We start from the raw sequence: 57,671 nt of genomic DNA on the forward strand, positions 1-57,671 counted from the left end.
AGAAGAAGCTAGAACCCAATTACTAACATCACTTAATCCACTGCTTAGTGGTTCGCTACCAATGGCAGGTCTATTTTCACTTTTCCAAACATACTTTGTTTTGTCGCTATTTTTTAGCGAGTCGGTTTTCAAACCGTTATTGGTGATAAAACGAAAAGTAATTCCCTTTGCAGTTTGAACAGTGTAGCTAGACTGTTCTACGGATACACCAAATCCCTTTAAATCTTGCCACGAAGGGTAGTCCAAAATTCCTTTAAAATCTTGAGAGTAGCTGTATTCTATCGTATAAGGAAAAGTTGTATTGCTAAAATTTAAGTATTTAACACGATTGTCATTGTAAATAGAGAAGCCATCAGAAGCACTTTCATCTTTAATATCAGCAGATTTGTAATCCTTTATTTTTTTTCCATTTGCATCATATATAGTGGCTTTTACACCGTAAATGCTTGAGAATTTGTCATAACCAATGACCATATTTGAAAAGCGTTCACCAGCTTTGTTTATAATGGTGATGGCAGTTTTATAATCATATTGTGCCGAACCTATACTTTTTACATCAAAGTTTTTTTGTTCGTTTCTCACAACAGCTACTGCATCTTGTTTTAGCTGGTCAGGAATTTTACTTACATCATAATTATTCTGCGCCCATGCAAACGTAGACATAAGAGCAATTAAGAGTGTTAAATAGATATGTTTTTTCATCTGTGTAAATTTATTTGCAATGGTGATGAAGCCACCATGATTTTTCACATTTTTTTGGTTCAATGGTGTTGAAGAGCGCTAAAGCCGTTTGTTCATCCCACTGTGTGATTTAAAAAATCATGGCAGATTCATTTAAGATTTTTTCTTGAACACAATTTGTTCTGCTTGTTTTTCTACGATTACTTTGAAAAGCTCTTTAATATCAAAGTATTCTTCTGGAGAAAAAACACTTTTGTTGATTTCGATGACACTTCTTACCAATACAGTTTTTTCTTGTGATAGGAAGCTTATGGTAAATGAACCCTTGTTTTCTGGAAGCTTGAAAACTCCACCTTTTGGTAATTTGTCAATTTCGTAATCTTCAGGAAAGTTAATGGTAGCCCGAATGCTTTCTTTCTTCGGATAACCAAAATCCACAGGGAAAGTTCTGGCTTCGTGCTTTAGAAAATTTTCTTTAGTTCGTTCGTAAAGTAGCGGATTAAGATATACCAAATTTCCTGCTTCTTCTACATTGTCTTCAATAGTAACCGTAAGCTCTTCGTTTAACAATTCCTCAAAATTATTCAAGTTATTGATTTTATAACTGTCGATTTCTAATCCTTGCTTATCTTTTTTCAAATTTTTGATAAACTCTGTTTCGCTGGCATTTGAACGATACCTGTTTCTTAAAGAAAGTGCTCCATAGCCTTTGTAATATTGAAGCATAGTGCCTTTTAGTTTGTTTTCCTTATCGAGTGTTAAGCTATAGTTGTAAATTTTTTCATCATTAAAAGAAGGTTCTAAGGCTATCCAAGTGCCAGTTTGAGATTTTAAATCAATAGAAAACCCTTGATGGTTTAGGCTTTGGTAAGAAACCATTCCTAGAAAATGATCATTATTAGTCGCATCCATAATAATGTCTTTTCCACCTATTTTTGCGCTAACTAAAACACTATTGAATTTAGAAATAATTGGATTTCCAGGATGCGCACCATTGTTGCGGGTACTAATTAAAACTGGATTTGCATCTATTTTCGCTTCCTTAAGGAAAATTAACAATAGAAGATTAATGTCTGCAGATGAACCTGTTTTCTTCTCTAAGATAGTTTTTGGATTAGTTTCGCTGGTATAACGGCGATAACTGTCGTTCCATTTAGTATTAGTTTTTACGTAATTGTAAATCAGGTTTGCAATTTTTAAAGTATCAGTCTCTGTTTTGATGATGGTAGGAAGCAAACTTTTGGCAACAGCATTTCTTTTTACGAAAAGTCCGAAGTTTTCATCTTCAGCTAAATCTTTGACAATTTTTGGCCAAGTACCGTTAAAATCCCTGTAGATATCATTTGGATATCGAGTCGCCATCAATTCAAATTCAATTGAAGAAATGTAATCGTCCATTGTGGTAATGAATGGTTCATCTTTCATCGCTGGAACATTTTCTGCAACATACTGACTGTAAACAGCACTAGAGTTTACGCCTGTCACATAATGCGCATTAATAGTTTCCCTTTTAGTTTGCGTTGGTCTGTAATAACCTATAAATGAAGGTTTGTAAAATAGGTATTCAGGTATTTTGACATTGTACTCTGTATACAACGTTGGAATACCGCTTTGAAATGACCAGCCGCGTAAATTGAAAGTGAAAGGAGACCTGATGGTGTATTTGTATTCTATAACCGAGCCTTCTTTTATATTAGCTAGGGTGTATTTCTTAATTTGGTAATTCTTGTTGAAGTTTTCGGTGAATTTTGCATCTTTCCCTAATTTAGTGATCACAAGCTTGTCATCTTCCATATTGTAAGTGGCTGCTTCCATTCTCGACACGTCTTCTTTTGCACTGTTTGAACCTCGGTACAATGCAATTTGAAAATCCGCTAAATCGTAGGCATTTTTGTTGATGATTTTATACCTCACATGTTGTTCAAATACAAATTCAAATCCGTTTCTGTCATTGTATTCGAAATAGCAGTCGCCAACATCAAATATTTTAACAGCTGCTGCTGCGGAGTCTTGCCCGAAAGGTTTAGCGTTAAAATCTTCTGGTGTTACTTTTCCAAACTTGAACTCTTTTTTTTGCGCATAGGTACTCAGAGACAGGCATAAGAAGCCTATGAGATAGATTGAGCGTTTAATTTTCATGGTTTTTCTTTATAACACAATGATAATAAAGAAAATCCGCAGAGAAAAATAAAAATTAGAGATTATAGCTCTTTTAATAAGGTTACCTTGCCATCCATTGTGCTTATTAGTAAAGTTTTATCGTCAATCACTTTAAAAGTATTTACCATGGAGTTATCAATTTTGTGAGCCCATAAAGTCTTTTGTTCTTTAGGACTGATGCAATAGATAGTTCCGTTTTTGGTGCCAAAGAATAACTTGCCATTTTTCTCAACCAAATCTGATGGCGTATGTTCGTATCCGTAGCCTGCGTTATATTTCCAAGCGACACCTTCGTTGGTACGTGTGGTTTTGTAAGCCACAATTTCGTCCTGCATGGTTTTGCCATACACTAAAGTGCTATCCGCAGATAAACCAATGGATTCACGAACCTTAGCCTCATTGTTTCTCCATAAAGTTTGACCAGTGGTCGCATCAATAGCTGTTAAAACACGGTCTGGAGCTGCAATATAAATCGTGTTGTTTGCCGCAACTGGAGTAGCCATTGCAGGAGAAAACATTCTGTTGGCGTGGCCATTATTCCATTTCCAAAGTAAGGCTCCAGTATTGATATCTAATGCGTACAAATGACGTCCCCAAGAACCAAAAATGATTTTACCTTGATAGATTAACGGTTTGCCCACAATGGTGCCTTCCACGTCTGCAAATTGCCATTTTAGCTTTCCTGTTTTTACAGCTAGCGCTTTGAAAGTGTTATCGCTTGCTCCAATAAAAACGGTTTTTCCTTCTACTATAGGCGAACCTAATACAGATTTTTTTGCTGCGGTCTTCCAAACCAATTTGCCATCTTTTAAATTCAATGCATAGATGTTACCATCTCCAGAACCAAAAATCACTAATTTATCGGCACTAATTATTGGCGAAGAGTAAATTGCTCCCTGCGTTCGGTAAGTCCACACAGGTTTTCCAGTTTTTCTATTTAAGGCTTCTATGAGTCCAATGCTATTCCCGAAAACCACCAAATCGTTACTGTAGGCAGGCGTATTAACCACATTGGCATTTGAGTGGTAAGTCCAAACTGGCTTAACAATGTTGTATTTTTGGTTGATGGCAAATTCTGGACGTTCATAGGTTTTGCCATCACTAACGAAAGTTTTTAAGCTTATTTTGCGCCAAGCTGGCATTAGCGCTTCGGTAGGTTTTTTAGTAGCGAAATAAGCAGTGTCTTTGTTCATCGTTACGATATTGTAGCCGCCAATACTGTCTTTAGCTCTCAGGTTAGAACGTCCCATGGTACCTTGTATACCTTCGAAATTATACGCTTTGTTTTGATGTCCGTGTCCGCAAATCGAATATTGGATGTTTTTCTTCTTTAACCTATCAATGGCCTCGTACCAATTGTCTAGACTGTTATCCAAAGGGTAATGATTGATGTAGATGATCGGCATGCTTTTAGGAGTTTTGTTTAACACACTATCCAACCAAACGGTAGCATCACGTGGAATATGGCCATCACTCATACGAACATATGGACCCGAAGCGCAGGCAATAAAGCGATAACCATTATAATCGAAGGTGAATTTGTCGTAGCCAAACTCTCTAATGAAAGATACGCCTCCAGATTCCGACCAGCCTGTATCATGATTACCAGGGATAACGTAGAATTTTTTATTCAACCCAGCTAGTATCTCTTTAGCAAGTTTCAGCTCTTCGTTAGTACCCATCTCGGTAATATCGCCAGTAACCAGTACAAAATTGATGTCTGTTTGTGAATTGATATCAGCAACAGTCCTTCGTAAATCTTCTTCGCCCGTAGCGGTGCCAACATGGGTATCGGTTACAAAAGCATATTTGAAGTTCTGAGCATAGCTGAAATTCGCAATCAATAATAAGATTGCTATAAAGAAATTCTTCATCGATTAATCATTCCTAATAGTTGGAATGAAGTTAGGATAAATATTTGTCGTAGAAGAATTCCAAAGAAATTTTGACGTATAAAATCAGGTTTTCCATATTGTATAAATTAATTGGTGGTTAATAAACTAATTTAGGTTTTCCGTTTTCGCAGGTTACAGATTTTGGGGCTAGGATTAAGTCACAAGTAGAAACAATAGTCCATTTTTTATTGTACGCAATTTCAAGTGCTTTATAGTCGGCAACTAGTTTTTCAAACTCAATAACATCTATGCTAGTGCTATAGGCTAAAAAACCAACAGGTCCTCCACAGCCCCTTTCTCCATACCCCGTAAATTTTAATTCGTAAGATTCATTATTACAAGTACTGCTTTCTGCTAAAGCCTTGATTTTTGTGAATAGTTGCTTTAATTCTTGTTGATCTTTGTTTTTAGTTTCGTCTTTATCGCAACTGCTAACAAAAACCATTGCAGAGAGTAGTAAGCAAAAAAAGTAGAATTTGGATTGGTTCATGATTTAGGTTTTGTAGCCCATACGTGGTTCTACAAATAAACGCTACAAGCTGGAGAAAAATAGTAGCATTGTTGTGGGTACACCAAACCCGATGGCAGCGGTTATCTCCCGATTTAATCGGCAGTGTTTTTACATGGTTAGCATATGCTTGTGCTTTTCACAGGTTTTATCGGGAATAATAGCGTACAGCGGGACTATCCGTTGCGATGAAAAAGAACAATTCCTTTACCAAAATATAACAATCCCTATTTTATTTTACGGTGAAATATTGTATCTTTGCCCCGCAAATAAGAACTACTAATTTATTTGCTATGCAACTCGATCCCCAAAAATTTATTGCTTTAGGTTTAACATACGACGACGTTTTGTTAGTGCCTGCATATTCAGAGATTTTGCCCCGTGACGTAAATACCAGCACTTTTTTAACCAAAAAAATCAAACTAAATGTTCCTTTGGTTTCTGCTGCCATGGATACGGTAACTGAAGCCGAATTGGCTATCGCTATTGCTCAAAATGGAGGTGTAGGTATGCTACACAAAAATATGAGCATAGACAGACAAGCTGAGGAAGTACGTAAGGTAAAACGTTCGGAAAGTGGCATGATCCAAGATCCGGTAACTTTATTGGAGACTTCGGTAGTTGCAGATGCTTTTAAAATTATGAAAGAGCATAAAATTGGCGGTATTCCAGTAGTTAGTGCAGACAATAAATTGGTAGGTATTATCACCAATAGAGATTTGCGTTTTCAAAAAGATATGGCTAAGCCAATTGCGCAAGTAATGACCAAAGAAAATTTGATTACTGCCCCAGAGGGAACAACTTTAAAGCAAGCAGAAGAAATTTTACAAGATCATAAAATAGAAAAATTACCTGTAGTTAATGCAGAAGGTTTTTTAAGTGGCTTAATTACTTTTAAAGATATCCAAAAAGTAAAGCACTATCCACATGCTTGTAAAGACGAACGCGGTCGTTTACGTGTAGGTGCTGCAGTTGGTGTTACGCCAGATACCTTACAACGTGTTGATGCTTTGGTAAATGCCGGTGTTGACGTAATTACTATCGATACTGCCCACGGTCACTCGAAAGGTGTAGTAGATAAGTTAAAGGAAGTAAAAGCTAAATATCCAGAATTGCAAGTGATTGTAGGTAACATTGCTACAGGTGCAGCAGCTAAGTTTTTAGCAGAAGCAGGTGCTGATGCCGTAAAAGTAGGTATTGGTCCAGGTTCTATTTGTACCACCAGAATTATTGCAGGGGTAGGGGTGCCTCAGTTGTATGCTGTTTTCGAATGTGCTAAAGCTTTAAAAGGAACAGGAGTACCAGTTATTGCAGATGGTGGTATTAAACACACAGGAGATATCGCAAAAGCAATTGCAGCAGGAGCAAGCACGGTAATGGCGGGTTCATTATTCGCAGGAGTAGAAGAAAGTCCAGGCGAAACTATCATTTACGAAGGACGTAAGTTTAAATCTTATCGCGGTATGGGTTCTATCGAAGCGATGGAGCAAGGTTCTAAAGACCGTTATTTCCAAGATGTAGAAGATGATATCAAAAAATTAGTACCAGAAGGAATTGTAGGTCGCGTACCATACAAAGGAACTTTGGCAGAGGTAATGTATCAATACATCGGCGGTTTACGTGCCAGTATGGGCTATTGTGGAGCTGCTAGCATCGAAAAATTACAAGAGGCACAATTTGTACAAATTACTGCGGCAGGTATGCGTGAAAGTCATCCACACGATATTACCATTACTAAGGAAGCACCAAATTATACGAGTAAGTAGATAACCCTCAGGCCGTAAAGGGGAGTTAACAAAAAGTTCCTTTTAGGGGATTTAGGGGTAAAGCATATACAGCGGGGCATCGGTTACGATAGCCCCGCTTTTCGTTACAAGTTTTTTGTGAACTTTAATGCTAAACCTCGTAGGTTTTCAAGACCTACGAGGTTCAAAGCAAGTGCAACAAAAAAGCTTTTCACTACAATCGGGTTTAATTAAGATAAATCTGTGCAACTAGGCAGTTTTGGTCATAACGCTCATCAAAAATCATCTAACTATTAAAAATTGTTAAAATGGTTTACAATTAGGTCTTCACTTTGGCCCACGATTTAAATCGTGGGCCAAAGTGAAGATGTTTCAAAGAATCTCGAGGTTCAAATTTGTATTTCTCGCTATTCCGGATTTGCAATCCGGAATTTTTATCTGTGGATTTGTAATCCACGCCTTTCAAAAAATAGAATTCAAATTTCAACACTAATTTATCTGTATTGGAAAGATTGCCTCATCCAATGATGAACCTTATCATCATGACGAATAAGGTGATAATGTCACACATTTTTCAAAATAAAATTTCGAATTGTAAAAACTTTAATATATTTGTCTACTAATTCTATAGATATTATATATAATTAAAATTTTTGATATGAAAAAAGTCCATAATCTCATGTGTTGCTGTTGCGTAGAAAAAACATCTAGCTATTTGAACGCTCGTAGAAACGCTCTCAAAATACCCATACAGCAAACATTCTAACATCCAATTACAACAATGAAAATCAAACTATACCAACTAAGAAATTATATTTATTTTACTTCATTAACTATCATCTTCTCTATCTCTGGCAATGCTACTTTTGCACAAAGCGTACTTACTGGAGTAGTTAAACGCAACGACGGCTCGGCAGTCCCTCACGCTACTGTTAAAGTTAGAGGCGCAAATATCTCCACAAGTGCCAACGAAAAAGGCGAATTTCGTCTAGCCTCGGTTCCGGAGGTTCCATTCTATATCCAAGTTAGCTCGGTAGGTTTCAAACCGCAAGACTTTCAAATCATCACCATATCGGCTACACCTTTAGAACTTGTTTTGCTAGAAGCATCGCAACTAGACCAAATTGTAGTAACTTCTAGGCGCCGTTCGGAGGTATTACAAGAAGTACCTATTCCAATTACAGTTATCGGTGGACAAGCAGCTGAAAATGCTGGAGCTTTCAACGTTAACCGTTTAAAAGAGCTCGTGCCATCGGTTCAGTTATATGCTTCAAATGCTAGAAATACCACTTTAAATATCCGTGGTTTAGGCTCTACTTTTGGCTTAACTAATGATGGTATCGATCCTGGTGTTGGATTCTACGTAGATGGTGTTTACCATGCTCGTCCGGCTGCCACCTCAACAGATTTTATTGATATCGAGCAGATTGAAGTAATCAGAGGTCCGCAAGGAACTTTGTTTGGAAAAAACACTACCGCTGGCGCATTCAACATCACTACCAGAAAACCTAGTCAAGTGCCAAGTGGTAAAGTTGAATTAAGCTTTGGTAATTACAATTTCATCCAAGCTAAAGCAACCGTTACTAGCGGAGTAGCAAAAAATCTAGCTGCTAAAATCTCAGTTTCGGGCACGCAACGCGATGGTACCATTTGGAATGTGAAGGAAGAGCGCAGATACAGCGGACAGAACAATTTAGGTGCTAAAGGTCAATTGTTGTTTACACCAAACGAAAAACTAGAGTTATTATTAAGTGGTGATGTAAGCATTCAACATCCAGCTGGTTATCCTTTGGTGGTTGCTGGCGTAACGGCTACAGAAAGAAGTGCTTTCCGCCAGTACAATGAAATTGTAACAAACACCGCTAATGGTTTGGGCTATCAACTACCTAAAATAGATCCGTATTCTAGAGAGATTTATACCAATACACCTTGGAGACATAACCAATCTATCGGAGGTATCTCTTTAAATGCAGATTATAAAATTGGTGGTGGTAAACTAACTTCAACCACAGCTTGGAGATTCTGGAATTGGGATCCAACTAATGATAGAGATTTTACGGAGTTTTCGGCATTAACTAAATCACAGGGTAACACTCGTCACGATCAATATTCGCAAGAAATTAGATATGCAGGAGATATTACCGAAAAATTGAGCGGTGTAATAGGAGTGTTCGTTTTGGGTCAGAACCTACAAGGTTTAGGTCAAACTGAAGAAGTAGGTAGAGACCAATGGAGATTTGTACAAACCAGCGCAACTGGGGAGCAAGCTTTATACAATACTTACCGTGATTTATTGACTGGTTATGGTATCACTACCAATTCTACCATCAAATCATTAAGTGCTGCCGTTTTTGCACAGGTAGACTGGGAAGTTTTAGATAAATTACACGTATTGCCGGGCATCAGGTTTACTTACGATAAAAAGGAAGTTGATTACGATAGACAAACTTACGGAGGCGGAACAATTGATAGTGCTGATCCAAATGCAGCAGCATTGCGCAGATTAAAGGCCGCTGTTTATGCGAACCAGCAATTTAATACGAGTACAAATAATAATAATCTTTCTGGAAACTTAACAGTTTCTTATCGTCCAAGCGATAAACTAAATGTCTTTGGTACTTATTCAACCGCTTACAAACCAGTGGGCGTAAATGTGGGAGGTTTGCCAACAACATCAACAGGAGCAGCCGATTTATCTGTGGCGGTAGTAAAACCTGAATATGTGCAACATTACGAGTTAGGTTTAAAAACTAAGCCAGCAACTGGCGCTTTACTAAATGTAACTGCTTTTAGAACAGATATCAAAGATTACCAAACTAATGTACAATCGCCGCAATTAGGTGTAAACAGAGGTTATTTGGCAAATGCAGAAAAAGTAAGAGTGCAAGGTTTGGAGGTTGATGGTAGCTATCAGTTGCAAAGGTTCTTAAGCTTAAATGCTGCAGTCGCTTATTTAGATGGTAAGTATGTTAGCTTCACCAATGCGCCACTTCCATTGGAAGAAACTGGGCACGTAGAAACTGTAAATGGCGTACCTAATACACAAGTAGCATTTAAAGATGCTTCTGGCGGCCGTTTACCGGGTATTTCTAAATGGAATATTTCTGGAGGTGCCGAGTTAAGCACTGCTGGAAGCCTGATTGAAAAAGAAGGTAGATTCTTTATCGCTGGTGATGTTTCTTATCGTTCAGAATATTCTTCAAATCCAACACCTTCAAGAGTTTTGGTGATAGGTGGATATACTTTGTTAAATGCAAGGCTTGGATTTAGATCAGAGAAATTTTCGATTTTTGCATGGGCAAGAAACCTCGGTGGAACTAACTATTTTGAGCAATTACAAGCTGCAGCGGGTAACTCTGGTTTGTATGCTGGTGTATTGGGAGATCCAAGAACTTACGGAGCTACGTTAAGATTTGGATTTTAATAAAAATTCAAGACTTACGAAGTTTTTAAACGGCGAAGCCCTCAACTTTTCCATTAGAAAAATAAATTAGACTAAAGTTAAAATTTGTAAGTCTCTATTTTGATCCGTCATTTCGACGAGGAACGAGGAGAAATCTCTAAACTTTATCTTTTAATTTAATGAAAATGGCCAGTGTATTAACGCTGGCCATTTCTTATTTCAGGAAAAAGAGTTTTATCTTCGCTGCACAATTTTATAGTATGGAAAAATTAAAATCACTTTGTGTTTACTGCGGTTCAAATTTTAATGGAGATCCAGTTTTGAAACAAGCTATCGTAGATTTAGCAAAAGCAATGGTGTCGCAAGAAATTAGCTTGGTGTATGGAGGTGGTAGCGTAGGTGTAATGGGCGTAATTGCAGATGAAGTAATGGTTTTAGGCGGAACTGTAACAGGAGTAATTCCGCAGTTTTTGATGGATAAAGAGGTAGGACATAAAGGTATTACCCAAATGATCATCACCGAAAATATGCACCAACGTAAACAAAAAATGGCAGATCTTTCTGATGGTTTTGTGATTTTACCCGGTGGATTTGGAACACTCGAAGAGTTTTTTGAAGTATTGACTTGGTTACAGCTGGGTCTGCATGCCAAACCTATTGGAGTATTAAATGTTGGCGGTTTTTATGATCCCCTTTTTGCTCAAATGGATGTGATGGTGAAACACCGCTTCCTAAAACAAACCAATAGAGATTTAGTAATCAACGAAAGTGATGCAAATATCCTAATAGAAAAAATGCAATGCTTTTCGGCTGCACCGGATGAGGTTTGGTTTAGAGATAGAAATTTGACTTAATTTTCAATTTCTGATTGCTTATTGATCGTTTCTTGCTCTGTTCTATCATGCTGAATTTATTTCAGCATCTGCTTTTACAGTTTTAATAACTGAGCTAGAGTTTTCAGATATGAATCTAGAATGTTGCCACTGCCTATTTCCAAAATAGTATTGCTTACCAAAGTTAAATAGCCCTGAACGAAGCGAAAAGCCCGCAGGTGAAGTGTAACGGAACCGAGGACTTGTAGCGAAGTGCAGGACTGAAGAATCGATGAAATATTGAAACTGCGCTTCAAGTATCATAGTAAATCTATCCTGTACTAAATTTATCCTGCTGATTTTTAATGGATTGTATTTTCTTTAAAATTAATTCTACTAAATAGGTAGAATTTATATACATTTGTATTGTTGATTAAAAATACAGAGAGATGATTTTAGAAAAAGTAGAAAGAAACACTGTTGAACCTAAAATAACTTTAGTAGGTGCTGGTCCTGGAGATCCAGATTTGTTAACCTTGAAAGGTGTAAAAGCTTTGGCAAGTGCAGACGTAGTATTATACGATGCTTTAGTGAATGAAGCTTTATTAAATCATGCGCCAGAAAATGCCATCAAAGTTTATGTGGGCAAACGTTCTGATGACGAGTCTTTCTCTCAAAAATTAGTCAACAAATTAATGATCGATTACGCATTGAACTATGGTCACGTAGTAAGATTGAAAAGTGGTGATCCATTTGTTTTTGCTCGTGGCTACGAAGAAGTTCACGTAGCAGATTCTTACAATATTCCTACCGAAATTGTACCAGGTGTTTCTAGTGCGCTAGGTGTACCAGGGTTGCAAAAAATCCCTATGGTTTATGGTAATATGAGCGAAAGTTTTTGGGTAGTAACAGGAACCAATGCTCAGGGGCAAATTTCTCCAGACCTGTATGTAGCAGCAAAATCTAACGCTACTATTGTAGTACTAATGGGTATCGAAAAAATCAAAGAAATTGCTTCGATTTTTAAATCAGAAGGTAAAGCTAATTTACCAGTTGCCGTAATTGAAAACGGTTCGTCTACCGAAGAAAATGTAGTGGTTGGAATTGTAGATACGATCGAAGAATTAATAGAAGAAAAGAAATTAAGTTCGCCAGCTTTATTGGTGTTCGGGAATGTGGTGTCTTTACATCCTCAGTTCAATGCTATACACGAATTTTATGCGATAATGTCGCAAGAAGAATATTAAAGACTTATTACTTAGAGTAATATTTTTGTTTGGTTGTGATTAGCTGGGCCCTGCGCCCAGCTTTTTCTTTTTTAAAGCTTTTTTTTGTTCGCCACAGATGCACAGATATCGTCGACATATAATTTATCTAAGCATATAGAATCTATCCGTGCATCTGCGGCTAAATTGATATTCATTAGTTTTCTAAATTTATTTGGAGTAAATGTTTGCAATGCTCAATCATTTGCCTAATTTAAAGCAATTTCTATCCGAGTATTATTTTATGGAGATCATACATCTAAGTGCAGAGTGCTATCCCGTTGCTAAAGTAGGTGGTTTAGGCGATGTTGTTGGGGCTTTGCCCAAATATCAAAACAAACTGGGCCATGTGGCCAAGGTGGTTATGCCTGCCTATAATTCTAAGTTTTTATACGAAAATGAGTTTGAAACAGTTTACGATGGCTGGGTAAAAGTAGCTTCGACCAATTATCAAGCTAGAATATTAAGAGAGAAGACTAACAAACTAGGGTTTGATATTTTTTTAGTCCACATTGCTGGATTATTTGATAGAGAAGGTGTTTATGGTTATAGCGACGACACCGAACGTTTTATCGCTTTCCAGATTGCCGCACTAGATTGGATTGCACAGTGGGAGCATCGCCCTGATGTTGTCCACGTACATGATCATCATACAGGTTTAATTCCGTTTATGCTGGGTAATTGTAATCAATACCGTCATTTAAGTCAGATACCAACGGTATTAACCATACATAATGCGCAATACCAAGGGCAATTTGGTTGGGACAAACTTCATTATTTTCCGCCTTTCGATCTAATTAATACTAATAAACTGGACTGGGATAATGCAATCAATCCATTAGCATCTGCAATTAAATGTGCTTGGCGTGTAACTACAGTGTCTCCGAGTTATTTAGAAGAGATTAGCCATGTTGCCAATGGTCTAGAAGGATTACTTTCGCAAGAGCGAGGAAAATCTATCGGTGTGCTTAATGGTATAGATACTGAGGTGTGGAATCCGCAGAAAGACAAGATGATAGTGAAAGGTTTTAATGCCCGTACCATAGAAAGTGGAAAAAAAGCAAACAAAGAGGAGCTTTGCCGTGTTTTTAACCTCGATTCCACTAAACCACTATTTACATTTATCGGTCGTTTAGTAGGGGAAAAAGGAGCGGATTTATTGCCTGATATTTTTTACAATGCCTTAGCGCAAAGCGATGGCGAAATCAATATTTTAGTATTAGGCTCTGGAGATTCGCATGTAGAAGACCGATTGAATGAAATTACACATCATTACGCAGGTAGGTACAATGCTTATATAGGCTATAATGAGGCATTATCTCATCAAATTTATGCAGGGGCAGATTTCCTGCTGATGCCATCAAGGGTAGAACCTTGCGGATTGAACCAAATGTACGCATTGAGATATGGAACCATTCCAATTGTAAGGCGAATTGGCGGATTGAAAGATACGGTAATTGATATTGGCGATGGAGGTTTTGGAATCTGTCACGATCAAACTAGCGTTTGGGATGTGGGACATGCGATAGGTAGGGCATATGAATTATACCTTGACCAGGATAAAGTTAAAGAAATAAGAAGATATATGATGTCGATAGACCACTCGTGGGACAATTCGGCACAGCAATACATAGATATATACCAAATGTAAAACAATAAAAAACTATGACGGACAAAGTATTAGGAGTTATTTTAGGAGGCGGTCAAGGGTCGAGATTAGCACCGTTAACATTAACCAGATCCAAGCCAGCGGTGCCTATTGCAGGTAAATATCGTTTGGTAGATATTCCCATTTCCAACTGCTTAAACTCGGGTATTCATCGCATGTTCGTGCTTACACAGTTTAACTCTGCATCGCTTAATAAACACATCAAAAATACTTACCATTTTAGCCATTTTTCGAAGGCTTTTGTAGATATTTTAGCTGCAGAGCAAACGCCAGACAATCCAGCTTGGTTTCAGGGTACGGCTGATGCGGTGCGCCAGTGTATGCACCATATCGTAAGTCACGAATTTGATTATATTTTGATTCTTTCGGGAGATCAACTGTATCAGATGGATTTTAAGGATATGTTGCAAGCGCACATTGATGCAGAAGCAGAAATTTCTATTGCAACTATTCCGGTGACGGCAAAAGATGCAAATGATTTCGGTATCATGAAAACAGATGAGCAAAATGTAATTACTTTATTTATCGAGAAACCTAAAGACGAACTGCTGCCGGATTGGACTTCTGATACTGGTGAAGAAATGCAACGCGAAGGAAAGCATTTCTTGGCATCTATGGGTATTTATGTTTTCAATAGAGATGTCTTAATCAAGATGTTGAATGAAAATCCAGAGGAAAAGGATTTTGGTAAGGAGATTATCCCGAGAGCCTTAGAAAATAATAAGGTGTTGAGTTATCAATACGAAGGTTACTGGACAGACATCGGTAATATTTCATCATTCTTTGAAGCTAACTTAGGTTTAACAGATGATTTGCCTCAATTCAATATGTTTGATACAGCACATACTATTTTCACCAGATCTAGGATGTTGCCACCATCAAAAATTTCGGGAACTACTTTGGAAAAAGCCATTATTGCAGAAGGCTGTATTGTACAGGCAAGTAGGGTAGAACATTCGGTTTTGGGTATCAGATCACGTATTGGACGAGGAACAACCATTGCTAATTGCTATGTAATGGGAAGCGATCGTTACCAAACCCTTGAAGAAATTAACCACGCTAATAATGTCGGCACGCCTTTATTGGGTATTGGCGATAGATGTTATATTAATAATGCCATCATTGACAAAAACTCTAAAATAGGTAATGATGTACGCATTAATGGTGGCTCACATTTAGCCGAAGGCGATTTCGGGTTTTATGTGGTGAAAGATGGAATTGTAGTAGTGAAAAAAGGAGCAGTGGTGCCAAATGGTACGGTGATATAATTTCGTTGGCGAAATAACCAACTATTTAGTCCGTCATTTCGAGAGAGGAACGACGAGAAATCTATTTGATTGTAAGGTTTCTCCTCGTGCTTCGTCCAAATGACGGATTTTTACATTTTGCAGTTTAAATTGACTTCTGGTTCTTAAGATATCCAAGTTTCTTCTATTTTATCTATTTTCCACTTATTATCTTCTTGTTTAATATAAATGATGTAACCTTGCCCGCATCTTTCTCCGCAGCTATAGCCTGCGCTTAATATGCCGTAGCTTTTACTTTCATCAAACACTATTCTGCTAACATTGAAAAAACCAGAAAATACAAAGTCGTATTTTTCATTCCAAACATTGATATTTTTAGAAAAAGAGCTATCGTTTTTGAATTTGAAATGTTTGTTTAGTTTTATCGAATTGATATCCATCGTCAAGTTTTCTTTAGAATTGGTTTTTAAAATTTTTCTATTTGTGTAACTAGCAAGTTTCTTTTCCAGTGAATCTGTCGATATTTTTATCAGAAGATTAAATGCTAAGTATATAGAGGAAGTACCTTTTTCGATGGAATCTAATTTAAATTGCCATTGCTTCAATAGTTGTTTATGTTGCTTTCCTTGAGTTGCCTTTGTAATCGAATTCATTCCGGCTGGAGGAGGAAAAGTTATAAATGTAGGAGGGCTAAGAAAAATTCTAGGATCTTGACACGTACTGTCTACAATACTTGGGATTATTCCAATTAGCACATTCTTCTCAAAATCGATATTTTCTGTTTTAGTTTTACAGCTAAAAATTATGTTGACTAGGACCAAATAAATCCAAATTATTTTTTTCATATTAAAGGTTAATGTTTTTAAAGATGATGATAATTAGCTAGTGTTTTCATAAACTATAGTGATTAAATTAATCGAATTTAAACCATCCCATCATTTTTCTGTTGTAATTATAAACATCCCATTTTTTTTATGACAGCTACACATTTATATCAAACAGGAATTATTGGAAACTGCTCTTACATCGCTCACATTCACAAAAACACAAATATTAGTTGGCTCTGCTGGCCCAAGTTCGATAGCTCCTTTGTTTTTGGAGGTATGCTCGATGAACAAAAAGGAGGTAAATGTACCATTCTGCCAACCACAGATTACAGCTCGCATCAGTATTACATAGAAAATACTAATGTACTTAGAACGGAAATTACAGCTGCAGATGGTAAATATCGTATCACTGATTTTGCGCCACGTTTTCATTTACACGAACGTTATTTTAAACCTTTAATGTTAGTGCGGAAGATAGAACCATTGGAGGGTAGTCCGCGTATTAGAGTGGCTTGCGAGCCAGTTTGCGATTATGGAAGAAGTAAAATGAGAAGTGCGCTAGGTAGCAATCACATTGATTATTTCGGTTGCGAAGAAGATATGCGATTGACTACAAACGTATCGTTAAATTATATTTTGGATGAACAAGATTTCGTATTGAACGATGCTAAATACCTGATTTTTACCTACGGCTATAATTTGGATGCTCCGGTGGTAGCCACTGCAGAACAATTTTTAAGAGAAACCACTACTTATTGGCGCACATGGATTAAGCATTCTTCAATAGCAGGGTTTTACCAACCACAGGTGATTCGGTCTGCACTCGTTTTAAAAATTCATCAATACGAAGATACCGGTGCCATTATTGCGGCAAGTACAACCAGTTTGCCAGAATCTCCCGGAAGTACGAGAAACTGGGATTATCGTTATTGCTGGCTTCGAGATTCATTTTATGTGCTTACCTCGTTAAACCACATTGGCCACTTTGAGGAAATGGAAAAATACTTCAATTACATGTCAGACATCAGTTTTGATACAGACAAACGTTATCAGCCGTTATATGGTATCACAGGTAAACGAAATATAGTTGAAGAAACTTTAGAGCATTTGAATGGTTATTTGGGAGAAAAACCCATCCGTGTAGGCAACCAAGCTTATGAACATATACAAAATGACATTAACGGACAGGTGCTCATTTCGATGTTGCCACTTTATACCGACCACAGATATGTGTTTTCGGAGCGAGGCGATTCGGTGCGTTGGATAGAAAGTGTATTGGAGAAAATAGAAATGACCATTGACGAAAAAGATGCCGGAATTTGGGAATTCAGAAACATAGCTAATACACATTGCTACAGTAATTTATTTCAATGGGCGGGGGCTAATGCGGCATTGAAGATGGCAAAAACGATAGGTAATCAATCTTTGCAGGAACGAGCTAAAGTGCTAATTGATAAAGCTGCCGAGCATATAGAGGCTTGTTATGACGAGGAAAGAAAAGTGTATACCAATGCAGTTGGCAGTAAGCATTTGGATGCAAGTACGCTTCAGTTGATTATGATGAATTATTTAGATCCTTCATCACAACGTGCTAAAGACCATTTGATTGGTTTGGAAAAAGAGTTGAAAACTGAAGACGGATTGTTCTATCGTTACTTGCATGCCGATGATTTCGGTAAGCCAAAAACAACTTTCTTGATTTGTGCTTTTTGGTATGTAGAAGCTTTGGCCTGCGTGGGTAGGGTAGATGAAGCGATTGAAGCATTTGAGAATATCATCCGTTATTGTAATCACTTGATGCTATTTAGCGAAGATGTAGATGCAAAAACTGGTAGTCAGTGGGGTAACTTTCCACAGGCTTACAGCCATGTTGGTTTGATGAATGCAGCTTATAGAATTGCTACTAAATTGGATAGACCAGTCTTTTTGTAATCCATCATCGTCATTTCGACCGAGGCGTAGCTAGTGGAGAAATCTTTGAATATGTTTATTTGCAAGTTCAAAGATTTCTCGACTACGCTCGAAATGACGGAATTATTTACTTTCATCAAGTATCGATTGCAATAATTCCCTCACTTCCAGATGGTCGTTCAAGTAAAATTTCGCTTCCGACACTTCACTTCCTACCTTAATAGTGATGCCATTATTTGGCATTGCCTTAAAAATGTCTTCATCGGTATGGTCATCGCCCATGGCCAAAATAAAGTCATATTCCGTTTCGTGCATCCAGTTCATGGCAGCTTTTCCTTTGTTCACTTCCATGTTTCTAAACTCAATTACCTTATTCCCAGGCATAATCTGTAAGCCTTTATCTGCCGCTAAAACTCGTAAACTATTGATGATTTCGTTAGCTCTTAACTCGCCTAAACCACTCTCCGTTTTACGGTAATGCCAAACCAGTGAGAAACTTTTTTCTTCTATGAATGAACCAGGAGTTCTATCCGTATAGGCTTCTAAAATATTCTTGATTTCGCTTTTCCATTGGTCATTTAATAAAGGTAGCGAATGCCATTCTTCGTTCTGTCTTTTCTGCCAAGCGCCGTGTTCCGCAATAATGCCGATATTTAAATGCCCAAACCATTGCTCTAAAGTTTCATGTTTTCTGCCGCTAATGATCACAAGTTTGTTGTTGCTATCTTCAGAGAAATCACTCAATAGTTTCAAAAGTTCTTCATCTGGGCTTGCTTCATCGATATTAGATTTGAAACCTACTAAGGTACCATCGTAATCTAGAAAAATAATGCGTTTTTGTGTTGCAGCATATCTACTGATTATACCTTGACTTACCTTGTTTACGGCATGTTTGGTTTTTAAGGAATGCTGTAAAAGTTTGGCATCATCCATGCGACTTAAGAAGTTGCTTACCCATCTTTTTACATTGAATTTGCTTACCAAAGACCGCATAATCTGCATTCTTCTTTTTTGCTCTTCTAGGGGCATCAGCATTGCTTCTACAATAGCGTTCATAATGTCTCCAATATTGTTCGGATTCACAATAATTGCATCGTTTAGCTCTTTAGAGGCACCTGCCATCTCGCTCAAAATCAGTACGCCTGTTTCGTCTCTTCTACTAGCTACATATTCCTTGCTTACCAGATTCATACCGTCTCTCATCGGCGTAACCAAACAAATATCAGCTACGCTATACATCGCAGAAAGCGTTTCTATAGAAAAAGAACGGTAGAAATAATTGATAGGAACCCAATCAAGCGTTCTGTATTTGGCATTAACATTACCTACCAACTGGTCAATTTTTTCCTTAAGTTCTTTGTATTGTGGCACGGTGTCTCTAGATGGTACTACAATCATAAATAAACTGATTTCGCCAATAAACTTGGGATGAAGTTGTAATAGGAGTTCAAAAGCTCTGATGCGCTCTAAAATGCCTTTGCTATAATCCAATCTATCTATCGTGAGTGCAACCCTACCACGTTTCTCGCTATTAAGATTGTCTATCTCTGCTAATACTTGTCTCTGTAGTGGCAATTTTTCAAACTTATCGTAATCAATTCCCATCGGAAAAGGCTCTACAATGATTTGCCTGTTATCCATAGAAATGATGTTTGACGAAAAAGTAACTGGTGTAAGACGTGATGCCGTGCTTAAGAAATGTCGAACATCATCATAGGTATGAAAGCCAATCAAATCTGCCCCTAGCATTCCTTCAATCAATTTATCTCGCCAAGGAATCAACCTGAAGATTTCGAAGGATGGAAAAGGGATATGTTGGAAAAAGCCGATGGTAGTGTTAGATAGCCTTTCTCGTAACAGCGCTGGAAGGCACAAAAGTTGGTAATCTTGAATCCATATTTTATCGCCTTCGTTAAAAGCGTTTTGAGTTGCTGTAGCAAATTTTTCATTTACGGAAACGTAGCTGTCCCAATAGGTTTGCTCGAAACGGGCATAAGTCACCAAGTAATGAAAAACTGGCCATAAAACTTCGTTCGAGAATCCCTCGTAAAATAAATTAATTTCTTCCTGTGTTAAAAAAACTGGAACCAGGTTAAGTGACGCTAATTTTTTTGCAATTTCTGGTTGGTCTTCTTTTGGAATATCAATGCCTGGCCAACCCACCCACAGCATGCTTCCACTTTTGTAAACGTCGCCTAGTCCGGTAGCTAAACCACCTTCACTTTTCTGAAGCACGTATTTTCCATTGTTTTTACTGATTTTTACGGGTAGTCTATTCGAAATAATAATTGTTCTATTCATGCTCTTATCTTAAGTATCCTATATATAAAAAGACTTTAAACGGGTTTTTGTTTGTTGGGGCGAAATATTTTTGCCTTTATGTGATGGATATGACGAGCGAAAAATATCTAAAACGAAAGATGTTTATCTTTGCAAATGCATAAATCCTTCACAGACCAACTTGGTAATGAAATCATGATCAATTATCCGCCTAGAAGGATTATTTCATTAGTGCCTTCACAAACAGAGCTGCTTTTTGATTTGGGTTTGGATGAAGAGGTGGTGGGTTTGACGAAGTTTTGCATCCATCCGATAGAAAAGTTTGCAGCGAAACAGAAAGTAGGAGGGACTAAAAAACTCAACATTGATATCATCAGAGAGTTGAAACCCGATTTAATTATTGGCAATAAAGAAGAAAATAGCAAAGCTGATATTGAGTTGCTGCAACAAGAATTTCCAGTTTGGATGAGCGATATTTACAATTTGGAAGATGCCATACAGACCATTTCTGATATAGGTAATTTGGTGGATAGACAACCCGAAGCTACTTATTTAAATCATTTAATTAATGCGGGTTTTAGAGATTTGCAAACTTTAGCACTGGAAAAAAACATTGATAAAACCGTAGCTTATGTGATTTGGAAAGATCCCTATATGTTGGCAGGGCGAGATACCTTTATTAATGACATACTTCAGAAAATTGGCCTAAGGAATATTATTAATGGAAGTAGATATCCAGAAATTGAGTTACCGCAACTGCAAACTAAAAACTGTGAATTGGTCTTCCTCTCTTCAGAACCTTACCCTTTTAAAGAGAAGCACCTAAAAGAAATTCGATTAGCCCTGCCAAAAACAAAAGTAATGTTGGTAGATGGGGAAATGTTTTCGTGGTATGGTAGCCGTTTAGTAAAAGCGGTACAATACTTTTTTGAGTTTCAAAATCAACTACTTGAAAAATAAATCGTTGCTTTTATTTTTAAAATAATTTAAAAATTATAATTTAGTTTTTAAATTTTTAAAATTATGCGTCATTTTATATTTTGTTTCGCCATTTTTGGCATGAGTACTTTGGTAGCTTGTGGAGTTAAAAAAAATCAATCATTAAATAATAGCCAAGACGTAGTTATTGCTAATGAAGTATTGCCAGTTGCCCAAAAGCCATGTTTCGAAGGAGCTTATTATCGTAAACTGGTTTCTAGCCATGATTATTGGAGAGGTATTGAAGGTACTGTAATTTTGCCTACCATCATTTTTGATGAAGATAGAAAGCATGCCAAAAAGCCTGGTCAATATTTAGATAATCCATCTATTTATTTGGGCGGTAGCATGGGAAACCAAGAAACAGATATCGGTTTAACTTGGGAAGTGATCAAAGAAGATAATGGACAAGTTTCTAAGATAAGGAAGGCTTTTAGACCGTTTTTACGTCGAACGGAACATGACAGTGGACAAAAGTCTATTTTTGAAAATGCGCCAGCTCAAAAGCAATATTATTGGTATCCAGGGGAGGAAGTAAAAATGTCTTTGCTATTAGTGTCTGATAAAAAAGTCCGTTTTGTGGTGGAAGGTGCAGGTAAAAAATTTGAGAGAGACTTTGATTGCGATGGCTACCTGTTGAGTGCAGTTGGAGAATTTAAAAGGGTAAATGCAATAGATCAAGTGGCTAACGAAGGCAAGCCGGTACAGGCTACTAAAACAAAAGTGCAGAATGCAGAATGGAAACAGACCAATCTGTTTAGATTACTTAATAATGAGGTTGTAGCCGTTCCATTTAAGAAAACCAGATATACCGAAATGATGTGCCCAGCGGCAAATAATTTCAAAGTAAAGGCGAGTTATAGTCAGGTTGCAAAAGGAGCAGAGGTTTTATCTATCAGTGGTGTGCCATTTCAATAAAAATTATTTCTGCTGAATATGAATGTGTTATGTTTTTTGGTGAAATAAAATGAAAATTTTTCCTCAAATGTTGCGAAATAGTCAATGTAATTTCTATCTTTGCAGTCCTAAATACATCCTAACTGCGGAAGTGGCGTAATTGGTAGCCGCACCAGACTTAGGATCTGGCGCTTCACGGCGTGGGGGTTCGAGTCCCTTCTTCCGCACTAAAGATAAAGGCCGTTCCGATGCAAATCGGAACGGTTTTATTTTAAAAAGACATTGATAAAGAATTAAACATGAATCGATGTGTGCGTTTGGACTTGCCTTTTTGTCTCAAATCTCATATCTCAATACTCATATCTGAATGAATATTACACAGGAAAAAATTGACGATTTAAATGCTTTAGTAAAAATTACTTTAGCCCCTGAAGATTACACTCCAAACGTAGAAAAAGCTATTAAGGAGCAGGCTAAAAAAGCTAATTTACCAGGTTTTCGTAAGGGAATGGTGCCAGTTGCACATATCAAAAGAATGTACGGTAAAAGCATTTTGGTAGAAGAAATCAATAACATGTTGAATGATAACATCTCAAAATACCTTACTGAAAGCAAGGTTGAGATTTTAGGTCAACCATTACCTGTGCAAGAAGAAGAAGGTGAGTATAACTGGGATTCGAAAGATACTTTTAACTTTTCTTACGAATTAGGTTTAGCTCCAGCGGTTGACATCGAAGTTTCCTCTAAGGATAAATTTACATACTATAACGTTAAAGCAGACGAAGAAACTTTAAACGAGCGTGTAAAAAATATCCGTAAGAGCTACGGTAAAATGACAAATCCTGAAGTTTCTGCTGAAGGTGATGTACTTTATGCTGAGTTGAAACAATTAGCTAACGACGGTACTGAATTTGAAGATGGTATTGTAGCTACTGGTTCTATCCGTTTAGATTTAGTGACTGACAAGAAAATCTTGAAAACCTTAGTTGGTGTTAAGAAAGATGATACTTTTGAGCTTGATGTAAATAAGGCTTTCGGTGGTGATGCTGCTGCAATAGCTAAATTGTTAAACATCAGCGAAGAAGATGCCGCAGAATTGAAATCTAAGTTTTCTGTATCGGTTAAAAATGTAAACCGTTTGGAAGAAGCTGATTTGAACCAAGAGTTCTTCGATAAAATCTTTGGTGCTGATGCAGTTAAAGATGAAACTGGTTTCACTGCTAAAATCACTGAAGAAATTGAGTCCATGTTTAAGCAAGATGCTGACCGTAAATTGCAAAACGATATTTATGCTCAATTAACCGAGCAAACAAAAATGCAATTGCCAGATGAGTTCTTACGTAAATGGTTAAAAGCTACTAACGAGAAATTAACTGACGAAGAGTTAGCTCAAGGTTATGATGATTTCGCTAAAAACTTAAAATGGACTTTAATCGAGAACAAAATTATTAAAGACAACGATATCAAAATTGAATATACTGACGTTTTTGAAGCTGCAAAACAACGTTTAGATGCGCAATTCAGAATGTATAGCCCAACACCACTTCCAGAAGAACAATTAGCTCAATATGCTGCTAACTTCTTACAAGAGAAAGAAAATGCCAATCGTATTTTCGAAGAGGTTAAAGCTTTGAAAGTTTTCGATTACATTAAATCGGTAGCTACTTTAAACGAAAAAGAAATTGCTTATAACAAATTCACTGAATTGAAGTAATAGCAACAATATACTGACCGTTTGTCAGTAAATAAAGTTAGCAAGAGTTCCGACATAAAATCGGGACTCTTGTTATATAAAAGCCTTTGGTTTTTGTATTGGTTTATTTTTAAGACGATTGATTGCGTTTTTTGAAAGTATAAATGAGAGGTATTTAAAACTCATTAATGGAATAAGATATTTCTTATTGTCGGATAATCTGCTATTTTAGCGGAGTGTACAGATTGGCACGAAAATTAACCAACCTAAAGAAATATTATAAATATGATAATTTCGTTTTGGTACTAACGCTTTCCAACGTTTAACCCTAACGCTTAACACTAATCCCGTTATGAAAATAGATAAAGAAGAATTTAGAAAATATGCCGTTAAACACCATCGCATTAACGGATTAAACGTAGATAGATTTATTGGTGCTACTAATAATTCGCCAAAATCGATGACGCCTTACATCATTGAGGAGCGCCAGTTGAACGTTGCACAAATGGATGTATTCTCTCGTTTAATGATGGATCGTATCATTTTCTTAGGTGATGCAGTTTATGACCAAAATGCAAATATCATCCAAGCGCAGCTATTGTTCTTGCAATCTGTAGATGCTGATAGAGATATTCAAATCTACATCAACTCACCAGGCGGTTCTGTTTATGCAGGTTTAGGTATTTACGATACGATGCAGTACATCACACCAGATGTGGCAACAATCTGTACGGGTATGGCAGCATCAATGGGTGCGGTTTTATTGGTAGCTGGTGCTAAAGGCAAACGTGCAGCATTAAAGCACTCTAGAGTAATGATTCACCAACCATCTGGCGGTGCACAGGGTGTGGCTTCAGACATGGAAATCAATTTGAGAGAGATGCTTAAATTGAAAAAAGAGTTATATGACATCATTTCATTACACTCTGGACAGTCTTACGAGTGGGTAGAAAAAGCATCTGATAGAGATTATTGGATGACTTCTTCTGAAGCTAAAGAGTTTGGAATGATTGATGAAGTATTAGGTGGAACAAAATAAATTAGTTAAAAGTTGGGAGTTATGGGTTAAAAGTCTAGGCTAGTAAACTCATCACTCACAACTGATAACTCATAACTTAAAAAAATGGCTAGACAAAGTAAAGATTCACATTGCTCGTTTTGCGGCACTCCAAAAAGCGAAACCTTAATGTTAATTGAGGGTTTGGATGCTTACATCTGCGATAAATGTGTTAATCAAGCCAATGTTTTACTGGCGCAAGAGCTAGGAAATAAAAAAGGTAAAGCGTTTGACGATTCGTTTAAACTCTTAAAACCTGCTGAGATCAAAGAACATTTGGATCAATATGTAATTGGTCAGTATGATGCGAAAAAAGTACTTTCTGTAGCAGTTTATAATCATTACAAACGCTTAAGTCAAAAGATTGATAAGGATGAAGTAGAGATTGAAAAATCTAACATCATGTTAGTTGGCGAAACTGGAACTGGAAAAACGCTTTTGGCTAAAACCATTGCTAAAATCTTACATGTTCCATTTTGTATCGTTGATGCTACTGTTTTAACCGAAGCTGGTTACGTAGGGGAAGATGTAGAAAGTATCTTAACTCGATTATTGCAAGCTGCGGATTATGATGTTGCTTCTGCAGAACGTGGTATCGTTTATATTGATGAGGTAGATAAAGTTGCTCGTAAAAGCGATAATCCGTCGATAACGAGAGATGTAAGTGGCGAAGGTGTGCAGCAGGCATTATTGAAAATTTTGGAAGGAACAATTGTTAACGTGCCGCCACAAGGAGGTAGAAAACATCCAGACCAAAAGATGATCGCAGTAAACACCAACAATATTTTATTCATCTGTGGTGGTGCTTTTGATGGTATCGAAAGAAAGATTGCAAATCGTTTACGTACGCAAGCGGTAGGTTATAAAGTGAAGAAGGACGATGTTGATATCGACTTTAAGAACTTGTACAAATACATTACTCCGCAAGATTTAAAATCTTTCGGTTTAATTCCTGAATTGATTGGACGTATCCCTGTTTTATCGCACTTAGAGCCATTAGACAAAGAGGCGTTGCGCAATATCTTAACCGAACCTAAAAACTCGTTGACCAAACAATATGTAAAGCTTTTCAATTACGAAAACGTGGCACTTAAGTTTGATGACGAAGTTTTAGAATTCATTGTAGATAAGGCAATGGAATATAAGTTGGGAGCAAGGGGATTAAGGTCAATTTGCGAATCGATTATGCTAGATGCGATGTATGAGACGCCATCAGAAGCTGAGGTGAAAGAGTTGGAAATAACACTAGAGTACGCTAAAGAGAAATTTGAGAAATCTGATTTCAAGAAATTAAAAGCTGCTTAAAATATAAAATCCCGACTTGTTCGGGATTTTTTTTAACCTATTGGTTCATGGTTAATAGACCGATAATCCACAGACTATTATCTATCAACTATGATCTAATATCAACAAAAATTAATAAATTTAAAGAAAGGAGAAAACCTATGAACGAAGAAAAAGACGTAAAGAAAGACGAAGAAGTAGTAAAAGTTGTAAAAAAGGCTAAGAAAGCTAAGGAAGTTGAAACGCCAGTAAGAAAAGGTTTAAAGTCTAAAGATGACATCGTAAAAAACTGGTTGCCTCGTTACACAGGTCGGCCACTAGAAGAATTTGGTCAATACATTCTGTTAACCAATTTTAGCAAATACGTGTCTTTGTTTTCTGAGTGGAATGACAATGCACCTATTTATGGTTTAGATAAACCAATGCAAAGCGTAACTGCTAATGGTATTACTATCATCAATTTTGGTATGGGTAGTCCACTTGCAGCAACGATGATGGATTTGTTGACAGCAATTCAACCTAAAGCAGTATTGTTTTTGGGTAAATGTGGTGGTTTAAAGAAGAAAAACCAAATTGGGGACCTCATCCTTCCAATTGCTGCAATTAGAGGAGAAGGAACTTCTAATGATTATTTACCAGCTGAAGTGCCAGCCTTGCCGGCCTTCGCATTGCAGAAAGCAATTTCTACTACAATCAGAGACCACTCTAGAGATTACTGGACTGGAACTTGTTATACTACCAACCGCAGGGTTTGGGAACACGACAAAGATTTTAAGAAGTATTTGAAAAGTATCCGTGCAATGGCTGTAGATATGGAAACTGCAACTGTTTTTACAACAGGCTTTGCTAACGGAATTCCTACAGGAGCTTTGTTGCTAGTTTCAGATCAACCAATGATTCCTGAAGGTGTTAAAACATCTGAAAGCGATAGTTCGGTAACAGCTAACTATGTAGAAACTCACCTAAGAATCGGAATCGATTCGTTAAAACAGCTGATTAATGGAGGTCAAACAGTTAAACACCTTCAGTTTTAACATTTAAAATTTGACGAGCGTGTCATACTGAGCCTGTTGAAGTATCTTTTGCAGATTCTACACTGTGTTCAGAATGACAACCCTGTCAGTCCAATCCGTTTTTCGGATAATCAAACAATACCAGACTTCCCGTATTGCTACTAACCAATTTCCATTCATCAAAAGGGAATTCAATGATTGCTACGCTACAAGTTGGCATATTCGTTAGATATTCATCTGTTAGGTAATTCACAAAATCTGTTAAGCCAGGATTGTGCCCAAATAATGCAATACTGTTGTGCTTGTCATCAAATCCGTTAACTACCTGTAGTAGCATTTTGATATTCGCTTCGTAGACAGAAGCATTGGTGTGTAGTTGTTCAGCTTCCAATTTCCAACCTGAGGCAAAATATTTTGCTGTGGTTAATGCCCGCAATGCAGGACTACTAACAATAACATCTGGCTTAATTTCTTTTGCTGCGAGGCGTCCTGCCATTTCTGGAGCATTTTTATGTCCTCGCGGATTTAATGGTCTGTCAAAATCTTTGAGGTTAAAATCTCCCCAGTCAGATTTGGCATGTCTAATGATAATTAACTGCTTAGCCATTTAATTTGTCCCTTATTTTATTAACAATCGTTTCTGGTTTAATAAGGCTGATACATTCTTCAACACCACAAAGACAAGGTTTGTTTCCATAGATCGAATTAGGTCTATTAGGATGTTCAATTTGAATACAATCGTCTAAAGATTGCCCATATCCTAAAAAGCCGGCAAACGGATGGGTTGGGCCCCAAATAGAAATTACAGTTATACCCATTAACGAAGCCATGTGCATTCCTGAAGAATCCATACTCAGCATTAAGTCTAAATGAGAAATGATATCCAGTTCTTCTTCAAGTGAAAATTGTTTTATGGTGTTAATCAGTAACGGCTTTTTTTCCTTCCATTGATTAGCTATTTGAAATTCTTTCTCGCCTCCACCAAAAATAAAAACCTGATACCCTGTTTCAATTAATAGTTGAATAACTGTTTCCATTTTTTCAACTGGATACATCTTATAAATGTGTTGTGCAAAAGGAGCTATTCCAATTTTCTTGATACTCGCATTAAAGAACAATTTCGCTTTTTCAGGAAGAGGAAGAAGCTGTTTTAATAACTGATGCTTTAATGTTAAACTTAAACTTAAATTCCTAAAGGTATCTGCATAACGTTCTACAGTAGGTTTTAAAGGTTTCAGTATTTTGTTGTTATTTCTAGTCAATGCTTGCTTTTCAGAACGACCTTTGTTTATTCTCCTAATTTTTGTGCCTGAGATTCTAAAAAACAACGATAAAATTCTGCTTCTGATGTTATCATGTAAATCGGCAACAGCATCAGCTTGATAATTTTTAAGTTCCTTGTATAATCGGTATAAACCAGCAAAGCCTTTGTGCTCTTTTTTCGGTTTGATAGCATGGAAACTCAGATTCTTTATCCCATTAAAAAAAGCCTCAAAAGGTGCTCTGCTCACCATTACGAGCTGCACATCAGGGTTTTGTTCAATAAGCTCTCTTAAAACAGAAGCGACCATGGCTACATCACCCATGGCCGAAAAACGAAATATAATAATTCTTCTAGCAGACATAAAACGCTGCTTAAGCTTTATTGTATAATACTGGGTTTAGACTAGGGTCGTTGTACATTTTCATCTGCTTGTACACTTTCATGTATTTATCCCCATTTTCTATGTCAGTTAAAAGCTCATCTATACTAGAGCAAAGGTCTTTTCTCTGCATTAACAAAATATCCAATTTTCCTTGGCAAAGTTGTCTGTGCTCTTCACTTGCATTAGGTCTATTTACCTCTTCTTGCATGTGATAAATCTTTAAAGCTAAAATAGATAACCTATCTATCGCCCATGCTGGACTTTCTGTATTCACTTTTGCACCAGCCTTAGCTTCAATACCTTCAAACTTTTGAAGAAAATAGCTGTCGATATATTCTACCATGTCAGTTCTTACCTGATTTTGAGCATCAATTCTTCTCTTCCATTGTAAACCATCAACGGGATTGATGTCTGGGTTTCTTACCACATCTTCCATGTGCCATTGAGCTGTGTCAATCCAATTCTTATGATAAAGTAAGTGCTCAATAGTATTGCTATCAAAAGGATTGTTGATTGGGTGGTCTATTTCATCAAAAAGATGATAGTCTGCGATGGCTTGGACAAAAATTTGGTTGGCTAATTCACTAATCATTCACAAAGTTATTTTAATTTTTCAAAAGGAAGGTTAATTCTTCTTACTAGAAAAGAAGTCGCTGATTTCATTTAACGTAAAAGCATTCAAACATTTTTCTGCTGTTAAGCCTCCTTTGCGGGCAACCATTACGCCATAACGCATATCTAAGAAACCCTCTTTACGGTGTGCATCGGGGTTAATAGAAAGTAGAACTCCTTTTTCTAAAGCATAACGATGCCAACGCCAATCTAAATCAAGACGTAGCGGGTTGGCATTAATTTCTATGACTACTCCGTTGGCAGCACAAGCATCAATTATTTTTTTATAATCAATATCATACCCTTTTCTGCTTAATAATAATCGCCCGGTTGGGTGCCCTAAAATAGTGGTATAAGGATTTTCAATAGCTTTTAATAAACGTTCAGTAGCTTTTTCTTCTGTCATTTTTAACTGACTGTGAACGGAAGCTACCACGAAATCAAAAGTTTTCAGGATGTCATCGCTATAATCTAGTGAGCCATCGTATAAAATATCGCTCTCAATACCTTTGAAAATTTTAAATGGTGCTAATTTTTTGTTTAGCTCGTTAATTTGCTGATGTTGGGCATACACTCTTTGCTCGTTTAGTCCATTGGCGTAAAAAGCAGATTTGGAGTGGTCGCACATACCTAGATATTCCAGTTTCAACACATCACGACAGTATAATGCCATTTCCTCCAAAGTATGCACGCCATCGCTCCAATCAGAGTGGTTGTGCAAACTTCCTTTTAAATCATTATCGGTAATTAGGGTAGGTAATTGATGGTTTTTAGCTAGCTCAACTTCATTTAAACCTTCGCGTAATTCTGGTAAGATGAAAGCTAAACCTGCTTTTTCGTAAATTTCTTCTTCTGATTTAAAGACATGATTTCCAGCTAGTGAAAGCACTTTTTCAACGTGTGTTTCGTTACCAGTTAGCCTAAAGTAATCTAAATAGAAATTGGTTTTGGGAACTATAAACAACTTGATATGTAAACCGGTTTCTGTCTGTACCGCAAATACATTCGTAGAAGTTTCTACAAGTCCCAACTCAAAATTAATAAGTTGCTCAACGATAATTTCGGGAGTTTCGGTTCCAATGACAAAAACAACCTCCTCGATAATTTCACAAAGCCTTCTGTATTCGCCTGCAATTCCAAACAGTGATTCATGGTCTACTTGGCCAAGCCAAACCGATAGCTTTTCATGGATTTCGTTGACCAACGGCTCTGCTTTGGCGTACAAAAACTTACCATCGGCAGCCATTTTAAACTCAATTACTTTTTTAATTTCTTCTTGAGTTTTTAGGCCGAAACCTTTGGCTTCAATCAATCGGTTTTCGTTGCAAGCATAATAAAGTTCGCCAACGCTTTCAATCTGTAAATCGTTCCAGATGACACCAATCTTTTTAGGGCCAATACCTTTAATCGCTAACATTTCTACAATACCAGGAGGCGTTTGGGTCAATAATGTTTCTAGTTCTGCAATACTTCCAGTTTCTAGCAGCTCTATTACTTTAGCAGCAATGCCTTTACCAACGCCATCTATCTTATCGATTTCGCTGGTTGGCTTACTAGCAATAGCAAAAGGTAATTTATCTATTTTAAAAGCTGCGTTTGCTACAGATTTTATCTTGAATGGATTTTCGTTGTGAAGCTCCATTAATTGTGATAATAGTCTAAGTGTACGTGCTACGGGTTTGTTTTCCATTCTGGGATTTAAGTTACGAGTTATCAGTTGCGAGTTACGGGATTGATAGGTTCAAATCGTAACTCTAAACTCGAAAATTATTTGATTCTAATTTCGTACTCCATTCTAGCTTGCATACCAGTATTGCTTATTGCTTTTTGCATTTGTTTGTACAATACATAGTTTTCGCCAAACTCTTTCTTGGCGTAATAAGCACTAACATTGTCTTTAGCCGAACCAAGGAATTCTTTTAACGGGTCAATTTTTTCTGGATATTCTACTACTTTGTAATCTTTTAATTTAGCTTTTTTAGCAGCAGAAGTCACAGCATCACTAAAACTACCTAGTCTGTCGGCCAAACCATTTTTAACGGCATCAGTACCAATCCAAACACGACCGCCGCCCAAGCTGTCAATTTGGGTCTTCGTCTTTTTTCTTCCATCAGCTACTTTGGTAATAAAAGTGTCGTAAATGTTATTTACACCTTTTTGGATAATTGCTCTTTCTGCGGGAGTTAATGGGCGGTTGCTGCTCATAATATCCGCGTATTGACCAGTTTTTACGCCATCAAAAGTTAAACCTAATTTATTGTTGAATAATTCTTGGAAGTTAAAAATCACACCAAAAACGCCAATAGAACCTGTGATGGTATTGGGTTGTACAAAAATGCTGTCAGCAGCACAACCAATGTAATATCCGCCAGATGCGGCAACATCACCAAAAGAAGCAATTACCGGTTTTGCTTTTTTACTCAACACCATTTCTCTCCAAATCACGTCAGACGCTAAGGCACTGCCACCCCCAGAATTTACACGAAGCACGATAGCTTTTACATCATCATCCAAACGAGCTTTTCTAATGGCACGAGAGATACGTTCAGAACCAATTTGCTCATCAGAACCTTCGCCACCAACAATATCACCATTGGCATAAATTACAGCTACTTTGTTCTTAGAATTAGATTCACCTTCGGTAGTTAAACTTTTAACATAATCGTTGATGCTTACGGTATTGATATCTTTCTTTTTGTCCGTTCCAGTGATATTTCTTAACTCATCTAAAATCTCATCTTTATATTTCAAGCCATCTACCATTTTATAAGCCAAAGCATCTTTAGGTAATTGGATTTTATATTGATCAGCGATTTGAGCTAAGCTGTCTTTTTCGATTTTACGAGTTTGAGAAATTCCTGTTAAGAAAGTATCGTATAAACCATTTACGTAAGCGGTAACCTGCTGACGGTTATAATCGCTCATTTTTGTGTTAATAAGTGGTTCAACTGCACTTTTGTAATTTCCTACACGGATGATTTGTGCTTCGATTCCCAGTTTTTCTAATGCACCTTTAAAGAACATCAAATTAGAGCTGAAGCCCTTAAATTCCAATTCTCCCTCCGGATTTAAGTAAACCTTATTGGCTGCAGAAGCTAAGTAATAAGCTCCTTGAGAATATACTTCGCTATAAGCAATTACTGGTTTTTTACTTCTCTTAAAATCGATGATGGCATTTCTAACTTCCAGCATGGTGGCCATACCAGCATTTGGAGCGCTTACGTTGATGTAAACTGCTTGGATTTTTTCATCAGATTGAGCCTTTTTTAAAGCCCTGATTACGTCATTAAAACCTATACTTTTATCGTTAGAACCACCAAATAAACTTCCAAAAGAACCTTCTGGAGTACGTTCTATAATTGCTTGGTCTAGATTGAGGTATAAAACGGAGTTCTTTTTAACTACCGTTTCTGTTTCACTGCCAATTGACGAGATCATGCCGACAAATACAATGAAAAATAGTACACCTAAAATAACTGCCGAGATAACTATACCGAACACAGTAGCGAAAACATATTTGAAAAATTCTTTCATAAGTTTTAATAATGTTTAATTTGTAAATATAAAAAATGCATTGTGATATAACGCAATTACGCTAGCTAAGCGGGAAATTAATTGACCTGTTTCGCTAAAGAAAAACGATATGGAATTAGAGCAGAGAAATGCTTATTTGTTACTTGGTACAAATTTGGGAGATAGAACGCAAAATTTAAATACTGCAATTGCGTTTATTGAGAGAGAAGTGGGACCGGTTTTTGTGAAATCAAGTGTTTATGAAACAGCGGCTTGGGGTAAAACAGACCAGCCAAGTTTTTTAAATCAAGCTGTTGGGGTGAAGAGTGATTTGGAACCTTTACAGCTGCTAAAAGTATTGTTAGCAATTGAACAAAAAATGGGAAGAGTGAGGTTAGAAAGGTGGGGAGAGCGTTTAATTGATATCGATATTATATTTTATGGAGATGTGATTGTTAATGATCGTAATGACTTGCATTTGCCTCATCCCGAAATGCATAAGCGCAGGTTTGTGTTACAACCTTTAAATGAAATTGCGGAAAATTTTATTCATCCGATTTTTAAGGAGAAAATTTCGAGCATTTTAACTAACTTGAGCGATGAATTGACAGTCGAAAAAATAACTAAGTATAACAATGATTAACCCAGCTAAAAGTAACGAAGATTTAGATTTATCATATTTGAGAGAGATGTCTGGCGATAGCGCAGAATTTATGATTGAGATGTTGGATACTTTGGTGGAGCAAATTCCTATTTATTTAGAAGATTTGCAAAAAGCTGTGGACGCAAAAGATTGGAAAGCGGCATCTGAATTTGCTCATAAAGTGAAGCCAACTTTCTATTACGTAGGTAGAGAAGATATCAGAGATTATGTTCAGGTAATTGAACGTAATGCTAAAGAAGGCATAGATGTAGAGAAGATTCCTGCTGCGCTTGTGGAAATTAAACAAGAGCTCAATATTATTCTTACACAAGTAGCAAAGTCTAAAACGGAGTTAGAAGCTCAGTTGTAACATCGCTATAGTATTATCGTCATTGCGAGGAGGAACGACGAAGCAATCTTAAAGCGATGTATTCTTTTCCTAAGGTTGTAAGATTGCTTCGTACCTCGCAATGACGACCCGGAAATATAAAAAACTAATTGTTTCTAAAATAAACAAAAGACAATCCGATATATAATAGCAGTATAATTGGAATAGCCACAAACTGTTGCCATGCAAATAAAGCAATAGATAAAATCATAAAGACGAACTTGATTTTATTTTCACTCCATCTGAAGTTGCTGAATTTTAGGGAGAAAATCTTGATTTCACTTATCAATAAATAACTACATACTACAGAAATAGCCGCTAAAACTATCCAGTTACCAATTACTTGAGGGTGATAATCTGCAACATAAGGTAAGGAGACAATAAACAAAGTATTCATTGGTGTATTTAAACCAATAAAATCTACTGTTTGACGAGTATCGTTATTGAATTTAGCCAGTCTCAGTGCAGAAAATAAGGTAATGATAAAAGCAAAATAAGGAAGATATTGGTGAGGCGCATCACTTGCTTTAAATAGATGAAACATGATTGCTCCAGGCAAAAAACCAAAGCTTACCACATCTGCTAGTGAGTCTAAATCTTTTCCAATGCTGTTCTTTATTTTTAAAGCTCTAGCAGCCATGCCATCAAAAAAATCAAAGATTCCTGATAGGATGACAAAGTAGGCGGCAGATTTTAAATCGCCATTAAAACAAAATACAATACCAATACAACCAGAAAATAGGTTGGCACACGTTAAAGCATTAGGGAGGTTCAGCATCTTTTAAAAGGTTTAAAGCTGAAAGACTAAAGCTCAAAGCATTCTCGCCATGGCTTTAGTCTTTAAACTTTGGTCTTTAGTCTATTATCCGTTCATTCCTAAAAGGAATTCTTCGTTGCTCTTAGTGCCTTTAATTTGGGCTTGTACCAATTCCATCGCTTCTTGCGAGTTCATGTCTGCCAAGTGGTTACGCAATACCCAAACACGTTGTAGACTTTCTCTATCCAATAATAGATCGTCTCTACGCGTACTCGAAGCCGTAATATCAATTGCTGGGAAGATACGTTTGTTAGCCAATTTGCGGTCTAATTGTAGCTCCATGTTACCTGTACCTTTAAATTCTTCGAAGATCACCTCATCCATTTTAGAGCCAGTTTCTGTTAAAGCTGTAGCTAAAATAGTTAAAGAACCGCCTTTTTCAATGTTACGAGCCGCACCAAAGAAACGCTTAGGTTTGTGTAAAGCATTGGCATCAACACCACCAGATAAGATTTTGCCAGAAGCAGGAGCGGTAGTATTGTAAGCCCTTGCCAAACGCGTAATAGAGTCTAATAAGATCACTACATCATGACCGCATTCTACCAAACGTTTAGATTTTTCTAGAACGATATTGGCGATTTTTACGTGTCTTTCTGCCGGCTCATCGAAAGTAGAAGAAACCACTTCTGCTCTTACGCTACGGGCCATATCTGTTACCTCTTCCGGACGCTCATCAATTAACAAGATAATCAAATATACCTCTGGATGGTTTTTAGCGATCGCATTAGCAACTTCCTTTAATAAATTGGTTTTACCCGTTTTAGGCTGTGCTACAATTAAACCACGCTGACCTTTACCAATTGGGGTAAATAAGTCCATGATACGGGTAGAATAGTTGGTGCTATCAGTAAATAGATTTAATTTTTCTGTAGGGAAAAGTGGCGTTAAGTAATCAAAAGGAACGCGGTCACGCACATCAGCAGGAATACGACCGTTAATGCTAATTACTTTTACCAATGGGAAATATTTTTCACCTTCTTTCGGCGGGCGGATACTTCCATTAACCGTATCACCAGTTTTTAAACCAAACAATTTGATTTGTGACTGCGATACGTAGATATCATCTGGAGAAGATAAATAGTTGTAATCTGCCGAACGCAAGAAACCATAGCCATCAGGCATAATTTCCAAAACACCTTCATTGGTAATCGTATTATCGAAATCTAAGTTAGAATAGCTAGTCTCGTTTTGTTTATGATTACCGCTGTTGTTATTGTTCTGATTTTGGTTCTGGTTTTGATTTTTCTGCGGACGGTTTTTATTTTCCTCTCGCTGAGGTTTTTCTTCCTGAGCAGGTTTTTCTTCAACTACAATAACTTCGTTGTTAGCATTGTCGTTTTTGCCTTTTGGAGTGCGGTCTTTTTTGTTTTTCTGATTTTGGATTTTATCAGCAATGCTTTCTTGTTTCGAAAGGTCCTGACCTGTAACCAAAGCAATTGCTTCAAAATCAGGCGAAGGAATTTCAATTTCTTCCGCACTATCAAAAAGGGTTGGCTCTGCTGCCTTTTCCTCTTTTCTCTCTTCCGCAACAGGTGCAGCGTCTTTCGCAATACGTGTTCTTTTTCTAGAAGTTTTTTCGGTAGAAGGCGTTTCAGCGGCAGGCTCAGGAGTAACAGCAACTTCAGCTGTTACAGTCTGTTTTTGAAGAATTTGTTCGATTAAGTCACTTTTGCGTAAATCGCCAGCATTATCAACACCATTCGCTTTTGCTAACTCACGTAATTCGGCAGTTAGCTTTTCAGTTAGTTCTGTTTTACTAAACATTTATATTTTGTCGAGAATTTTATTTTAAGGGTTTAACCAAATAATACAACCAAAAAAGGGCTTAAAAGATTTAAAGAATTTTTCTTGCTAAGATATTTTCGGAGGGTATTCAGATAAACTTTCTGAGAATTATGCCACAATTGTAGGGAATTGGATTTTAATCTGCAAGAATTTTGGAAAAAAAGTTTGCACATTCTTTAAATGCAAGTGTTTTTAGTTGCTTGGTTTGTTGTTCTTTAGCTTGCTATTTCTCTCAGTTTCATGTTTTTTGAGGAATTAGAAAATGTGCGTGTCGCTTTACATCGCTTACTTTAGCCCCGTTATACGCTACAATCTTTTTGCTGCGCTCGCTCAAACCTCATAGGTTTCCTCTGCTCAATGCCTAATAAAACCTATGAGGTTCCTCATCCAAAAAGTATTTCCGCTGCTACAGGGTTTAATTAACTTAAACCTGTGCACTGCACTTGCAAACTAAACCCGACATTGGCGGATACCGGCCCTGTGGCTAAGGCCAGTGCAGTATGAGCCTGTGGCGGGAACAAATATAGATAGTAGAACTGCAATTGCTTTTCTAAGGGTGCATACTTTAATAATTTCAAATAATTTCAATTAACTATCTACTATGTGACTATTGTCCATCAACTATTCTCAATTAACTAAATAAGCGGTTAAACAATTAAATCTAAAATCGAGCATCTAAAATCGTAAATCTTTCCTCATCTTTGCACATCCTTAAAATCTTATCAGAAATGAACAAGCAGCAGCTTTTTGAACAAATTCAACTTAAAAAATCATTCTTGTGTGTAGGTCTAGACCCAGTTTTAGATAAACTGCCTAAGCACTTACTAAAGTATGACGATCCAATTCTTGAATTTAACAAGCAGCTGATTGATGCTACCCACGATTTGTGTGTGGCTTATAAACCTAATACGGCGTTCTATGAAACTCGTGGTGTAAAAGGTTGGGATACCTTGGTGAAAACTTGGAAACATATTCCTAAAGATGTATTTACGATCGCAGATGCTAAGCGTGGCGATATCGGGAATACTTCGGCAATGTATGCAGAGGCTTTTTTTAAGGAAGAAAGTTCTGACATGAGCTTCGACTCGGTAACTGTAGCACCTTACATGGGTAAAGATTCTGTATCTCCATTTTTGGCTTACAAAGATAAATGGGTAATTCTTTTAGCCTTAACCTCTAACGAAGGAAGCAACGATTTTCAGTCGAAGCAAAGTGATGATCAAAAGCTATACGAGCAGGTAATTACTACTTCTCAGCAATGGGCAGATAGCAACCAGATGATGTATGTAGTTGGCGCTACTAAACCAGAGGAATTTCAAAATGTTCGCCGTTTGGCACCAGACAACTTCTTGTTAGTTCCAGGTATTGGCGCACAAGGAGGCAGTTTGAGCGCAGTTTGTGAACACGGCTTGAATAACCAGTGCGGTTTGTTGATAAATGCAGGACGTAGTGTAATTTACGCTAGCAATGGCAAAGATTTCGCAGAAAGAGCAAGAGAAGAAGCGTTGGCTTTACAACAAGAAATGGAGCAGATTTTAAAGGCTGCCAACTTGATATGAGCCAAAAGAAAGACGTTAAGTTAATTGCAGCGTTATTTGCAATCGCTATAGTTTGGGGTACCACCTATTTGGGTATTAGAATAGCGGTTCATACAATTCCAGCGTGGTTTGTGGCGGGTTTCCGTCAAGTAGTTGCCTCTTCAATTTTACTAGCTATTTTACTATATAAGAGAGAGTTTAAATGGATAGGCTGGAAAAGCCTTGGACGACAAATTTTGGTAGCCAGTTTAATGATCATCATTGCCAATGGCATGACTACCGTAGCCGAAGAAAGTATCCCTAGTGGATTAACTTCATTATTAACCGCTTTATCTCCGATTGTTGTATTTTTAGGAAGTTTAGTTTTTGGTCTGCAGAAACCAAGTTTAAAAGGCTTCGTAGGCGTAATTATTGGCTTTAGTGGCGTAGCTTTTATTTTTAGGGATGGCATTGGCGATATACTCGACCCTAATTATAAAACTGGAATTACCTACTTAGCTGTAGCTATTTTAGGCTGGGCTGCAGGAACTATTTATACGAAAAAATACACTCACAAGAGTAGTAATATCTTCCTCGATTTATTTTACCAGTTTGCTTATGCTGCGGTGGCGCAATTAATTATAGCTTCTTTGGTTTCTCCCGATATAGATTTTGGGAGTTGGAGTTGGCAAAGTATGGGAGCTATTGTTTATTTGGGAGTTTTTGGTTCTGTGGTTGGTTTTTTCTGCTATAATTATGCATTAAAAAAAGTGAGTGCAACAGAAGTTTCCATTTTATCTTATTTCAATACCATTATTGCTATTTTCTTAGGTTGGCTAATTCTTAACGAAACCGTTACTTACGATTTATTGATTGCCACGGTGCTAATTATTCTGGGGGTATTCATCACCAACTACAAAAAGAAAGAAGCTAAATAAAATTGATAGGCTTACGTAGTTTTAAGATTTGGCAGCTCTTTAAAAGGTCTATCATTTAAGAAAATCTTAACTCTTTAAAGTTTTAACATGGTTGAATGAAGCTTTTTATTGCTAAATTCAACTATGCGGTTTCCAGAAGAGTTTCTACATTTTGTATGGCAGTTTAGGCTTTATGATGCGTTACAGCTTCAAACTGTTGATGGAAAAGCGTTAAAAATACTCAACTGTGGTTTTCCAAATAAGCATGCAGGCCCAGATTTTAGTAATGCCAAAATAGTTATCGATGATACGACTTGGGCAGGACAGGTAGAAGTCCATCTAAAATCTTCCGACTGGAATGTGCACCAGCACCAGCACGACTATGCATACGAAAACGTAGTGCTGCATGTGGTATGGGATTACGATATTGATATCACTAGAGCCGACGGAACCATCGTGCCCACGCTGAGCCTGAAAAATAAAATTCCTCAGCACCTATTTGAAAATTACCAAGATTTAATTGCTTCAACCTATACTTTTCCTTGCGAACAACAAATAGGGCAGGTTGATGATTTTGTTGTCAACGGCTTTCTCTCAAGGGTATTGGTAGAACGATTAGAACATAAATCTAAAGAGGTATTTGAGCGTTTAGCACAGCTGAATGGCAATTGGGATGAAACCTTTTATCATTTTATGGCGAGAAATTTTGGTTTTAAAGTGAATGCTTTGCCTATGCAGTTACTTGCCCAAAGCTTGCCTCAAACCTTATTTGCTAAACATAAAGACCAGCCTTTACAGATAGAAGCTTTGATTTTCGGGCAGGCAGGTTTCTTGAATCAAAGTTTTGAACGCGATTATTCAAATAAGTTAAAATCGGAATATGATTTTTTGAGAAAGAAGTATGTTCTTTTGCCTATAGATATTTCTCTGTGGAAGTTTTTAAGGATGCGACCACAAAATTTCCCGACCTTGAGACTAGCACAGTTCGCTGCGTTAATTGTAAAGTCAAGCCATTTGTTTTCAAAGGTGTTGGAAGTGAAAAATGTGAAAGAACTACATCTGCTATTTGAAGAGCTTGATGTAAATGAATTTTGGTTGCACCATTACCACTTTAATAAAGAAGCGGAAAAAGTAAGTGTACAATTAGGTAAATCTTCCATCGATAACCTGCTGATTAATACCGTTAGCCTATTTTTGTTTGCTTATGGGAAATATACAAGTCAGGCGAATTATCAAACTAGGGCTCTTTATCTATTAGAAAGTATTGCTGCAGAGAAAAATGCAATAGTTTCACAATATTTAGAAGCTGGAGTTATTGTAGAAAATGCTTGTCAAACTCAAGCCTTATTACAGTTAAGAAAAGGTTATTGCAACGATAAAAAGTGTTTGAACTGCGGTATTGGGCTAAAGATTTTGAAGAAAGTTTGATGTTTTAAAACACTAATATGTCACCTCTTAATTTATCTCAATACCTTAATTTTTGATTAATATTAAAACAAAGAATTAGGCGTTATGGTTAAATCAAAAATTAATAATTACACGTTTAACTATTAATTTCGTAAATTAGGTTTAAAATCAACTTATATGTTTCAACGCATAGTTACTTATTTTGAGCAACGTAGTTTCGGAGTTTCAGCTTATTTGGCAAACAAATTAGATATGAGTACCTCGAAAGTGAGGTTGTTCTTTATCTATTCGTCGTTTTTGGCTGTAGGTTTCCCGATTCTTTTTTATGTATTAGCTGCTGTAGTTTTAGATATCAGAAGCTATATGAAACGTATTAGGTTAAGAGTTTGGGAATAGGCGAGTTGCGGGTTATGAGTTGTGTGTTACAGGTAAAGTAGCGTCATGTACCAACGGCCTTTGATTTTAGAATGGTCATGCTGGTAACTTTCAACCTTTAACTCGTTACTCCAACTAATCATCGTCTCTCAATATCTCCGCAATTTCCACAAAACCTTTTTCAGCGGCTAAATCGGCAGGTAGTTTGCCGCCTTCCATGCGTAAGCCAACTTCCGCACCATGTTCTAAAAGCAAGATAATCAATTCAATATTTCCTAGTTGAGCAGCGCTATGTAAAGGTGCCACGCCAGATTTTTGGCAAACATTAGGATAAGCGCCTGCGTCTAACAACATCTTCGCAATATTGTAATTGTTGCTCGCCACAGCAGAATGGATAGGGAAGACATTGAAACCATTTTTACTTGGTAAATTCACTTCTGCACCTTTCAACACCAAAAAGCGAGCAATTTCTTCGTGACCGAAATAACAAGCTAAACCTAATGGGGTGAAGCCATCAGCAGAATATTCATTGACCAAACGAGGCTCCTTGAAAACTAATAAGGTAACATCATCAAATTTACCAATGGAGCAAGCATCGAAAATATTCAGTTCAGGCATAAATTCTGCAATTGCATTGGCAATATCCATTTTTTTGTAATAGCAGGCCAATAACATTGGCGAAATTTGATGCGAAGTAATTTGTGTTGCCAATTGCGGTTTTTGCTGCAATAGAGCCACTATTTCATCTAACTGATTGTTTTCTATGAAAGTTTCTAGCTGATTAATGTCCATTTTTTTAATTAGGTTTCGCTAACAGGTTAAATTAACGAAATTAAATTAACATTTAGAAAACACAGTTTTAACTAGTTTTTAACTACCTATGTATAGATTTAAATCATTGGATAGTACATTTGATAAATATCGTCTGTGTATCTGTGACTTTACCATAACTAAATAAGAAATCCTGCTCAGTTACTGCTGCGCAGGATAAAAATAAAATAAAAAAACCTATGCAATAAATTCATTGCTTTCTAAGTTACAGACTGTGTTGGGCACATAAGGTTTAACTTTTTTCAGCTTAAACCAAATAGTGGTAGCTAAATGCTCGGCGCATTAAAAGAATATAAACAGTTTCTTATATTTGTTCATTAAATATTAAACGATACGATGTCGGTAAGGGGAAATTCATTCAAATCTAATTCTTTCAAACAAAATGCTGAGCCAAGTAAGGGCGGGCAGCGAACAACTGCAAAAGAACCCCGAGTAAAATCCGAGTATCTCCCTACTTTTAACTTGCAAGATGGCAGGTTGGTAAAGATTATCGGCCTGTTTTTCATTATCCTATCTATCTATTTTTTAGTAGCATTTACTTCCTATTTATTTACTTGGGAAGAAGATCAAAGCTATGTAATTGATGCAAATGGAGGTTGGGGCAACTTGTTTAAAAGCATAGAAGAACTGAAACAAAGTGGCGTAGAAGACCCGATTGTACAGAACTGGTTAGGTAAAGTGGGTGCTTTATTGTCTCATCAATTTATTTACGAATGGTTTGGGGTGGCATCGTTCCTTTTTGTATTTGTCTTTTTCGTGATCGGTTACAGAATGCTTTTCAAAGTGAGGATTTTTGCGGTAGAAAAAGTATTGGCCTATAGCTTCTTTTTTCTGTTATTCTTGTCTTTGGCTTTTGGTTTCGGACATTCATTTTTTTCTAAAACACCACATTTTTTAGAAGGAGAGTTTGGTTACTGGACAAATAAATTACTAGAAGTGCAAATTGGTAGAACGGGAGTGGGCGGAATATTGGTTTTCTTGGGACTTTCGGTACTCATTGTAGCCTATAACATCGATTTTAAATTTCCAGAGAAACAACCTGTTCCAAATCCGAGAAGAATTGTAGAACCCGAAGTGCCCGAAAATATCGAACTGGAAGAAGAAGAAAGATCGGAACCAGTTGAGTTTAGCTTGAACGATAAATACAGAAATCAGCAGAAGCAGGAACAAAACATTGTTTTAACGCCTAGCAGATTTGAAAGAGCAGAACCTGAGGAAGAAGAAAGGTCGTCAATACCCTTAGGTACAAATGTGCTATTAACTCCCACAGCTCCAGTAATTGTAGCTGAACCTGTAGTAGCGGCAACGACATTGGCAATGGAAATTACACCTGCTCCAAAAGAAGAGAAGGTGGAGGAACCTACATTTACTATCGAGAAAACAGAGGAAGAACTGAAATCGGACGAATTAGTGGAGCAGTTTGGAAACTACGACCCCACTTTGGATTTATCAGGTTATAAATACCCTCATTTAGATTTGATGGAAAACTATGGAACCAATAAAATTTCCGTAAATTCTGATGAATTAGAAGCTAATAAAAACAAGATTGTAGAGACCTTAAATCACTACAATATCGAAATTGATAAAATTAAGGCGACCATTGGTCCAACCGTTACTTTGTACGAGATTATCCCAGCGCCAGGGGTGCGTATTTCTAAAATCAAGAATTTAGAAGATGATATCGCGTTGAGTTTGGCCGCATTAGGTATTCGTATCATTGCGCCAATGCCCGGTAAGGGAACCATCGGTATCGAAGTTCCAAACTCGCATCCTGAAATGGTAGCCATGCGAAGTGTGCTTGCAACCGAAAAATGGGCGCAAAATACCATGGATTTGCCGATTGCTTTAGGTAAAACCATTAGCAACGAAGTTTATATCGCCGATTTGGCGAAGATGCCTCACTTATTGGTAGCTGGAGCAACGGGGCAGGGTAAATCAGTAGGGATTAACTCTATTTTAGTTTCCTTGCTTTATAAAAAACACCCTTCGCAATTGAAGTTTGTTTTGGTAGATCCTAAAAAGGTTGAGCTAACCTTATTCAATAAAATCGAACGTCATTTCTTGGCTAAATTACCAGGCGGCGAAGATGCAATTATCACTGATACTAAAAAGGTGGTTCATACTTTGAATTCGCTTTGCATAGAGATGGACCAGCGTTACGATTTGCTTAAAGATGCAATGGTAAGGAACTTAAAAGAGTACAACGAGAAGTTCATCAAACGTAAGTTAAACCCAAACAACGGTCACCGTTTCTTGCCCTACATTGTTTTAGTGGTGGATGAGTTTGCTGATTTAATCATGACTGCTGGTAAAGAAGTAGAAACACCTATTGCCCGCTTAGCGCAGTTGGCTCGTGCCATTGGTATTCACTTGGTACTGGCAACGCAACGTCCATCAGTAAATGTAATTACAGGTACAATTAAGGCAAACTTCCCTGCCAGGTTGGCGTTTAGGGTACTGTCAAAAATCGATTCGCGTACCATTTTAGATAGTGGTGGTGCCGACCAGCTGATCGGTAGAGGTGATATGCTTTTGGCTACTGGAAGTGACTTGATTAGGCTACAGTGTGCCTTCGTAGACACACCAGAAGTAGATAGGATTTCCGATTTTATCGGTAACCAACGTGGTTATCCAGATGCTTATTTGTTGCCAGAATACATCGATGAAAATGGTGAAGGAAGTACAAAAGACTTCGATCCAGATGATAAAGATGCCTTATTTGAAGATGCAGCAAGGCTGATTGTAATGCATCAGCAAGGTTCTACCTCGTTAATTCAGCGTAAAATGAAACTGGGCTACAACAGGGCTGGTAGAATTATCGATCAATTAGAAGGTGCTGGTATTGTTGGCCCGTTTGAAGGAAGTAAAGCTCGCGAAGTTTTAATTCCAGATGAATATGCTTTGGAACAATTCTTGAGTAACCTGAACAATAAGTAAAGAATTTAGATTAAAGATAAAATGAAGAGAGTAATATTAGCGTTTTTAGCGCTAGGCGTTTTTGGTTCAGTAGCTTCAGCACAAACAGATCCTAAAGCTAAAGCGATTTTAGCAGAAGTGAGCAAAAAATATCGTTCATACGATGTAGTGAAAACAGATTTTACATTTACTTTGGATAACAAACAAGCTAAAGTGAAGGAAACTCAACAAGGTACTTTATATGTAAAGGCTAATGCAAATAAGTATAAAGTTGCCATGACAAATCAAGAGTTGATTAGCGATGGTAAAGTACAGTGGACTTATTTAAAAAACGATAAGGAAGTTCAGGTATCTAACGTAGATCCAAATGGAGAAGCATTGAACCCAGCTAAAATTTTTACTATTTACGAGAAGGGCTTCAAATATGTTTATACTGGTGAACAGAAAGTGGGAGGAAAAACTTATCAGATGATAGATTTGTCTCCAACAGATATCAAGAAAAATGTATTTAAAGTGCGTTTAAGTATTGATAAAGCTGCAAAGCAAATCACCAATATTGTGGTTTTCGAAAAAAATGGAAATACTTATACTTACAACGTAAAGACATTTTCACCTAACGTAAAAGTTCCAGAAGCTACTTTCGCTTTTGATGCCAAGAAATATCCAGGTGTAGAAGTGGTAGATTTACGTTAATCATATTGCTGATTAAAATTAATTATATATCAAAAAGGGTTTAGGCTATTAGCTTAAGCCCTTTTTTATTAGCTTTGGAAATCAACATTAATCATTTGTTTTGAAGGTAACTTTTTTAGGTACGGGTACATCGCAGGGCATTCCAGTTATTGGATGTGGTTGTGAGGTATGTAAGTCTCCCGATAAAAAAAACAATAGATTGAGGGTTTCCGTCTGGATACAAACTGATGATAAAAGTATGGTAATTGATAGTGGACCTGACTTTCGCTATCAGATGTTAAGAGCTGGAGTAGATGATTTAGATGCCATTCTCTATACGCACGAACATAAAGATCATGTAGCAGGATTGGATGATATCAGACCTTACAATTATATCCTTAAAAAGCGTATAGATATTTACGCTACGGAGCGTGTACAGGATGCTTTAAAAAGAGAATTTCAATATATTTTTTCTGAGGTAAAGTATCATGGTCTGCCACAAATTAACTTACATACCATTACACACGAGAACTTTAAAGTAGGAGAGACGGAAATTGCTCCATTTGAAGTAATGCATTACAGGCTTCCCATTTTAGGTTATAGAATTGGTGATTTTACTTACATCACGGATGCCAAAACAATCAGCGAAGCGTCTTTAGAAAAGATAAAAGGAACGAAGGTCTTGGTGTTGAATGCTTTGCAGAAGGAAAGCCATATTTCTCATTTAACATTTGATGAAGCTATCGCCATGGCCGAAAAAGTAGGAGCAGAAATGACCTACTTTACACACATTAGTCATAATCTAGGTTTGCACGAAGAAATCAGTAAGGAGTTGCCAGCTAACATACAATTGGCGTATGATGGTTTAACCTTTAACGTTGATTAAAGGTTGTTTTTAGAATATTGAAAAACAATTAAACAATGTAGCAATTTATCAATTCAAGTGATATATTTGCATTCCACTTACCCAGGTGGCGAAATTGGTAGACGCACCAGCTTGAGGGGCTGGCGCCCTTAAGGGTGTGGGAGTTCGAATCTCCTCTTGGGTACAACCGGACTCTGAATTTTCAAAGTCCGGTTTTTTAAATATCAATTCGGATGGTTATCCTATCTCAGCACTATTCAAAGTGTTTCAACTAAACTTTTTTGATAGCTATTGAAGCAGTACAATCGGTCCTATTGTAGATAAATTGTTTGCTGTCTTCCTTAATTAGCACCGTATACATTTTACTTTTAGATTAGATCATCACTTATTTTAATTCCAATCGTTCCATCAATTCTACTGTCTTTACCTTTATAAAACCTTCCTTGTCTTTTTTAACTTCTTCTAGTATCGCTTTGCGATCTGCTGGAATCGTAAGATATTTATCTGCCCATAAGTTAATCTCAAGCATCAATGGAAGTAAACCAATCCCTTTTTGAGTTAATTTATATAAAACCTTGGCTTTGCTATCTGGATGATCTTGTTTGATAACTACGCCATTTTCTTCCAGCATCTGTAATCTGGAAGCCAAAATATTGGTCGCTATTTTTTCATCCGATTTTAGGAAATCACCATAAGTACATTGTTTAGCAAACATTAAATCCCTCACGATTAACAACGACCATTTGTCTCCCCATATATCTAATGAGCTGCTAATAGGGCATTCAGACCGTTTTTTTAAATCTCCCATAAAATAAATTATTAAATCACTTGCAAATTAAAAGTTGTTTATATATTTGCACTTGCAAAACGCAAGTAAAATTACATAATTAAATTATAGATGCAATGGAAAAATCAATAATTTTCGAACCTTATAGCCTAAGAGGCCTAGCGCTGAGCAACCGCCTGGTTATGGCACCGATGACACGTTCCCGTGCCAATAATGAAGGAAATGTCGCTACAGAATTAATAGCGGAGTATTATGCCCAAAGAGCCACGGCAGGACTTATCATTACAGAAGGAACTTTCGTGAACGAAGAGGCTATAGGTGTGGTAAATGTACCCGGAATTTATACAGATGAACAGGTAAAGGGCTGGAAACTAACTACAGAGGCCGTACACCAAAAAGGCGGAAAAATATTCGCACAATTATGGCACACTGGTGCCTATTCTCATCCTGATCTGCATAATGGAGAAAAACCATTGGCGCCTTCAGATGTAAATCCCGAGCAACAAGTGTTTACGATGGAAGGTTTTAAGCTATCCGAATCACCAAAACCGATGTCTATCACAGATATCAAAAGAACGGTCAATGATTTTAGGGAGGCAGCCATTAATGCATTCGAAGCAGGTTTTGATGGTGTGGAACTGCATGGTGCAAACGGTTACCTCTTACAGCAATTTTTCAGCAAAAACACTAACCTGCGTACAGATGAATATGGTGGTTCGGTAGAAAACCGGGCACGAATCCTGTTTGAGATTTTGGATGAACTGAAACAATCGGTTGACATTAAAAAGGTTGCTGTTCGTTTAAATCCTTCGCTAAATGGCATTATGGGCATTCTTGTAGATGATGAAACCATAGCTCTTTATGATTATATCGTAAACAGGTTAAATGACTACGGACTGGCCTACCTGCACCTGATAGAACCTTTTACTGATGTGTCTGCAATCCCGGATGCGGTACAGGAAGTAGCCAAACATTTCCGTCAGATTTACAAAGGTACCATTATGATTAACAGGGGATTTAATAAGGAAACTGCAACCAAAGTGTTAAATGATGGTGATGCAGACTTGGTATCGTTTGGTGTACCATTTTTAGCAAATCCTGATCTAGTTGAAAGATTTAGAATAAATGCCGCCCTTAACGTACCAGACCAAACTACTTTTTATACACCAGGCGCAAAGGGATACACCGATTATCCAACATTGAATAAATAACATATAAGTTCTTAAACTCAACAATCATGAAAATAACAGGAAATACAGTATTTATCAGCGGTGGAAGTGCCGGTATTGGTTTGGCAATTGCTAAAAAACTAAGTGCTTCAGGTAATCATATAATCATTAATGGCCGTGATGAAACACGTCTTCAAAACGCCTTAAAAGAATTGGATAATGCAGTAGCCATTCGTGGCGATTTATCGATAGCAGCAGATAGAATTCGCATTGCAGAAGATCTGAAAGTAAACCACCCACAGATTAACATTATCATCAACAATGCTGGTGCAGCGTTTATGAACGATTTGAGCGACGCTAATAACAATGCGGCAGAAAAAGCCTATCAAGAAATGAATACCAATTACATCAGTGTGATTGATTTTACTGCGTTAACTTTACCCTTACTTTTAAAACAGGAAGAGGCAGCAATCGTAAATGTTTCCTCTATTGCTGTATTCAGGTCTAACAAATATCTACCAACCTATTCGGCAAGTAAAGCGGCATTACATAGCTATACGCAGGGATTGAGGGATACATTTGCAGAAAACGAAAATTTAAATATTTACGAACTTTATCCGCCTTTGGTAAATACCGAGTTTTCTGCAGAAATTGGTGGAGCAAATGGAATTCCGGCATCTGAAGTGGCAGATGAACTGTTCGTTGCATTGGAAAAAAATCAATTCGAAGTACCAGTTGGTGATACAAAGAAAATCCACGAATTGGTTGTTCCAATTACAGAAAATGTTCCTCACTAATTTCAACAGGTAATGGATTTAAAAGAAAAAACAATCCTGATCACAGGTGGTGGTTCGGGTATAGGATTGGAAGCGGCAAAGCAATTTTTGGAAATTGGGGCAAAGGTGATCATTACGGGCAGAAATCAGGACAAATTAAATGCCGCAAGGAAATTGTACCCTAGTCTAATTGCTATACAAAGTGATGCGGGTAATGAAGCAGATGCCCAATTCCTTTTTGACAAAGTTAAAGAACTTGGCGGGATTGATATACTGTACAACAATGCCGGTGTTGGCATTCCGCCTACCAATTTAGGTGTAGCAAACGACAAGCATCTCAAAGGCGCTATTTATGAAATGGAGGTCAATTATTTTGGTGTTATCCGCCTCAATAATCTTTTTATGGAAATGCTCAAATCAAGAAAGGAAGCAGCTATCATTAATACTACCTCCATCTTGAGTATTGTGCCGTCAATGATAGAAGCTACTTATTCGGCATCAAAATCTGCATTGTCCTTCTATACCAAGTCTTTAAGAGGGCATCTGCAAATTTTGAACAGCAATGTAAAAGTTTTCGAACTGTTGCCACCACTGGTAGATACGGAAATGGTTGCAGATCGAGATGATAAAAAAATAAGTCCTGAAAAATTGGTGAAAGAACTGATAGGGGGATTGGAAAAAGACCAATATACCATTCAGGTTGGAGATACAAAATTGATATATGTATTGAACCGACTTTTCCCTAAATTGACATTTGGATTGATCAATCCAAAGAAATCGGAAGCAGCATTAAAATCATAATCATCAGAATGAAAGCATATACCATTGATAAATATGGAAAAAAAGAAACCTTACACCTTAACGATGTGCCAGTTCCGCAGGTAAAAGACAACGATGTGTTGGTAGAGATTCATGCAGCAGGCTTAAACCTGTTAGACGCTAAAATAAAATCAGGGGAGTTTAAATTGATTTTACCTTACAAGCTTCCGCTCGTGTTGGGACATGATGTTGCAGGTGTGGTAATCAAGGTTGGGAAAAATGTAAAAAAATTCAAGATCGGCGATGAGGTTTATTCACGACCTGCCGATTTTCAGATTGGTACATTTGCAGAATTTATTGCCATAGACGAGAAGGACGTAGCGTTTAAACCTAAAAACCTGACGATGGAGGAAACGGCATCTGTTCCGTTGGTGGCACTAACCGCTTGGCAGGCGCTGGTAGAAAAAGCAGACCTCAAAAAAGGGCAAAAGGTTTTTATCCAAGCAGGTTCGGGTGGTGTGGGCACCATTGCTATTCAATTGGCGAAATATTTGGGCGCAACGGTTGCCACGACGGCCAGCGAAAAAAGTTTTGCCTTGCTTAAAACACTTGGTGCAGATGTGCTGATAGATTATAAAACACAGGATTTTGTAGATCTATTAATAGACTATGATGCTGTATTGAACAGTCAGGATACAAAAACCCTTGAAAAATCAATCCGTATCCTAAAGCTGGGAGGAAAAGCTGTTTCCATTTCTGGTCCACCAACACCAACTTTCGCAAAAGAAGCAAACGTGCCGTGGTTTGTGAAAATAATCCTTACACTGATCAGCAGCGGTATCCGAAAGAAAGCAAAAAAACAAAATGTTGATTATTCTTTCTTATTTATGAGGGCAGAGGGTGAGCAGTTAAGTAAAATCACTACGCTTATAGAGGCAGGTACTATCAAACCGATTGTAGACAAGATATTTCCATTTGAGAAAACCAACGAAGCATTAGCTTATGTTGAAAGTGGGCGTGCTAAAGGGAAAGTAGTGGTTAAAGTGAAATAAAGCGACTAGTTTTTTATCCCTACAAAATTTTCTAAAACCACCTATTTGAATCAATTCGACAATAAAATGGTTGTAATTCCGCACGGTAACATTGACCAAATTCAGATACTCCTAAGTAAGTTTTGTAATCGTTGAAGTAAGTTCCTGTCATTGTCAAGGGTAAATGGATAGTGGCTCTAAAGTCGGTTCACGTTAAGTCCACATATTAGCATAAAAACATGGACTTAACATGGACCTACTATGGACTTACTATAGCTCAAACTTGAGCAATGTCTTATCCGTGTATAGCAAATACAGATTCTTGATGTCATTTATTCGAAATAAAACTGAAATCCATTTTTAACTTTTGAGTGAATACTTCTAAATAAAACATTTCAGTACTATCGATGTTGCTCTATTAAAACGAGTCATCATGAATGCAATAGAAAACATATCCAACTTTGAAAATAAAACTGTAGTGATTACTGGTGCATCTAGTGGCGTAGGCTTAGCAACGGCAGAAGCTTTCGCTAAAGCAGGTTGTAATTTAGTGCTAGTGGCTAGAGGAGCAGAAGCTTTAGATATTGCGGTAAAGCGCTGTGAAGTACTGGGGGCAAAAGCTATTGCGGTACCAACCGATGTTTCAGACTATGTGCAAGTACAGCAACTAATTAGCCATGCTTTAGCCTTTAGGGGCAAAATAGATTACTGGATAAATAATGCCGGAGTAATGGCCAGTGGTAAATTTGAAGAAATACCAATTGAAGTAAGCCATCAAGTGGTAAAAACCAACCTCTTCGGCTATCTTAATTGTGCGCATGCTTTATTGCCTGTTTTTAAACAACAAGGTCACGGTGTGTTAGTCAATAACGTTTCCATTGGTGGCTATATGCCTGCCCCTTATAGTGCAGTCTATTCGGCAACTAAGTTTGGGATAAAGGGAATGATGGAATGTCTACAAGGAGAGCTTTCAGCTGAAGAACATATTCACATCTGTAACTTATATCCTCAAATACAACGTTCTACGGGAAATATGCATTCGGCAAAGTATTCTGGACTCGATTTTAAAGTCCCACCGTTTGCCGCAGACCCCAAAGACACGGCAGCGCAATTATTGCAGTTAGCAATTGATCCGCAAAAAGACAAATTCCCAGATTTCAGCTCTTGGGCACTTAAAACCATGCATTCGATTTTTCCAAAATTACTGGTAAATACAGCATCGGCTGGCATGCGTATGATGATGAAATTAAAGCAAGGCCAACCTACCGCAGGTAATGTATTACAACCCTCAGGTAATCCACACCGCATTTACGGCGAAACGATATGGCCAGTGCCTTCTAAAACAACAAAAATGGCTATGGGTATTGGCGTGCTAGTTGGTGTGGTGTTGCTAATGACTTCAAGCAGAAGAGGGTAGGCTGCCAGCGAAAGCATTTGCTAGAGCGAAATGTGTAGTTATAAAAAAAGGACGAGGCTTCATACCGAAGCCCCATCCCATCTAAATTAACGCTCTCACAACAAATGTAGCTATAAACTTAAAAACTACAATGAAGTATCGGCATTACAGTTAATTCTATCGGCGAATGGCTGTAAGGCATGAATTTTATCTATTGAGAGCTACTTTATCCCTCATTTAAGGAACATAAGGCTGGCCATCCATGGCCGGCAGTTATCTTATGCGATAGGCGGTGAAGACGATAGCGATGAAGACCCAAATCCGGATGATCTAAGAAGCGGCGGGAGGTGATGATAATTCGGCTTCCGATCTATGTACCTCAGTAAAAGCTTTGTTGGCAAATTGGAAATATATAAGTCCTTTTGATCACGTCAGTTCTGGCATGTAAGAAAAAATACCTTTTACCACCTCCGTATCTTGTTCGTAAAGCGTACGAATAAGTTCAAAGAAAATGGGAATAAGAACATTTGTAGTCCCCTAGCTGTAACACAGAAGATAGCCAGTAACAGTAGGTCTACACCGAAGCTATGCTGTAGATAAGTAAAAAGCTGTCTGTTATTGAACTGTAAGATTTTTAAGATACCAAAGACGTTTAGCGCTGAGATTTCTATCTTGGGCCTCTATAATTTATAATAAATGGCCACAACGATAAGAAATATCAACAAAGAAGATAACCCTCTAATTGCCGAACTCATCCGAAAAGTATTTGTAGAATTTAAGATTGATAAACCTGGAACAGTTTATACAGATCCCACTACCGATGCCCTTTACGAGTTGTTTGATACCAATGGAGCTACTTATTGGCTTGCTGAAGAGGATGCGCACTTACTAGGCGGATGTGGGATTTATCCTACAGATGGTTTACCAGCAGGTTGTGTGGAATTGGTAAAGTTCTATCTTTCTGCCAATGCTCGTGGAAAAGGTCTAGGAAGAAAACTGATGGAGCAAAGTATTGCTTCAGCTCGAAGCATGGGTTATAAGCAAGTGTATTTAGAGTCATTTCCAGAATTAGCAACTGCTGTTGGTATGTATGAAAAGGCTGGATTTAGAAAATTAGAACAGCCAATGGGAAACTCGGGACATTATGCATGTACACTTTGGATGTTGCTCGACTTATAATTGCTATATTACAAATAATGAAAGTAATAACTGTAAGGGAAAATCCAGAATATCAAGAACGAGCAATTAAGTATTTACAACATAGTTGGTCAGAAGTATCTCCAATTATTTATGAAGATTGTATTGTAAACTGTATAGGAGCCGAGCAATCCTTACCTCAATGGTATCTCTTAGAAAAAGAATCGGAGATCATAGGATGCGCTGGTTTGATTACCAACGATTTTATTAGCAGGATGGATCTGTACCCATGGCTGTGCGCAATATTCATTGCAGAAAAGCATAGAGGAAATAATTATGGGCAATTGCTGATTGAAAAAGCAAAAGAAGATACGAAAGCATTTGGTTTCTCTTTTCTGAATCTATGTACTGACCATATCGGTTACTATGAAAAATTTGGATTTAATTATATCGGTCAAGGCTACCATCCTTGGGAAGAAGAATCAAGGATTTATCAACTAAGGGTTTAATCTATTGAAATAGGATTTTAAATTTAGTAGAAGATTGGTTTCATAAGCCATTAATCAAAATATGGAATACAATAATAACAACGATATCTATTTTGAAAGAAAACTGGACCCAGTGCCAATACAAACTCTTTTCAAGATTACTGGAGAGGTAGATGGAATAAGAGTACAGAACGATAATGTTAACTGTTATTTCAAAGGAATTAATGAGCAAGAATTAGAAGAAGCGTATAATAAATACCTATCCGCTCTCAATTTGAATTTTAACCCGCTATCTTTTAATAATACTGATTATGAGCTGGCTGATAAAGAACAGCAAGAGTTAACACAGAAGATAATTACCAGCCACATTTACTTCTACACGGTAAATGATCTGCCAATAACAGTTAAGCGATCTGATTTTATAGATTCATTTACCATCGATCAGGTCGTCTGGTTATTGGATAAAAAATTGCAGCTAAAAAATAAAGACACCAATTTAAGTTTGGCATTTGGTGCGCATCTTTTAAGGCAAGATTTAACGATATATGGGGATATGATAAAAGGCAGGAGACGGTATTACGATAGATGAGTTAATTGGGAAGGATAATTTAAAGTAGCGAAGATTACAATTGCGCTACTATCCAAAAAAAGGACGAGGCTTCATACCGAAGCCCCATCCCATCTAAATTAACGCTCTCAAGACAAAAGTAGAGATTAAACCAGACGCTACAATGAAGTATCGGTATTTCTGCTTGTTCTATCGGTGAATGCTTGTGTATGACAATGTCAAGCCATCTGGAAAGTGTCTTATTTTTACCTTTCCTTCCTTTGGGATATCCTATTTTAAATAGGCATGGGTTTAGAGATGTAGCTTCGATAAGACTTTACAACGACTTATTTTCTTTGTTGGTTTTTCAGAAATGCCGCTAAACCGTCGATTGAGCAGGGAGAGAAGTATTTTTCCTTTGTTTCTGGATCGGTAGTTCCTCCAGACACAATACCAACTACGAAACCTTGCTTATCTATTACTGGCGCACCACTTAATCCACCGAACTGTTCTGGCACAACAAGATTTCTCAATAAAATACGGTTGCCAATTGATTTTACATATTCAAATTCATAAACTCGCTGACTTCCTTCGTCCATTTTTCGGGTCCAACCAACCACGTATAGCTTTTCTCCTCCTATTAGTTGAGTGGTGCGAATTTCTAAGGGTTTTACACTCGAGTTGTTCGTTTTTATTGAAAATAAGAGCCAATCTTCTTTGTAGCTAGATGCATCATTAAGAGATTCTAGTTGGTTTTCATTTAATAGTTTAGAGGTGGTTACTAGCTGCTCTTTTTTATTTAGAGGATATAAAATCCAGTCTTTAATATAGTTTTCAAAGACTAGTTTTTTCATTTTATCCGTTTTAATGATCTTTAACAGATGTTTAGCTGTTACCGCAAATTCTTCTCCACTATAATTGATTAGAAACCCACAACTAAATCTAGGTTGGTCGTATTTTGGATCTATAAAATCAATTCTATTGACAAGACTTATAGCTGGAAAGGTTTCTGTTGAAACCTGATCTTGAGCAAATGCGTGAGTGGAAAAAAGTACCGTTATGTAGAAAAAAATACTGTGTTTGAAAAGCATAGTCAGCATATTAGATAAATAAATATATGTAATTTAAATGGTTGTTGGCTTAGGTAGTTGTTCATCTATTAATGCTGATTTTTGATATTGACTTTACATCATTTGCTATTTATATCGCATTATTAAACACTTTATATATTCATAAACGGCTGCCAGTTGAAAGTAATGTGATTAAGAATTAACTTTTAATATTGGCTATTTTTAATACAGCATAGCAATTAGATATATAAAAGTTAAATTAGCTCTAATTTTTCTACATTTGTTTGTAACGAGAACGATACATTGAGCGCAATACCTGAACCTAACCATACTTGGGCTGATTTATTAAATGGAAATCAGGCTGCTTTGAAACAGATCTATATGGAATACCATAAAGGATTGTTTCAATATGGCATGCGTATTTTATTAGATGAAGAAGGTACTCGCGACTGCATTCATAACCTTTTTGTTAAAATCTGGACAAATCGTAAGAAGTTAAAGCACACAGACAACATTAGGTACTATCTGATATCCGCTTTGCGAAACGAAATTATCAATTACAGAACTAGGGAAAATCGCTACGATCATAATGAAATAAACCTAGAATCCTTTGTGCTAGACTTTAGTGTAGAGTCGGTTTATATCCGTAAGGAAGAAATAAACGAACAAACCAAAAAGCTTACGGAAGCCATGAACCAATTGACCTCGAGACAAAAGGAAATTATTTACCTGCGCTATTTTGAGGAATTGGATTACAATCAAATTGCGGAGATAATGGATATCACCGTTAAAGGGGCTTATAAATTAAGTGCAAGGGCGCTCGAGGCCCTCAAAGAAATTATGCAAATTGATAAAGTGATATTGATCGGAATGTTACTTTCTGCTAAGCAAAACTATTGGCATTAATTTTTTTTTAAAAAAAGTTTAAATCTCGTGGGGTGTTTTTTATGTGCTGGCTGTTTGTATAATAAATAGCCTAAACATGCAAGCTGAAAAATACCTTAACTATACCGTAGAAGATTTTCTTGGGGATGATGATTTCATCCGTTATGTGAAATATCAGCAGGCAATAGATCTGCAGTTTTGGAATGATGTTTTAACGCAGCATGAAGAAAAACGTACAGATTTCGAGCAAGCTAAAATTCAAATAAGAATAATTTTAAGTGCCGAGCCAATGGCTATCCCAGCTGATTTAACCGATAGCTTGTGGGATGATATTGAGATGAGCATTGAGAAAAGCAAACGTAGAGGTAGAATTGTAAAATTGCGGAATATCTGGTTAAGTGGAGTGGCAGCTTGTTTGGCTTGCTTCGCTTACGGTAGTTGGTATTTCTATTCGGATATTACTGTTACTACCAAATATGGAGAGCAAAAAGTTTTAGTGCTGCCAGACGGTTCCAAAGTTCGTTTAAATGCAAATTCGTCTATCAGCTATGCTAGAGCCTTTAATTGGAATACTAGTCGCCAAGTAACTATTGATGGTGAAGCTTATTTCGAGGTAAAACACCTTAACCAAAACCCAGATGACATTAAAACAGGCGAACGATTTGTAGCCGAAGGTAAAAAATTAAGAGTTGAAGTACTAGGAACCACCTTTAACTTAAAATCTAGACCAAACGTAAATCAGGTGACTTTGGTTAGTGGTAAGGTTAAAGTAAAATCTATCGTTACTGGCGAAGAAAAAATATTAAAACCTGGTGAATTTGCAAGACTAGCCACTAACAGCAAATTTGTAGTTAATGGCACTGCAACTGTGGCTCCACAGCTCTCTTGGAAAGAAAATAAATTGCTAATGGCGCAAACTCGTGTCGGAGATATCATTGCCGAGTTTGAAAATCTATATGGTTTTAAGGTGATTTTGCCTGATACCTCAATGGCTGACAAGCGTATCGATGGTACCATATCTACCGCAAGTGAAGAAAGCATGCTCTTTGTACTCAAAAATATATTAAACGTCAACGTAAGACAAGAAGGAAACAATATCTACCTAGAAAAGCGATGAGCAAATACCATTAACTAACAACAACAAACTAACCTAACCAACTTCATGAAACATTTTACACAAAGCCTAAGCAGGGCAGTTGTGCTGCTGCTCGTGGGCGTTTCTATTTCTGTTTGTGCTTTTGCGCAACAATCTAGAGTGCCTTTGGCTGATGCACTAGACCAAATTGCCAAAAAGTACAAAGCTAAATTTGCCTACGAACATGGTATTGTTCAAGGAAAAACGGCAAATAGAAGCGAAGCTTCAAATGCTAAAAACCTAGAAGAAGCATTAAAGGCTG

At 37.1% G+C, this 57,671-nt stretch carries 49 protein-coding genes and 2 tRNA genes (2 of these 51 running past the window's edge); 35 read left to right on the plus strand and 16 right to left on the minus strand.

The features are described from left to right. The 4 genes from CRO54_RS00535 to CRO54_RS00550 all read right to left on the minus strand — a co-directional run. Positions 1–702: the 5' end (the start) of a DUF3857 domain-containing protein gene (locus tag CRO54_RS00535; protein ID WP_097129803.1), read on the minus strand. 1,194 nt of this gene lie to the left of the window's left edge; 702 of the gene's 1,896 nt are visible here — the first part of the coding sequence; it begins with the start codon at positions 700–702; the stop codon falls past the left edge of the window. 132 nt (positions 703–834) lie between these two features. Next, entirely contained in the window at positions 835–2,820 is a 1,986-nt protein-coding gene (locus CRO54_RS00540) for a transglutaminase domain-containing protein (RefSeq protein ID WP_097127462.1), read from the minus strand. 62 nt (positions 2,821–2,882) lie between these two features. Next, on the minus strand, positions 2,883–4,715 hold the full coding sequence (locus tag CRO54_RS00545; protein ID WP_097127464.1) for an outer membrane protein assembly factor BamB family protein: 1,833 nt from the start codon (positions 4,713–4,715) through the stop codon (positions 2,883–2,885). 118 nt (positions 4,716–4,833) lie between these two features. After that, positions 4,834–5,226 (minus strand): hypothetical protein, encoded by a 393-nt coding sequence (locus tag CRO54_RS00550; RefSeq protein ID WP_138765720.1) that lies wholly within the window; start codon positions 5,224–5,226, stop codon positions 4,834–4,836. Positions 5,227–5,537: 311 nt separating this feature from the next. Here CRO54_RS00550 and guaB point away from each other — a divergent pair, with 311 nt between their 5' ends. The 6 genes from guaB (at position 5,538) to CRO54_RS00580 (ending at position 15,406) form a co-directional block, all read left to right on the plus strand. After that, positions 5,538–7,010, plus strand: a complete 1,473-nt coding sequence (gene guaB / locus CRO54_RS00555; RefSeq protein ID WP_097127470.1) for an IMP dehydrogenase — start codon at positions 5,538–5,540, stop codon at positions 7,008–7,010. 760 nt (positions 7,011–7,770) lie between these two features. Next, a complete protein-coding gene (locus tag CRO54_RS00560) occupies positions 7,771–10,413 on the plus strand; it encodes a TonB-dependent receptor (protein ID WP_097127472.1) in 2,643 nt (880 codons plus the stop codon). 158 nt (positions 10,414–10,571) lie between these two features. Further along, positions 10,572–11,246 carry an LOG family protein gene (locus tag CRO54_RS00565; RefSeq protein ID WP_338065611.1) on the plus strand — a complete coding sequence of 225 codons (675 nt, stop codon included), beginning with the start codon at positions 10,572–10,574 and terminating at the stop codon, positions 11,244–11,246. Between the two features lie 407 nt (positions 11,247–11,653). After that, positions 11,654–12,451 (plus strand): uroporphyrinogen-III C-methyltransferase, encoded by a 798-nt coding sequence (gene cobA, locus CRO54_RS00570; protein WP_097127475.1) that lies wholly within the window; start codon positions 11,654–11,656, stop codon positions 12,449–12,451. Between the two features lie 262 nt (positions 12,452–12,713). After that, a complete protein-coding gene (locus CRO54_RS00575; RefSeq protein ID WP_097129807.1) occupies positions 12,714–14,120 on the plus strand; it encodes a glycogen synthase in 1,407 nt (468 codons plus the stop codon). A 14-nt stretch (positions 14,121–14,134) separates the two neighbouring features. Further along, entirely contained in the window at positions 14,135–15,406 is a 1,272-nt protein-coding gene (locus CRO54_RS00580; RefSeq protein WP_097127478.1) for a glucose-1-phosphate adenylyltransferase, read from the plus strand. Between the two features lie 143 nt (positions 15,407–15,549). On the opposite strand, the gene CRO54_RS00585 is transcribed toward CRO54_RS00580, so the two are convergent. Continuing rightward, on the minus strand, positions 15,550–16,230 hold the full coding sequence (locus tag CRO54_RS00585; protein ID WP_097127481.1) for a hypothetical protein: 681 nt from the start codon (positions 16,228–16,230) through the stop codon (positions 15,550–15,552). 129 nt (positions 16,231–16,359) lie between these two features. On the opposite strand from CRO54_RS00585, the gene CRO54_RS00590 reads away from it, so the two are divergent. Continuing rightward, positions 16,360–18,144: a glycoside hydrolase family 15 protein gene (locus CRO54_RS00590; RefSeq protein WP_097127484.1), complete on the plus strand. Its 1,785-nt coding sequence runs from the start codon at positions 16,360–16,362 to the stop codon at positions 18,142–18,144. 102 nt (positions 18,145–18,246) lie between these two features. Here the strand turns inward: CRO54_RS00590 and CRO54_RS00595 are convergent, their stop codons facing one another. Beyond that, complete coding sequence (locus tag CRO54_RS00595; RefSeq protein WP_097127487.1) at positions 18,247–20,424, minus strand: bifunctional alpha,alpha-trehalose-phosphate synthase (UDP-forming)/trehalose-phosphatase; 2,178 nt, start codon at positions 20,422–20,424, stop codon at positions 18,247–18,249. A gap of 135 nt (positions 20,425–20,559) precedes the next feature. On the opposite strand from CRO54_RS00595, the gene CRO54_RS00600 reads away from it, so the two are divergent. The 7 genes from CRO54_RS00600 to CRO54_RS00630 all read left to right on the plus strand — a co-directional run bounded on the left by CRO54_RS00600 (position 20,560) and on the right by CRO54_RS00630 (position 27,346). Next, positions 20,560–21,363 carry an ABC transporter substrate-binding protein gene (locus CRO54_RS00600; RefSeq protein WP_097127490.1) on the plus strand — a complete coding sequence of 268 codons (804 nt, stop codon included), beginning with the start codon at positions 20,560–20,562 and terminating at the stop codon, positions 21,361–21,363. 63 nt (positions 21,364–21,426) lie between these two features. After that, positions 21,427–22,299, plus strand: coding sequence for a hypothetical protein (locus CRO54_RS00605; RefSeq protein ID WP_171047792.1), 873 nt, complete (start codon positions 21,427–21,429; stop codon positions 22,297–22,299). A gap of 124 nt (positions 22,300–22,423) precedes the next feature. Then, positions 22,424–22,505: transfer RNA gene (locus CRO54_RS00610), tRNA-Leu, on the plus strand. A gap of 140 nt (positions 22,506–22,645) precedes the next feature. Next, positions 22,646–23,992 (plus strand): trigger factor, encoded by a 1,347-nt coding sequence (tig, locus tag CRO54_RS00615; protein WP_097127492.1) that lies wholly within the window; start codon positions 22,646–22,648, stop codon positions 23,990–23,992. A gap of 331 nt (positions 23,993–24,323) precedes the next feature. Continuing rightward, a complete protein-coding gene (clpP, locus tag CRO54_RS00620; RefSeq protein WP_097127495.1) occupies positions 24,324–25,010 on the plus strand; it encodes an ATP-dependent Clp endopeptidase proteolytic subunit ClpP in 687 nt (228 codons plus the stop codon). 84 nt (positions 25,011–25,094) lie between these two features. Next, positions 25,095–26,333, plus strand: a complete 1,239-nt coding sequence (gene clpX / locus CRO54_RS00625; RefSeq protein ID WP_097127498.1) for an ATP-dependent Clp protease ATP-binding subunit ClpX — start codon at positions 25,095–25,097, stop codon at positions 26,331–26,333. Positions 26,334–26,473: 140 nt separating this feature from the next. After that, positions 26,474–27,346, plus strand: coding sequence for an AMP nucleosidase (locus CRO54_RS00630; RefSeq protein ID WP_097127501.1), 873 nt, complete (start codon positions 26,474–26,476; stop codon positions 27,344–27,346). Between the two features lie 85 nt (positions 27,347–27,431). On the opposite strand, the gene CRO54_RS00635 is transcribed toward CRO54_RS00630, so the two are convergent. The 5 genes from CRO54_RS00635 to sppA all read right to left on the minus strand — a co-directional run bounded on the left by CRO54_RS00635 (position 27,432) and on the right by sppA (position 33,117). Continuing rightward, on the minus strand, positions 27,432–27,932 hold the full coding sequence (locus tag CRO54_RS00635) for a SixA phosphatase family protein (RefSeq protein ID WP_097127504.1): 501 nt from the start codon (positions 27,930–27,932) through the stop codon (positions 27,432–27,434). Continuing rightward, a complete protein-coding gene (locus tag CRO54_RS00640; protein WP_097127507.1) occupies positions 27,925–28,950 on the minus strand; it encodes a glycosyltransferase family 9 protein in 1,026 nt (341 codons plus the stop codon). Before CRO54_RS00640 ends, CRO54_RS00635 begins: the two co-directional genes overlap by 8 nt. A gap of 10 nt (positions 28,951–28,960) precedes the next feature. Then, positions 28,961–29,563, minus strand: coding sequence for a DUF4254 domain-containing protein (locus tag CRO54_RS00645; protein WP_097127510.1), 603 nt, complete (start codon positions 29,561–29,563; stop codon positions 28,961–28,963). Between the two features lie 33 nt (positions 29,564–29,596). Continuing rightward, positions 29,597–31,273 (minus strand): DNA polymerase/3'-5' exonuclease PolX, encoded by a 1,677-nt coding sequence (locus tag CRO54_RS00650; RefSeq protein WP_097127513.1) that lies wholly within the window; start codon positions 31,271–31,273, stop codon positions 29,597–29,599. A gap of 77 nt (positions 31,274–31,350) precedes the next feature. Continuing rightward, positions 31,351–33,117, minus strand: a complete 1,767-nt coding sequence (gene sppA / locus CRO54_RS00655) for a signal peptide peptidase SppA (RefSeq protein ID WP_097127515.1) — start codon at positions 33,115–33,117, stop codon at positions 31,351–31,353. Between the two features lie 109 nt (positions 33,118–33,226). Between sppA and folK the strand changes: the two genes are divergently transcribed. Both folK and CRO54_RS00665 read left to right on the plus strand, forming a co-directional pair. After that, positions 33,227–33,739: a 2-amino-4-hydroxy-6-hydroxymethyldihydropteridine diphosphokinase gene (gene folK, locus CRO54_RS00660; protein ID WP_097127517.1), complete on the plus strand. Its 513-nt coding sequence runs from the start codon at positions 33,227–33,229 to the stop codon at positions 33,737–33,739. Then, positions 33,732–34,109, plus strand: coding sequence for an Hpt domain-containing protein (locus CRO54_RS00665; protein ID WP_097127519.1), 378 nt, complete (start codon positions 33,732–33,734; stop codon positions 34,107–34,109). The genes folK and CRO54_RS00665 overlap by 8 nt, the downstream gene beginning before the upstream one ends. Before the next feature lie 124 nt (positions 34,110–34,233). Here the strand turns inward: CRO54_RS00665 and pssA are convergent, their stop codons facing one another. Together pssA and rho are read right to left on the minus strand one after the other, a co-directional pair. Next, positions 34,234–34,905, minus strand: coding sequence for a CDP-diacylglycerol--serine O-phosphatidyltransferase (gene pssA, locus CRO54_RS00670; protein ID WP_097127522.1), 672 nt, complete (start codon positions 34,903–34,905; stop codon positions 34,234–34,236). A gap of 84 nt (positions 34,906–34,989) precedes the next feature. After that, positions 34,990–36,708: a transcription termination factor Rho gene (gene rho / locus CRO54_RS00675; protein ID WP_097127524.1), complete on the minus strand. Its 1,719-nt coding sequence runs from the start codon at positions 36,706–36,708 to the stop codon at positions 34,990–34,992. A 749-nt stretch (positions 36,709–37,457) separates the two neighbouring features. On the opposite strand from rho, the gene pyrF reads away from it, so the two are divergent. The 4 genes from pyrF to CRO54_RS00695 all read left to right on the plus strand — a co-directional run bounded on the left by pyrF (position 37,458) and on the right by CRO54_RS00695 (position 40,966). Next, complete coding sequence (gene pyrF, locus CRO54_RS00680) at positions 37,458–38,288, plus strand: orotidine-5'-phosphate decarboxylase (protein ID WP_097127526.1); 831 nt, start codon at positions 37,458–37,460, stop codon at positions 38,286–38,288. After that, entirely contained in the window at positions 38,285–39,184 is a 900-nt protein-coding gene (locus tag CRO54_RS00685; protein ID WP_097127529.1) for a DMT family transporter, read from the plus strand. The genes pyrF and CRO54_RS00685 overlap by 4 nt, the downstream gene beginning before the upstream one ends. Before the next feature lie 123 nt (positions 39,185–39,307). Then, complete coding sequence (locus tag CRO54_RS00690) at positions 39,308–40,591, plus strand: DUF2851 family protein (protein ID WP_097127532.1); 1,284 nt, start codon at positions 39,308–39,310, stop codon at positions 40,589–40,591. Positions 40,592–40,747: 156 nt separating this feature from the next. Continuing rightward, positions 40,748–40,966 (plus strand): PspC domain-containing protein, encoded by a 219-nt coding sequence (locus tag CRO54_RS00695; protein ID WP_097127534.1) that lies wholly within the window; start codon positions 40,748–40,750, stop codon positions 40,964–40,966. Between the two features lie 114 nt (positions 40,967–41,080). Here the strand turns inward: CRO54_RS00695 and CRO54_RS00700 are convergent, their stop codons facing one another. Beyond that, positions 41,081–41,737 carry an ankyrin repeat domain-containing protein gene (locus tag CRO54_RS00700; RefSeq protein WP_097127536.1) on the minus strand — a complete coding sequence of 219 codons (657 nt, stop codon included), beginning with the start codon at positions 41,735–41,737 and terminating at the stop codon, positions 41,081–41,083. Between the two features lie 375 nt (positions 41,738–42,112). On the opposite strand from CRO54_RS00700, the gene CRO54_RS00705 reads away from it, so the two are divergent. The 4 genes from CRO54_RS00705 (at position 42,113) to CRO54_RS00720 (ending at position 46,413) form a co-directional block, all read left to right on the plus strand. Beyond that, a complete protein-coding gene (locus tag CRO54_RS00705) occupies positions 42,113–44,713 on the plus strand; it encodes an FtsK/SpoIIIE family DNA translocase (protein WP_097127538.1) in 2,601 nt (866 codons plus the stop codon). A gap of 21 nt (positions 44,714–44,734) precedes the next feature. Further along, a complete protein-coding gene (gene lolA1, locus CRO54_RS00710; RefSeq protein WP_097127539.1) occupies positions 44,735–45,385 on the plus strand; it encodes an outer membrane lipoprotein periplasmic chaperone LolA1 in 651 nt (216 codons plus the stop codon). Between the two features lie 100 nt (positions 45,386–45,485). Beyond that, the gene (locus tag CRO54_RS00715; protein WP_097127542.1) at positions 45,486–46,250 is read left to right on the plus strand and encodes an MBL fold metallo-hydrolase; all 765 of its coding nucleotides are present in this window, start codon (positions 45,486–45,488) and stop codon (positions 46,248–46,250) included. 79 nt (positions 46,251–46,329) lie between these two features. Further along, a tRNA-Leu gene (locus tag CRO54_RS00720) sits at positions 46,330–46,413 on the plus strand. A 201-nt stretch (positions 46,414–46,614) separates the two neighbouring features. Here the strand turns inward: CRO54_RS00720 and CRO54_RS00725 are convergent. Beyond that, positions 46,615–47,037, minus strand: coding sequence for a winged helix-turn-helix transcriptional regulator (locus CRO54_RS00725; protein ID WP_097127545.1), 423 nt, complete (start codon positions 47,035–47,037; stop codon positions 46,615–46,617). 95 nt (positions 47,038–47,132) lie between these two features. On the opposite strand from CRO54_RS00725, the gene CRO54_RS00730 reads away from it, so the two are divergent. The 8 genes from CRO54_RS00730 (at position 47,133) to CRO54_RS00765 (ending at position 54,361) form a co-directional block, all read left to right on the plus strand. Continuing rightward, on the plus strand, positions 47,133–48,227 hold the full coding sequence (locus CRO54_RS00730) for an alkene reductase (RefSeq protein WP_097127548.1): 1,095 nt from the start codon (positions 47,133–47,135) through the stop codon (positions 48,225–48,227). A 26-nt stretch (positions 48,228–48,253) separates the two neighbouring features. After that, positions 48,254–48,982, plus strand: a complete 729-nt coding sequence (locus CRO54_RS00735; RefSeq protein ID WP_097127550.1) for an SDR family oxidoreductase — start codon at positions 48,254–48,256, stop codon at positions 48,980–48,982. Positions 48,983–48,994: 12 nt separating this feature from the next. Next, a complete protein-coding gene (locus CRO54_RS00740) occupies positions 48,995–49,762 on the plus strand; it encodes an SDR family oxidoreductase (RefSeq protein WP_097127552.1) in 768 nt (255 codons plus the stop codon). A gap of 8 nt (positions 49,763–49,770) precedes the next feature. Then, positions 49,771–50,772: an NADP-dependent oxidoreductase gene (locus CRO54_RS00745; RefSeq protein ID WP_097127554.1), complete on the plus strand. Its 1,002-nt coding sequence runs from the start codon at positions 49,771–49,773 to the stop codon at positions 50,770–50,772. Positions 50,773–51,184: 412 nt separating this feature from the next. Next, on the plus strand, positions 51,185–52,168 hold the full coding sequence (locus tag CRO54_RS00750; RefSeq protein WP_097127557.1) for an SDR family NAD(P)-dependent oxidoreductase: 984 nt from the start codon (positions 51,185–51,187) through the stop codon (positions 52,166–52,168). A 675-nt stretch (positions 52,169–52,843) separates the two neighbouring features. Next, on the plus strand, positions 52,844–53,326 hold the full coding sequence (locus tag CRO54_RS00755) for a GNAT family N-acetyltransferase (RefSeq protein ID WP_097127560.1): 483 nt from the start codon (positions 52,844–52,846) through the stop codon (positions 53,324–53,326). A gap of 17 nt (positions 53,327–53,343) precedes the next feature. Next, positions 53,344–53,793 carry a GNAT family N-acetyltransferase gene (locus tag CRO54_RS00760; protein ID WP_097129809.1) on the plus strand — a complete coding sequence of 150 codons (450 nt, stop codon included), beginning with the start codon at positions 53,344–53,346 and terminating at the stop codon, positions 53,791–53,793. A 61-nt stretch (positions 53,794–53,854) separates the two neighbouring features. Continuing rightward, positions 53,855–54,361 carry a hypothetical protein gene (locus tag CRO54_RS00765; protein ID WP_097127563.1) on the plus strand — a complete coding sequence of 169 codons (507 nt, stop codon included), beginning with the start codon at positions 53,855–53,857 and terminating at the stop codon, positions 54,359–54,361. Positions 54,362–54,666: 305 nt separating this feature from the next. On the opposite strand, the gene CRO54_RS00770 is transcribed toward CRO54_RS00765, so the two are convergent. Beyond that, positions 54,667–55,419: a trypsin-like serine protease gene (locus CRO54_RS00770; RefSeq protein WP_097127566.1), complete on the minus strand. Its 753-nt coding sequence runs from the start codon at positions 55,417–55,419 to the stop codon at positions 54,667–54,669. A gap of 273 nt (positions 55,420–55,692) precedes the next feature. Here CRO54_RS00770 and CRO54_RS00775 point away from each other — a divergent pair, with 273 nt between their 5' ends. The 3 genes from CRO54_RS00775 to CRO54_RS00785 all read left to right on the plus strand — a co-directional run. Next, a complete protein-coding gene (locus CRO54_RS00775; RefSeq protein ID WP_097127569.1) occupies positions 55,693–56,295 on the plus strand; it encodes an RNA polymerase sigma factor in 603 nt (200 codons plus the stop codon). 76 nt (positions 56,296–56,371) lie between these two features. Beyond that, the gene (locus CRO54_RS00780; RefSeq protein ID WP_097127571.1) at positions 56,372–57,391 is read left to right on the plus strand and encodes a FecR family protein; all 1,020 of its coding nucleotides are present in this window, start codon (positions 56,372–56,374) and stop codon (positions 57,389–57,391) included. A 45-nt stretch (positions 57,392–57,436) separates the two neighbouring features. Beyond that, a protein-coding gene (locus CRO54_RS00785) for a SusC/RagA family TonB-linked outer membrane protein (protein WP_097127574.1) crosses the window boundary here: on the plus strand, positions 57,437–57,671 show its 5' portion. It continues 3,368 nt past the right edge of the window; only the first 235 of its 3,603 coding nucleotides appear in the window; its start codon is at positions 57,437–57,439; the stop codon falls past the right edge of the window.

The organism is Pedobacter xixiisoli, from assembly GCF_900215335.1.
Classification (GTDB): domain Bacteria; phylum Bacteroidota; class Bacteroidia; order Sphingobacteriales; family Sphingobacteriaceae; genus Pedobacter; species Pedobacter xixiisoli.

What these genes read in the sequence shown, in the direction of transcription:
- CRO54_RS00540 (WP_097127462.1), bottom strand. Translation starts at nt 2,820, where the DNA reads ATGAAAATTAAACGCTCAATCTATCTCATAGGCTTCTTATGCCTGTCT.
- CRO54_RS00545 (WP_097127464.1), bottom strand. Translation starts at nt 4,715, where the DNA reads ATGAAGAATTTCTTTATAGCAATCTTATTATTGATTGCGAATTTCAGC.
- CRO54_RS00550 (WP_138765720.1), bottom strand. Translation starts at nt 5,226, where the DNA reads ATGAACCAATCCAAATTCTACTTTTTTTGCTTACTACTCTCTGCAATG.
- guaB (WP_097127470.1), top strand. Translation starts at nt 5,538, where the DNA reads ATGCAACTCGATCCCCAAAAATTTATTGCTTTAGGTTTAACATACGAC.
- CRO54_RS00560 (WP_097127472.1), top strand. Translation starts at nt 7,771, where the DNA reads ATGAAAATCAAACTATACCAACTAAGAAATTATATTTATTTTACTTCA.
- CRO54_RS00565 (WP_338065611.1), top strand. Translation starts at nt 10,572, where the DNA reads ATGAAAATGGCCAGTGTATTAACGCTGGCCATTTCTTATTTCAGGAAA.
- cobA (WP_097127475.1), top strand. Translation starts at nt 11,654, where the DNA reads ATGATTTTAGAAAAAGTAGAAAGAAACACTGTTGAACCTAAAATAACT.
- CRO54_RS00575 (WP_097129807.1), top strand. Translation starts at nt 12,714, where the DNA reads ATGGAGATCATACATCTAAGTGCAGAGTGCTATCCCGTTGCTAAAGTA.
- CRO54_RS00580 (WP_097127478.1), top strand. Translation starts at nt 14,135, where the DNA reads ATGACGGACAAAGTATTAGGAGTTATTTTAGGAGGCGGTCAAGGGTCG.
- CRO54_RS00585 (WP_097127481.1), bottom strand. Translation starts at nt 16,230, where the DNA reads ATGAAAAAAATAATTTGGATTTATTTGGTCCTAGTCAACATAATTTTT.
- CRO54_RS00590 (WP_097127484.1), top strand. Translation starts at nt 16,360, where the DNA reads ATGACAGCTACACATTTATATCAAACAGGAATTATTGGAAACTGCTCT.
- CRO54_RS00595 (WP_097127487.1), bottom strand. Translation starts at nt 20,424, where the DNA reads ATGAATAGAACAATTATTATTTCGAATAGACTACCCGTAAAAATCAGT.
- CRO54_RS00600 (WP_097127490.1), top strand. Translation starts at nt 20,560, where the DNA reads ATGCATAAATCCTTCACAGACCAACTTGGTAATGAAATCATGATCAAT.
- CRO54_RS00605 (WP_171047792.1), top strand. Translation starts at nt 21,427, where the DNA reads ATGCGTCATTTTATATTTTGTTTCGCCATTTTTGGCATGAGTACTTTG.
- tig (WP_097127492.1), top strand. Translation starts at nt 22,646, where the DNA reads ATGAATATTACACAGGAAAAAATTGACGATTTAAATGCTTTAGTAAAA.
- clpP (WP_097127495.1), top strand. Translation starts at nt 24,324, where the DNA reads ATGAAAATAGATAAAGAAGAATTTAGAAAATATGCCGTTAAACACCAT.
- clpX (WP_097127498.1), top strand. Translation starts at nt 25,095, where the DNA reads ATGGCTAGACAAAGTAAAGATTCACATTGCTCGTTTTGCGGCACTCCA.
- CRO54_RS00630 (WP_097127501.1), top strand. Translation starts at nt 26,474, where the DNA reads ATGAACGAAGAAAAAGACGTAAAGAAAGACGAAGAAGTAGTAAAAGTT.
- CRO54_RS00635 (WP_097127504.1), bottom strand. Translation starts at nt 27,932, where the DNA reads ATGGCTAAGCAGTTAATTATCATTAGACATGCCAAATCTGACTGGGGA.
- CRO54_RS00640 (WP_097127507.1), bottom strand. Translation starts at nt 28,950, where the DNA reads ATGTCTGCTAGAAGAATTATTATATTTCGTTTTTCGGCCATGGGTGAT.
- CRO54_RS00645 (WP_097127510.1), bottom strand. Translation starts at nt 29,563, where the DNA reads ATGATTAGTGAATTAGCCAACCAAATTTTTGTCCAAGCCATCGCAGAC.
- CRO54_RS00650 (WP_097127513.1), bottom strand. Translation starts at nt 31,273, where the DNA reads ATGGAAAACAAACCCGTAGCACGTACACTTAGACTATTATCACAATTA.
- sppA (WP_097127515.1), bottom strand. Translation starts at nt 33,117, where the DNA reads ATGAAAGAATTTTTCAAATATGTTTTCGCTACTGTGTTCGGTATAGTT.
- folK (WP_097127517.1), top strand. Translation starts at nt 33,227, where the DNA reads ATGGAATTAGAGCAGAGAAATGCTTATTTGTTACTTGGTACAAATTTG.
- CRO54_RS00665 (WP_097127519.1), top strand. Translation starts at nt 33,732, where the DNA reads ATGATTAACCCAGCTAAAAGTAACGAAGATTTAGATTTATCATATTTG.
- pssA (WP_097127522.1), bottom strand. Translation starts at nt 34,905, where the DNA reads ATGCTGAACCTCCCTAATGCTTTAACGTGTGCCAACCTATTTTCTGGT.
- rho (WP_097127524.1), bottom strand. Translation starts at nt 36,708, where the DNA reads ATGTTTAGTAAAACAGAACTAACTGAAAAGCTAACTGCCGAATTACGT.
- pyrF (WP_097127526.1), top strand. Translation starts at nt 37,458, where the DNA reads ATGAACAAGCAGCAGCTTTTTGAACAAATTCAACTTAAAAAATCATTC.
- CRO54_RS00685 (WP_097127529.1), top strand. Translation starts at nt 38,285, where the DNA reads ATGAGCCAAAAGAAAGACGTTAAGTTAATTGCAGCGTTATTTGCAATC.
- CRO54_RS00690 (WP_097127532.1), top strand. Translation starts at nt 39,308, where the DNA reads ATGCGGTTTCCAGAAGAGTTTCTACATTTTGTATGGCAGTTTAGGCTT.
- CRO54_RS00695 (WP_097127534.1), top strand. Translation starts at nt 40,748, where the DNA reads ATGTTTCAACGCATAGTTACTTATTTTGAGCAACGTAGTTTCGGAGTT.
- CRO54_RS00700 (WP_097127536.1), bottom strand. Translation starts at nt 41,737, where the DNA reads ATGGACATTAATCAGCTAGAAACTTTCATAGAAAACAATCAGTTAGAT.
- CRO54_RS00705 (WP_097127538.1), top strand. Translation starts at nt 42,113, where the DNA reads ATGTCGGTAAGGGGAAATTCATTCAAATCTAATTCTTTCAAACAAAAT.
- lolA1 (WP_097127539.1), top strand. Translation starts at nt 44,735, where the DNA reads ATGAAGAGAGTAATATTAGCGTTTTTAGCGCTAGGCGTTTTTGGTTCA.
- CRO54_RS00725 (WP_097127545.1), bottom strand. Translation starts at nt 47,037, where the DNA reads ATGGGAGATTTAAAAAAACGGTCTGAATGCCCTATTAGCAGCTCATTA.
- CRO54_RS00730 (WP_097127548.1), top strand. Translation starts at nt 47,133, where the DNA reads ATGGAAAAATCAATAATTTTCGAACCTTATAGCCTAAGAGGCCTAGCG.
- CRO54_RS00735 (WP_097127550.1), top strand. Translation starts at nt 48,254, where the DNA reads ATGAAAATAACAGGAAATACAGTATTTATCAGCGGTGGAAGTGCCGGT.
- CRO54_RS00740 (WP_097127552.1), top strand. Translation starts at nt 48,995, where the DNA reads ATGGATTTAAAAGAAAAAACAATCCTGATCACAGGTGGTGGTTCGGGT.
- CRO54_RS00745 (WP_097127554.1), top strand. Translation starts at nt 49,771, where the DNA reads ATGAAAGCATATACCATTGATAAATATGGAAAAAAAGAAACCTTACAC.
- CRO54_RS00750 (WP_097127557.1), top strand. Translation starts at nt 51,185, where the DNA reads ATGAATGCAATAGAAAACATATCCAACTTTGAAAATAAAACTGTAGTG.
- CRO54_RS00755 (WP_097127560.1), top strand. Translation starts at nt 52,844, where the DNA reads ATGGCCACAACGATAAGAAATATCAACAAAGAAGATAACCCTCTAATT.
- CRO54_RS00760 (WP_097129809.1), top strand. Translation starts at nt 53,344, where the DNA reads ATGAAAGTAATAACTGTAAGGGAAAATCCAGAATATCAAGAACGAGCA.
- CRO54_RS00765 (WP_097127563.1), top strand. Translation starts at nt 53,855, where the DNA reads ATGGAATACAATAATAACAACGATATCTATTTTGAAAGAAAACTGGAC.
- CRO54_RS00770 (WP_097127566.1), bottom strand. Translation starts at nt 55,419, where the DNA reads ATGCTGACTATGCTTTTCAAACACAGTATTTTTTTCTACATAACGGTA.
- CRO54_RS00780 (WP_097127571.1), top strand. Translation starts at nt 56,372, where the DNA reads ATGCAAGCTGAAAAATACCTTAACTATACCGTAGAAGATTTTCTTGGG.